29 protein-coding genes and 2 rRNA genes (1 of these 31 running past the window's edge) are annotated in these 41,280 nt (G+C 49.9%); 7 read left to right on the top strand and 24 right to left on the bottom strand.

Annotation, left to right across the window (positions count from 1 at the left end):
* Both D515_RS17770 and rrf read left to right on the top strand, forming a co-directional pair.
* Positions 1–146: ribosomal RNA gene (locus D515_RS17770) — 23S ribosomal RNA — on the top strand; the annotation flags it as partial.
* An 89-nt stretch (positions 147–235) separates the two neighbouring features.
* Positions 236–351 (top strand): 5S ribosomal RNA (gene rrf / locus D515_RS17765).
* A gap of 156 nt (positions 352–507) precedes the next feature.
* Here rrf and D515_RS17760 read toward each other — a convergent pair.
* Positions 508–3,081, bottom strand: a complete 2,574-nt coding sequence (locus D515_RS17760; protein ID WP_002540458.1) for a family 20 glycosylhydrolase — start codon at positions 3,079–3,081, stop codon at positions 508–510.
* 371 nt (positions 3,082–3,452) lie between these two features.
* Between D515_RS17760 and D515_RS17755 the strand changes: the two genes are divergently transcribed.
* Positions 3,453–3,746 (top strand): MliC family protein, encoded by a 294-nt coding sequence (locus D515_RS17755; protein WP_231590966.1) that lies wholly within the window; start codon positions 3,453–3,455, stop codon positions 3,744–3,746.
* 102 nt (positions 3,747–3,848) lie between these two features.
* On the opposite strand, the gene D515_RS17750 is transcribed toward D515_RS17755, so the two are convergent.
* From D515_RS17750 to hemL, 14 genes are all read right to left on the bottom strand, one after another.
* A complete protein-coding gene (locus D515_RS17750) occupies positions 3,849–5,261 on the bottom strand; it encodes a phosphoglucomutase/phosphomannomutase family protein (protein ID WP_002540456.1) in 1,413 nt (470 codons plus the stop codon).
* A gap of 58 nt (positions 5,262–5,319) precedes the next feature.
* Positions 5,320–7,725, bottom strand: a complete 2,406-nt coding sequence (locus tag D515_RS17745; protein WP_002540455.1) for a glycoside hydrolase family 94 protein — start codon at positions 7,723–7,725, stop codon at positions 5,320–5,322.
* 39 nt (positions 7,726–7,764) lie between these two features.
* Complete coding sequence (locus D515_RS17740; protein ID WP_002540453.1) at positions 7,765–9,681, bottom strand: beta-N-acetylhexosaminidase; 1,917 nt, start codon at positions 9,679–9,681, stop codon at positions 7,765–7,767.
* A gap of 3 nt (positions 9,682–9,684) precedes the next feature.
* Positions 9,685–10,563 (bottom strand): glucosamine kinase nucleotide-binding domain-containing protein, encoded by an 879-nt coding sequence (locus D515_RS17735; protein WP_002540452.1) that lies wholly within the window; start codon positions 10,561–10,563, stop codon positions 9,685–9,687.
* A complete protein-coding gene (locus D515_RS17730) occupies positions 10,556–12,259 on the bottom strand; it encodes a glycoside hydrolase family 9 protein (protein WP_002540451.1) in 1,704 nt (567 codons plus the stop codon). Before D515_RS17730 ends, D515_RS17735 begins: the two co-directional genes overlap by 8 nt.
* A gap of 28 nt (positions 12,260–12,287) precedes the next feature.
* On the bottom strand, positions 12,288–13,277 hold the full coding sequence (locus tag D515_RS17725) for an ABC transporter ATP-binding protein (RefSeq protein WP_002540450.1): 990 nt from the start codon (positions 13,275–13,277) through the stop codon (positions 12,288–12,290).
* Positions 13,278–13,306: 29 nt separating this feature from the next.
* Positions 13,307–14,272: an ABC transporter ATP-binding protein gene (locus tag D515_RS17720; protein ID WP_002540449.1), complete on the bottom strand. Its 966-nt coding sequence runs from the start codon at positions 14,270–14,272 to the stop codon at positions 13,307–13,309.
* Complete coding sequence (locus D515_RS17715; RefSeq protein WP_002540448.1) at positions 14,272–15,297, bottom strand: ABC transporter permease; 1,026 nt, start codon at positions 15,295–15,297, stop codon at positions 14,272–14,274. The genes D515_RS17720 and D515_RS17715 overlap by 1 nt, the downstream gene beginning before the upstream one ends.
* Positions 15,298–15,299: 2 nt before the next feature.
* Positions 15,300–16,286 carry an ABC transporter permease gene (locus tag D515_RS17710; RefSeq protein WP_002540447.1) on the bottom strand — a complete coding sequence of 329 codons (987 nt, stop codon included), beginning with the start codon at positions 16,284–16,286 and terminating at the stop codon, positions 15,300–15,302.
* 119 nt (positions 16,287–16,405) lie between these two features.
* Positions 16,406–18,088, bottom strand: coding sequence for an ABC transporter substrate-binding protein (locus D515_RS17705; protein WP_002540445.1), 1,683 nt, complete (start codon positions 18,086–18,088; stop codon positions 16,406–16,408).
* Positions 18,089–18,909: 821 nt separating this feature from the next.
* Positions 18,910–22,287: a hybrid sensor histidine kinase/response regulator gene (locus tag D515_RS17700; RefSeq protein WP_002540444.1), complete on the bottom strand. Its 3,378-nt coding sequence runs from the start codon at positions 22,285–22,287 to the stop codon at positions 18,910–18,912.
* A gap of 236 nt (positions 22,288–22,523) precedes the next feature.
* Positions 22,524–23,549 (bottom strand): 16S rRNA (guanine(1207)-N(2))-methyltransferase RsmC, encoded by a 1,026-nt coding sequence (gene rsmC / locus D515_RS17695; protein ID WP_002540443.1) that lies wholly within the window; start codon positions 23,547–23,549, stop codon positions 22,524–22,526.
* 104 nt (positions 23,550–23,653) lie between these two features.
* Positions 23,654–24,736, bottom strand: a complete 1,083-nt coding sequence (locus D515_RS17690) for an AI-2E family transporter (protein ID WP_002540442.1) — start codon at positions 24,734–24,736, stop codon at positions 23,654–23,656.
* A gap of 245 nt (positions 24,737–24,981) precedes the next feature.
* On the bottom strand, positions 24,982–26,271 hold the full coding sequence (gene hemL, locus D515_RS17685) for a glutamate-1-semialdehyde 2,1-aminomutase (protein WP_002540441.1): 1,290 nt from the start codon (positions 26,269–26,271) through the stop codon (positions 24,982–24,984).
* Positions 26,272–26,488: 217 nt separating this feature from the next.
* On the opposite strand from hemL, the gene erpA reads away from it, so the two are divergent.
* The 3 genes from erpA to D515_RS17670 all read left to right on the top strand — a co-directional run bounded on the left by erpA (position 26,489) and on the right by D515_RS17670 (position 31,227).
* Positions 26,489–26,830, top strand: coding sequence for an iron-sulfur cluster insertion protein ErpA (gene erpA, locus D515_RS17680; protein ID WP_002540439.1), 342 nt, complete (start codon positions 26,489–26,491; stop codon positions 26,828–26,830).
* A 122-nt stretch (positions 26,831–26,952) separates the two neighbouring features.
* Complete coding sequence (locus tag D515_RS17675; RefSeq protein ID WP_002540437.1) at positions 26,953–28,044, top strand: efflux RND transporter periplasmic adaptor subunit; 1,092 nt, start codon at positions 26,953–26,955, stop codon at positions 28,042–28,044.
* A 12-nt stretch (positions 28,045–28,056) separates the two neighbouring features.
* Positions 28,057–31,227: an efflux RND transporter permease subunit gene (locus tag D515_RS17670; protein ID WP_002540436.1), complete on the top strand. Its 3,171-nt coding sequence runs from the start codon at positions 28,057–28,059 to the stop codon at positions 31,225–31,227.
* A gap of 63 nt (positions 31,228–31,290) precedes the next feature.
* On the opposite strand, the gene D515_RS17665 is transcribed toward D515_RS17670, so the two are convergent.
* Positions 31,291–32,610, bottom strand: a complete 1,320-nt coding sequence (locus tag D515_RS17665) for a peptidoglycan DD-metalloendopeptidase family protein (protein ID WP_002540435.1) — start codon at positions 32,608–32,610, stop codon at positions 31,291–31,293.
* A 189-nt stretch (positions 32,611–32,799) separates the two neighbouring features.
* Between D515_RS17665 and tyrS the strand changes: the two genes are divergently transcribed.
* Positions 32,800–33,987 carry a tyrosine--tRNA ligase gene (tyrS, locus tag D515_RS17660; protein ID WP_002540434.1) on the top strand — a complete coding sequence of 396 codons (1,188 nt, stop codon included), beginning with the start codon at positions 32,800–32,802 and terminating at the stop codon, positions 33,985–33,987.
* A gap of 49 nt (positions 33,988–34,036) precedes the next feature.
* Here the strand turns inward: tyrS and D515_RS17655 are convergent, their stop codons facing one another.
* The 8 genes from D515_RS17655 to D515_RS17620 form a co-directional block, all read right to left on the bottom strand.
* The gene (locus tag D515_RS17655) at positions 34,037–34,588 is read right to left on the bottom strand and encodes a flavodoxin family protein (RefSeq protein WP_002540432.1); all 552 of its coding nucleotides are present in this window, start codon (positions 34,586–34,588) and stop codon (positions 34,037–34,039) included.
* Positions 34,585–35,559, bottom strand: a complete 975-nt coding sequence (locus D515_RS17650; RefSeq protein WP_039850274.1) for a questin oxidase family protein — start codon at positions 35,557–35,559, stop codon at positions 34,585–34,587. Before D515_RS17650 ends, D515_RS17655 begins: the two co-directional genes overlap by 4 nt.
* Before the next feature lie 28 nt (positions 35,560–35,587).
* Positions 35,588–36,004, bottom strand: coding sequence for a VOC family protein (locus D515_RS17645; RefSeq protein ID WP_002540429.1), 417 nt, complete (start codon positions 36,002–36,004; stop codon positions 35,588–35,590).
* Between the two features lie 220 nt (positions 36,005–36,224).
* Positions 36,225–36,836 (bottom strand): TRIC cation channel family protein, encoded by a 612-nt coding sequence (locus D515_RS17640; RefSeq protein WP_039850273.1) that lies wholly within the window; start codon positions 36,834–36,836, stop codon positions 36,225–36,227.
* Positions 36,837–37,283: 447 nt separating this feature from the next.
* A complete protein-coding gene (gene btuF, locus D515_RS17635) occupies positions 37,284–38,105 on the bottom strand; it encodes a vitamin B12 ABC transporter substrate-binding protein BtuF (protein WP_039850272.1) in 822 nt (273 codons plus the stop codon).
* Positions 38,105–39,070 carry a cobalamin biosynthesis family protein gene (locus D515_RS17630; RefSeq protein ID WP_002540426.1) on the bottom strand — a complete coding sequence of 322 codons (966 nt, stop codon included), beginning with the start codon at positions 39,068–39,070 and terminating at the stop codon, positions 38,105–38,107. Before D515_RS17630 ends, btuF begins: the two co-directional genes overlap by 1 nt.
* Positions 39,070–39,771, bottom strand: a complete 702-nt coding sequence (gene mtnN / locus D515_RS17625; protein WP_002540425.1) for a 5'-methylthioadenosine/S-adenosylhomocysteine nucleosidase — start codon at positions 39,769–39,771, stop codon at positions 39,070–39,072. The genes D515_RS17630 and mtnN overlap by 1 nt, the downstream gene beginning before the upstream one ends.
* 108 nt (positions 39,772–39,879) lie before the next feature.
* Positions 39,880–41,280 carry the 3' portion of an FAD-dependent oxidoreductase gene (locus D515_RS17620; RefSeq protein ID WP_002540424.1) on the bottom strand. 15 nt of this gene lie beyond the right edge of the window, so the window shows 1,401 of its 1,416 coding nt (coding positions 16–1,416); the start codon falls outside the window, past its right edge — the gene reads right to left on this strand; the stop codon is at positions 39,880–39,882.

The following is a 41,280-nucleotide window of genomic DNA, read 5'->3' as shown; positions in this document are numbered from 1 at the left end:
GCGGGAAGCGAGCCTCAAGATGAGTCATCCCTAGGGCTTTAAGTCCTCTAAAGGGTTGTTGGAGACTACGACGTAGATAGGTCAGGTGTGTAAGCGCTGCGAGGCGTTGAGCTAACTGATACTAATTGCCCGTGAGGCTTAACCATACAACACCCAAGGGGTTTTGACGGACTCAGATAGAACATTGAATGTGTAGAGAACACAAAAACAGCTTTCCAAGATTTTAACGAATTTGCTTGGCGACCATAGCGTTATGGACCCACCTGACTCCATGCCGAACTCAGTAGTGAAACGTAACAGCGCCGATGGTAGTGTGGGGTCTCCCCATGTGAGAGTAGGACATCGCCAGGCTTCCAATTTAGAAAAAGCCCTGACCTGACGGTCAGGGCTTTTTTGCATCTGCATCTTTCCATATTCATCATAGCTACTGACAAAACAGCTGTTCGACACGCAACAAAAAGGCCATCCGTAAGAATGGCCTTTTGACGTATATAGCTAGATGAAGAACTACTTCACTTCAGCAACTCGGCTTGAGCGATCTCCTGATACGGTGCGGATAAGTGCACTAGTCACTGCAGGCGCTTGATTCGCATCATAGGCTTGCCAGCTTTGACCATTGTCAACGGAGTATTCAATCGCAAGGCCAGGGAAAGCACTGTTCGCTTTCAATACGCCAGCTTCGATGATGCCGCCAGGTACTGGCAGGTTAAAGGCGATACCACCTTCTTCCAGACTAGGCATGATGTTTTTCGCAACAAGGTTTGCGAACTGATTGTAGCCAGCATTACGTGCCGCCTCATCAACCAACTTGCCGTCTGCATCGTGAGCTTCCCATGACGCCGAATGCCAAGCACGCTCTGCCAACGCGATTGCGCGAGGGAAGGTCATGCCTTCGAACTGCGCTTCTGTACGGATAGTTTCACTCCAGATAGAGCCCTGAAGTCCCAGAACGTTTTCTGGATGCTCAAGCGTTTTCACACCAGCAGCGTTGAGGACTTCTTCTTTAGTGATTGGCGCGCCAGCACGGGTAAAGTCGGCATTCGCGTACAAGTCATCTGGCATAAAGCCGAATGACTTACGGGTGTCAGTGAAACGTGGAGCCCAGTAATAACCGCGCTCTTCTGGATCTGGCTCATGTGGGTGGTCGAAGTAGAAGTGAGTTGCTTGGTTATAAATCACGCCATAGCCATTGTTAGCAAGGTTGTAAGCGCGGTCTGCAACGCCCCATTCCCAGATGTTCTGCCATGCATTACCGGTCACCTGCGCGTTCACCATTTCCCCGCGTGGGTAAACTTTGTTGTTGTGCATCAGGCCATCTTCCCAACCACCCAGATCAAGGTTGTGGTTCGCCGTAATGGCAGAGATACGTTCAACGAAGTATTGGCTTAGCTCGTCAATGGTAGAGATGCCATGGCTGTTATCTGCAAGGAATGCCTGACAGACAGGAGAGTCTTTCCATGCACCAGCGATTTCATCACCACCAAAGTGGAAGGTTTTGAGCGGCTGAATATCCTGATGAAGGGCAACCAATGAACCAACAACGGTATCAACGAAGTTGTAGGTTGATTCCATACAAACGTTCATAGCGTTATCAGTGAACATCTGTACTGACAGATATTCTGTGGTGTCGTCAGGATCGCTCAGGCGGAACTCATTGGCTTTGACCAAATCACCTTGCGCGGCAAATTTCTCAAAGCGTGCGTCCATCGCTTTGATAGCGGCGTGCGCGTGGCCCGGCATATCAACTTCAGGGATCACCTCAATGCTAAGCGCCTTAGCAGCGGCCAGGATTTCCTGGTAGTCAGCCTGGGTGTAGAAGCCATTGGACTCGGCTGTGCCATCAGGGCCAGCGCCAAGGAATGGCAAGACACACGTAGTTTCAGTAAGGTCATGACATCGTTTTGAGCCAACGTCAGCGAGTTCTGGCAACTCTGGGATTTCAATACGCCATGCTTCATCGTCACTCAGGCGAAGATGCAGTTTATTCAGTTTCACTGCAGCCATCTGATCGAGTAACTCCAATACAGACTCTTTGCTGCGGAAGTTACGTGCTGCGTCAATGGAAAGTCCACGGTAAGCAAAGCGCGGGGCATCTGCGATTGACGCTTCAGGCACAGTGCTGTTGTCTGTTAATTGAATAAGTGATTGTGCAGCATACAACGCACCTGCGGCATCAACAGCGTTGATCTCAATCTTTTCTTCTGCTGCGGATACACTCAACTCGTAAGCTTCTTCCCACTTGGCTTTACCATCAATGGTGACTTGCCCCCAGCCAACATGAATCACTTTGGATTGATTTGGAGACCAAGGTGCTGCGGTTAAGCCAAACTGCTTAGCGATAAACTCTGCCTGGGTTTGGTAACCATTGTCATAAACCACTACCCAAGATGGATCGATAGTGAGCTCACCTTCCCCGAAGCTAATTGAAGCAGGTGTAGGGATAACCCCCTTTGCGTCAGCAATCTTGCTGAGATCGCTGTTTTTCGCGTAGCGATCGGCAGCTGTGAACGGGTCGTAGAAATCTGTGATGCTGCCGCCATAGCGCTTCCACTGTAGCTCAGTGTCAAAATCAGACACGAAAGGTAGCTCTTCACCTGGCTTAGTCGGTACTTCACCATTGATGGTGTTGCTTGTGCTAGCAATCAGAGCGGTATCACCATTGTCGGAAACCAGATACCAGTTTGGCATAACGTCGGTTTTCGCGACTTGCCAGAATTCGGATAAGAATTCGATATCAAGTGACTGTCCCGGTGTGAGGGGAGAAAAAGAAGCAGTAGGTTCGATCTTGAAGATATCACCGTTAACATGAGAAACCTTAAGCGCGTCTGTTGCTAAAGGTTTGATCATGCGGATGTGGCTGAAGTAAATAGCCCATCCTGACGATGGCAGCGCCGTTGCGCTGTCATTGGTGAGAGAAATGACACCTTTGAACGTACGCCACTCATCTTGCTGGTTATCGATGACTGAGTACGTCAGGTCGAGACCTTGGCCCAACTGAGTTAACTCTTGCGAAGAGACTGCATAACTCGGTGCCGCCAATGCTCCAGATACAGCGGCCGCCAATAAAGCGTGTTTTAACATCAGTTTGCTCCTTTAATTTCTAACGCGAAATAAATCATAAAAGAGCATAACGATGAAAAAAGGCAGGGTAATTAGTTGCGAGGGAAGACTTTTCCTTTTGCAATTTCGGTCATCGATTGACGCTGAAATGGAGGGCATTTCAATATAATGTTTTCGTTGGCCGCACAATGTACAGAAAAATGGCTATACATATCGTTAAATATGCGCTCTTTATTTTTCCCCATTAATTTATTCAAATTTCATATTTTCAATATCTTGTTTTGAAGCAAAGGTTCGCCTTGGATCAAACTAGAATGAAATGTTGTGACTAGGTTTTCATATTAATTTTTGCATTCATGATGAGATATATGAGAACGCAGTGACGGAGAAGAATGATGAAGAGATTACTTGGCGTTACGATGTCGGCCTCTCTGTTGGCCGCTTGTGCTTCCCCATTGCCTCACCAATATGCGTGTGAGGATGGCCAGGTGTTCGGTGCTATGGTGATGTCAGACTACGCGTTGATTCATGTCAATGATGCTGAGTATGAACTCCCCCGAATTCGATCTGCTTCCGGCGCGCAATATGAACTGGAAGATGGCTCTGTGGGGCTATATACAAAAGGAGACGACGCTATGCTGGTTGTCGGTGACCTTTCTTTCCGTGAATGCACCCTCAGCAGATAAAAGAAAGGGTAGCTAAGCTACCCTTGTTGCAAAAACCTTTCGGTTTGCAGGAATGAACAGCATTGTTGCCAATTTAGTGGATTAACCTGTTCATTTTTGACATCAAACGTACAGGAACTCTTTGATTTGTTGAACCAGAGCTTCCGCGGTGTCTTTGTCTTCCCACTCCACGAAAATACGCAGTAGTGGCTCGGTGCCTGAGAAGCGCGCCAATGCCCAACCGCCGTTCTTGAAGTAAACTTTCAGGCCATCGGCATAGCTGACTTTTTCAATCTCATAAGCAAATTCTGGCAGTGCCTTTTCTACATAAATCTTGTTGTAGAGCTCTTCGCGCTGAGAAGCTTTGAATGTGCAATCACCTTCAGCTGTGTAGGCGTAGCCATACTTGCTGTAGATTTCATCAAGCAATTCAGATAGCTTCTTGCCCGTTACGCTGATCATTTCCACCAATAAGCTCGAAGCGAATACGCCATCTTTACCTTTGATGTGACCGCGGATTGTCAGGCCACCAGAGCTTTCGCCGCCAATCAGAGAGTCATCTGCTTCCATTTGTGAGCTGATGTGTTTGAAGCCCACAGGCACTTCAAAGCTCTTCTCGTCATGGTCTGCGGCGACTTTATCCAGCAGGTGAGTGGTCGCGATGTTACGTACCACAGAGCCTTTCCAGCCTTTGTACTTCAGCATGTAGTAGTACAGCAGCAGCAGGACTTCGTTCGGGTGAATGAAGTTACCTTTCTCGTCGATGATGCCAAGACGGTCTGCATCACCATCGGTACCAATACCGATGTCGTAACCTTCATGAGCAACCAGATGCTTCAGGCGGTATAGCGTTGCAGCACTTGGTGATGGCATCAATCCGCCGAAGCCTGGGTTTGCACCGTCGTTGATAACGTCAACGTCACAGCGGCCAGAGATAAGAACGGTTTGCAGGGCGTTTTTCGCCACACCGAACATAGGATCTATCAGCACGCGAAGGTTGGCTTTTTTGATCGCTTCAATGTCGATGAAATCGATGATCGAATCCACGAATTCGTTCATCGGGTTGATGATCTTGACCGAGCCCGCTTCAACCGCATCTTCGAAGTCGATGGTTTTCACATCGCTCAGTTGAAGTTGGCTTATTTGCTCTTCAATCTTCGCAGTGATGATTTCGTCTGCGTCACGACCGCCTTTGATAAAGACTTTGACGCCGTTGTAATCCGCTGGGTTGTGGGAAGCGGTGATACACGCCGAATAGTGGGTTTCCATCTCCTTCGCTTTGAACATCACGATAGGGGTTGGAACGTATTTGTCGATAAAGCTAACGGTGATGCCATTTGCAGCTAGCACGCTCGCAAACCATTCTGCAGCTTTGTCAGACAGGAAACGGCGGTCATAACCGATAACAAAGCCCGGCTCGATCGCGTTTTCATTGATCATGATGTTGGCAAGGCTCTGGGCAACGAGTCGCACGTTATCGCGGGTAAACTCTTCGCCAATCAGTGCACGCCAGCCACCGGTACCAAATTGGATCATGGTTGAACTCCTTTAGAAACAGACAAATAACGGGGCTGATTCAGCCCCGTTTTTGTGATTAGCCCAGAACAACAACCACTTCGTTCACAGAGCCTGCCGCTTGTGCAGGAATTGCACCTTCAACAGTTTCACCGTTCAGAGTGATTGATTTCACGCCTTTGCTAACGCCGTTCGGGTTTTCAACCTTGATGTTGTAAGTCGCATCGCGCCATTCACGGCGAACTTCGAAACCAGGCCAGCTAGTTGGGATACATGGGTCAACAATCAGGCCGCTGAAGCCAGTTTGTACACCCAGAATGAAGTTAGTTACCGCGAAGTAAGCCCAGCCAGACGTACCTGTCAGCCATGGGTGGTTTGCGCGGCCATGGTTTTCGTGGTCACGACCCATGACGAACTGAACATAAGAGTAAGGTTCAGCCACACGCTTCTCGATCATGTCATTCTGGTTGTACGGGTTCAGTGCGTCGTAGAACTTCATTGCACGGTCGCCGCGGCCCAGTTTGGTTTCTGCTACCCAAGCCCATGGGTTTGGATGCGAGAAGATCGCGCCATTTTCTTTCACGCCTTGGTAAACGCGGGTTACGAAGCCGATGTCATCGTTTGGTGTTGCGAACGATGGTGAGTTCAGGTGCAGACCGTACTCAGAGAACAGGTTCTCATCTACTGCATCCATTGCCTTCTCACCGCGCTCTTGAGACGCCAGACCAGACAGAACAGCCAGAGTGTTTGACTCAAGGTGAACACGACCTTCTGCTTGTTGTGCAGTACCGATCTTGTCGCCGTCTTTTGTCAGGCCACGGATGTACCAGCCGCCTTCGTTATCCCACAGGTGCAGTTCACAGGCTTCACGCACGTTTGCTGCCATCTCGGTGTATTTAGCCACATCTGCGTCTTTACCTTTGTACTTCGCCAGAGCTACAAACTCTTGAAGCGCCCAGAAGTGCAGGAAAGAAACCATTGCGGACTCACCGCCACCCAGATTCAGACAGTCGTTCCAGTCTGCACGCAGACCTTTACAAATACCGGTTTGGCCCACGTATTCTGCTGAGAATTCCAGTGCAGCTTTCATGTGCTCGTAAACGGTCGCGTCGCCGCCATCTGCGTATGGGATCACTTCGTCAAGGAAGCTTTCTTCGCCGGTTTCCTGAACGTAGTTAATAATGGTTGGGACAATCCACAGGTGGTCATCAGAACAGGTGTCTTCGATGCCGTGGATCTTGTCTTCGTCACTTGGGGTTGGAACAACGGTTGGTGACTTAGATGGTTTAACGTCGGCTTTCTCTGGATCGAACCAGTCTGGATCGAACAGGTGCAGACCGTAACCCGCTTTCACCTGACCGCGCAGCAGGTCAACCAGACGCTTGCGGGTCATTGCTGGGTTTGAATGAGGAACAGAGATTGCGTCCTGAGCGGTATCACGGTAGCCCAGACCAGTACGGCCGCCTACTTCGATGAATGACGCAAAGCGAGACCAAACCACACAGGTTTCCGCCTGGTACAGAGTCCATGCGTTGATCATGGTGTCCAGACCTTCGTTTGGTGAGGTTACCTGGAACTTGTTACAACGCTCATCCCAGTGGCCTTTGATGTCAGCAAATGCTGCATCAACGTTAGCCATGTCCTGGTATTTCGCGCGCAGACGTTGGCCTTCACCTTTACCGATACCCAGCAGGAATACGAAGCGAACCTCTTCACCTGGCTGAATAACAAATTGTTTGTGCAGAGAGCCACAGTGGTTGTAACAGGTTTGAACGTGGTTAGAGCAACGACCATTTTCGAGAGCAATTGGGTTTGCTTCGTCGCGGTACATACCCAGGAAGCTATCGCGTTGACCGTCGAAGCTGTCTGGGTCGAAGCTGGACGCCATGTAGTAAAAGCCTTCATGGTCGTTAGTGTTGTAGTACAGATCGTACTCTATCACGCCTTCGTTATATGAAGTACCTGCAGAGTACAGGCTCATCTGGTGGTTCTGGTTGTCAGACTGGATGTGGCTGAATGAGAACTCAACAAAAGAGAACGCGCTGATCGTACGAGGTTTGTCGCCGTCGTTCTTGATCTTCACATCCCAAATTTGTGCGTCTTCGCCTTTTGGTACAAAAAGGGTTTTTTGTGCGGTGATGCCGTTGTACTCACACTTAAACTTAGAGTAAGACAGGCCGTGACGCACTTCGTACGATGCTTCTTCCAGGCTTTTAGCCACTGGCTGCCAAGAGATTGACCAGTAGTCGCCAGTCTCGTCATCACGCAGGTATACGTAGTGTCCTGGACGGTCGAAGGTACCGTTTGGACGGAATTTGGTTACGCGGTTGTACTCAGGGCTGTTGTAGAACGAGTAGCCACCTGCGTTGTGTGAAATAACGGTACAGAACTTTTCTGTACCTAAATAGTTTGTCCATGGCGCCGGTACGTCAGGGCGGGTAATGACATATTCCCGGTTGTCGTTATCAAAGAAGCCGTATTTCATGGCGTGTATCCTTCTACAAATCTCAAAAAATTGAAGTAATTACCGACGATAGTTAATACCCAGACGATCCAGGTACTGCAGTTGTCCGCTGAGACGGGCTTGGAAATCTGCCCAGTCCCGCTGTTCCTTGGCGCTCCAACACACTTCTGCGATCGCCAGAAGGCGAGGGAAGATCATGTACTCGAAGCGGCTTTGGGTATTGGTCATCTCGCACCAAAGTGCGCATTGAATTCCTTTCACTTTCCCAAACTCTTCTGTGGTGACGGTTGAGTTAGCGAAAGGCTCATAGTGGTAGGCTTTTTCAAGCGGTACCTTACAGGCCCAGTCTGTGCCCGGCTCACAAGCCGAGTAGTCTTGTGCCATATCCAAGTAAGTTTCGTGGCCTGGCTGAAGCACAACGTTGTAACCGTTGCGAATGCAGTCGACGCCGGATTGTTCATTCAGCCAAGAGAAGATCACTGTGTCTTTGCTGACTTTGTTGCCAAACACTGCTTCTTCCCAGCCAAACATTTGTTTGCCTTTGGTGCTGAGGAAATCTTCACAGTGACGCAGAACATGACCCTGAAGATCTTTGAAGTCTTTGTAGCCGTGGGTTTTCATCAAGGCCTGACATGCAGGGCTGTCTATCCACACGCCTTCTGGCACTTCGTCAGCACCGATGTGAACATAAGGCGCAGGGAAAAGCTCACACACTTCTTTTAGAACGGTTTCCAGAAAGGTGTAAGTGCCTTTGAGGCCAGGGTTCAGCACATTGTCGTTGTAGTTCTGGATGCTGCGATACGCTGAGGTATCCGCATCTTCAACCAGCAGTTGTGGCAGGGATTTGATAGCGGCACGGCAGTGACCTGGGATATCAATTTCCGGTACAACAGTGATGCCTCGCTCTGCGGCATACGCAATGACTTCACGGATCTCGTCTTTGGTGTAAAAACCACCGTGGATCTTGGACAGCGAAGTGTACTGAGGCTCAATACTTTCAAATGGCCCACGCCAGGCGCCGATTTCCGTCAGCTCCGGATACGCATCAATCTGGATGCGCCAGCCTTCGTCATCCGTTAAGTGCCAATGGAAATGGTTGAACTTAAAGCGAGCCAGTTGGTTGATAAGGTTTTTAACACGGCTGAGAGGGTGGAAGTGACGAGCACAGTCCAGCATCATGCCGCGGTAACCAAAGCGAGGATGATCTTCAACTTCAACGCATGGCAGGGCGTAATCGAAATAGTGACGGTGCGATGCTTGTGTTGGCAGCAGTTGAAGTACTGTCGCTACACCATGGGCAAAGCCTGCCTCGTTCGATGCTGAAATCGTTACGCCCTGAAGGGTTACGCTTACCCGGTAGTGCTCTGGCTTCAGGCTTTTATCCTGAACCAGACGGATTTGAGCTTCTTGCTTGATGGTGACATCACGGCGAAGGTGTTGAGACATCTCGTCTGCCAGCCAACGCGCTGCAGGTTTGCTGATATCACTGTCAGATTGAATCGCGATGTCGTCAGTCAGCGCAAACTGGCCTTGCTTTACCACCAGCGCTTTAGGCTGAGGAATCAGATTGATCGCTTTCGGTTCCGGAAGTGTCAGTGGAAGGCGTTCTGGTGTTTGGGTGCCGAGATTGATTGGTGTTGTTTCAACTGGCACGGCCTTCACGCCATCTTCTGTTGTGATCAACAGGCATGCATCACCAATGCCTTCATCATGCATAGAGAAAGGCTTGGTAGGATGGCTGAACTCGAGGTACAGATGATCGTTTGCGTTTAAAGGTTCGCCCGTTTCAAAAATACACAGACTGCCAATCTGTTTTAAGGTGCCGTGAGACACTGACGTTGGCAGCACATAGCGGCTGGCGCTGAATGTCAGCTGCCAGTTCTGGATGTTAGTTTCAGAAAGGTTATGAAGCACTAACGCAAAGCGGCTTTCACTTGGCGTCGCTTCAATAACATTGAGGTCTAGGCGAAAATTCATGGCTCACCTCGAAAACGGATAAAGATTGTGGTTACCGCGCGCCATCAAAATAGCGCCGGCCATGGCATCCGCCTGGGGTTTTACCAGCAAAGACTGGGCCGCTGGAGACAGCCAGCGAACAATGCGTTCACCAATGCTGCCCATCAGCGCGATTTGCGTTGCGCCTTTACGGTTCAAACCGAGGATAAGGCGCTCCACATCATCAGCAGAGCCTTGCAGTAATTCCATGGCAAGTTCATCTCGTTCCATTGCCAGTTCGAATACTTTCGGACTGAATTGGCCGTAATCGCGAGGTTTCGCGGTTTTAGACCATTCAACAATGGCATCGAGATCGTGGTTGAAATACGCAAGGACGTGATCTGACAAAGCTGAACTGGTGCGAAGACCATCGTGCGCCAGCAGTGTTTGTTGGATCAGGCGCAATCCCATAACAGCGCCGCCGCCTTGATCGGAGATTGGGAATTCACGGCCACCGACAACATGCTGTTGACCGTTTTCTAAATAGATACCGACAGAGCCTGTACCAGCGATAACGATGGCCCCGTTATCACCGCTGAATGCGCCCATACATGCACCATAACCGTCAGTGTTCAGGGTCATGTGTTTGTACGGGTGCGGTAGAGACATAAATGCATGCCAGGCTGAGCGTTGCTCGGCTGCTGCCAATGCAAGACCAACAGACAGCGTGGAAAGGTCGGTGATGCCAGCCTGTTCAGCCGCTTGAGCAATAGCACTTTGGATGTTCTCCATCGCCAGTTCCACACCCAAAAGGATGTTGGCACTGCCGGTTTTGGCTTCACCCAAAAACTGACCTTGTTCATCAACAATACGTGCGCGGCAGGAAGTGCCACCACCGTCTACGCCACAGAAGAAATTACCCATGGGTAACATCCTTCTTTTGCATAGCAATCGCTAACAGATACCAAGCCGCATGTGGGATCCATTGCTCACCCCAACGCCAGTTCTGCAGCATGTCATCTTTCTGGCCTTCCGGTTTGAAAGCGATGTCATGCTCGTTCTCAAAGCCAGCCGTAATGCCGTTGCACACGCCGCCTTTGGCATTGATAAAGCCAAGATCAGGCAGATAGTCAGGGTTGTTACGACCATGGCCGTCCAACATGCACATGTCGTAAGGGTTGAGTCCCACAATCCAGTTCAGGGCATGTTGACCGTATTCACGAAGCTTGGCTTTTTGCTCTTCGTCAGACACATAGCTGGTGGCCATAAATGCCATGGCAGCCAGTGAACCCAGACGCGCATTTTCACCTTGCCACCAGTAGCCGGTCTCGTTGCGCTGGGCCACGAAGAAGCTGGTGCGTTTTTCTGCGTCAACATTCTTGATGTACTGACGCGGATAACCGAACGGGTTGTTCACTTCGGCGGAGATGCTGAGCTCAAAGTTCAGCGCATTGAAAAGGGTTTCCGTATATTTCGCTTTGAGTGTGTCATCGCCTTCTACCTGAAGGTATTGCATCAGCGAAATCGCAGGCAAGCCTGCTTCAGCAGCATGAAAATAAGGGCGAGAACCGTCACCGTTAGCGGACCAGAAGTGATTAATACATTCATCACTCTGTTGTTGCTCGGCAAGGCGGGTTGCCCAATAACGCGCTTCTTCAAGGTATGACTCGCTGGCGGTGAGTTTGAAAAGTTCTGTTGTTGCCAGCAGCGCGCAGTAAAAATCGATGGTGTTTTCCTGACCATCGTCTAGGTAAGACGAATTGTTTTCTTTTAGATGCCAGTAGCCCGTTTCTGCAGTCTTTTGGTAAGTATCAACATCGTATTCGCCGTTAACGCCAAAGCGCGCGGCAGCGGCAAGTGATGCGATCGCTACGCCAGCCCCCTGACGGAAACCAGCCTGGAATGCATTGGTCTTGTGACCTTGCTGGGTTTCATAAGCGCAGATATCGCGTTGAGAAGGATCTTTGCTCCACTTGTCGAACACGGTCAGGTAGAAGAAACCTTCTGCGTCCTGCATGCGAACGAGAAAATCTGCACCAAACAGCGCTTCATCATGTAGACGGGTTTTAGAGAATGGAGCCAGTTCTGAAGAAAGGGTTTCCAGAGTATTCAGCATATTCCAGACAACCATCGGAATTTGCTGAGGGTTTAAATAGTTAGCATATGAAAGGTGGCTGAAGTATTTGCTGACGTCGCCTGACGCATCATACCAACCGCCATGAACATCAACGTGACGATCTGTGCCAAGAAGGGGCGCAGTGCGATCGCGCTGATCAAACGTGCCTGTACAACGCTGGGATTTGAAGTAGTGGATCACATCTGAAAAGGTGCGATCAAACAGGATACCTTCTGCGACAGAAAAAGCCGGAGATGAAACATCTCCCACTTTGACGAAGAAATCTCCGCACTCATTGAGTGCAGAGAAATCGATACGGTAAACGTCGCCGGTATGCCATTGGTCTACAGAACCACAAGCACAAACAGGCAGCTGCATCACTGATTGCCCAGTCTGGCAATCTACAATATCGGCATGTGTTGCAGTGACTTCTTGCTTTGCAAGGATCAGCGCTTGTTTATTGCCGAAGCGCTCATAGCCGATATGATTGATCAACAGCTGCATTTTACCTCCTAAAACTCTAGCCCGAGGCTCACTCGAACAGATAGCAGCGAACGAAGTGGTTATCCGCCAGTTTGGTCACTGGAGGCAACGCCTGACGACATTTTTCTGTCGCGTGCAGACAGCGGCCAGCAAATGGACAGCCAACAGAATCCGGCGTCCATAGAGGAATTTCGCCTTTATTACCTTCCAGCTCGGTGTGGATAGATTTCGAAGGATCCGGTACTGCGGAAACCAGCAGACGTGTGTATGGGTGTTGTGGACGGTGAATGATTTCTTCACAGTCACCCCATTCCACCATGTGGCCAACGTACATTACCGCCAGATCTTCTGCGATATAACGTGCAGTAGCGATGTCGTGCGTGATATACAGCAGCGCCATTTCCTTCTCGAACTTCATCTCTTCCATCAGGTTCAATACACCTGCACGGATAGACACGTCGAGCATGGAGGTTGGCTCGTCAGCCAGCACAACTTCAGCACCTACAGCGATGTTACGCGCCAAGTTAACGCGTTGGCGCTGACCACCAGAAAGCTGGTGAGGATACTTCTGTGCGGTTTCTTTTGGTGGTGTCAGACCAACCTGATTCAGCAGGTCGTACACTTGTTCTTCCAGTTCTTTCGGGTTGCTGCTCGCTTTCTTGTGAATGTGCAGCGGACGCGCGATGTGGTGGAAAATGGTGTGTGTTGGGTTCAGAGAACCGAACGGGTCTTGCCATACCATCTGAACACCTTCGCGATAGGTCATCAGATCGTTTTTCTTGGTGATCGTCGCGATGTCGCGGCCTTTGTACTCAATAGAGCCAGAGGTTGGTGCATACATCTTGGCGATCATTTTTGCTGAGGTAGATTTACCTGAACCAGATTCACCTACTACCGACAGACCGCGGCTCTTATACAGTTTGAATGACACGTCATTCAGTGCGCGCATCATTGGCTTGTTCAGCGCATTACTGCTGATAGGGAAATCTTTTACTAGATTTTTGCCTTCAACAATCGGTTGGCCTAATTCTTTAGTCATTGCTCACTCCTACAAGTCTCTAAAGCCAATTACTTGCCTGTAAACAGGTGGCAGTTGGTGAAACGGTTTGGCTCTACCTGAGTCAGTGTGTTAGCCACTTTGAAGCAGGTATCTTTGGTCTTTCCGCAACGAGCCTGGAATCTACAGCCTTGTGGGATCTCAAGCAGGTTTAATGGGTTGCCTGGAATACCGGAAAGGTGTGTTTTTGGACCCGTCAGTGGAGGGAATGAGCTAGCCAGACCTTCGGTGTAAGGGTGATAAGGGTTTTTGAGGATCTCTTTCGATGGTGCCACCTCAATCAACTGGCCCGCATACATGATGCCGATACGGTCAGTGAACTCGACCATCAGTGACAGGTCGTGAGTGATGAACAGAATCGAGAAACCAAACTCTTCTTTCAGTGCGTGGATCTTTTGCAGGATCTCGCGTTGAACCACCACATCCAACGCCGTTGTCGGCTCGTCCATGATGATCATTTTCGGGTTCAGAGCCAGTGCAATCGCAATGACCAGACGCTGACGCATACCACCAGAGAACTGGTGAGGGTAGTCGGTCAAACGGCTTGGGTGGATATCAACGATTTCCAATAGACCTTCAGCGCGGCGTTTCGCCTGTTCGCGGGTCATGTTGGTGTGGCGCATGATAACGTCACAGAACTGCTCTTCCATGGTAAGAACCGGGTTCAGGGCGTTCATCGCTGACTGGAATACCATGGAGATTTCTTTCCAGCGGAAGCGGCTCATGCGCTCATCGCTGTACTTCATGATGTCTTCGCCGTTGAAGAGTACTTCACCGCCGCTGATGAATGCAGGCGGCTTATGAAGACGCATCAGCGAGAATGCTACGGTTGATTTACCACAGCCAGACTCACCGGCCAGACCGAAGACTTCGCCTTTACCGATATCAAAGCTTACGTTGTTTACTGCGCGGACATCGCCCGCGTCAGTAATGTAGTCAACACATAGGTTGCGGATTTGTAGTTGTGCGTCGCTCATTATTTCTCTCCGCTCATTGCTACTTGTGGAGTCAGCTCAGTTTCTGCACGTGACTGAGTTTCTGCTGCTTGCATCTTCTTCCAGCGCTTAAGGCCTTTTTGTGCACGCAACTGCGGGTTAGCGATTTCATCGACTGCGAAGTTAACCAGTGCCAGTGCAAGAGACAGCAAGCTCAGCGCCAAACACGGAGCCAGTACTTCCCACCAGATACCCAGTTGCATTGCTGAAGAGGTACGTACGTTGTACAGCATTGAACCCCAGCTCACTGCGCTCGGATCGCCCATACCGATGAACGAGAGCACAGACTCAGTCAGGATGGCGTACATCACAGAGCCGATGAAGCTTGCACCTACCAGAGGGATAAGGTTTGGCAGGATTTCAACAAACAGGATGCGAGTGCGGGATTCGCCAAGCACTTCTGCAGCTTTAACGAATTCTTTCTCACGAATTGCCAGTGTCTGGGAGCGGATTACCCTGGCGCCCCATGCCCAGGAGGTTAAGGCTATTACCAAGGCGATGGTGAGCGGGCCTGCCTGTCCGACGAATGCTGCTACTACCATCACGATTGGAAGCTGAGGCATAACCAGCATAACGTTCATCGCACCCGACAGTACGTTGTCTACACGCCCGCCAAAGTAACCTGCTGAGATACCCATGATGGTGGCAACCACACACACGAAGATACCTGCAGTGAAGCCAACGAACAGTGAAGTTCGCGCACCGTGAACCACCTGAGACCAGATGTCGCGGCCAAGACGGGTAGTACCCAGAACGTGCTCAGCGTCTTTTGACATGCGCAGACGACGTTGGTTATCTGCCAGGTTCTCGGCTACCCAGCCATCTGGATTAGCTTGCGCCATTTTGACGACAAAACCTGGATATTCATGTGGTGCACCCGTACGCTTGTGCGGGTCGTACTGAGAAAGAAACGGTGCAAAAACAGCGGCGATGATAAACATCAGAATTAAGATGACACCTACCAGAGCTTTTGTATTACCGCGAATAATATTAAGAAAATCTTTCATGATTATTTGCCTCCCTTACGCAGACGTGGGTCAAGCAAAACGATGAGAACATCAGCGATGAAGTTGAAGCACAGCATAACGATGGTCAGGATGATCAGCAGGCCTTGCAGTACTTGGTAGTCACGGCCGTTAACGGCATTGAGCATCGCAGTACCCAAACCTGGATATTGGAAAATCATTTCTACAACCAGCTGACCAGCAACTGCCATACCCAGCGCCATAGAAAGCGCAGTCACGGTTGGCAACAGGGCGTTACGAGCGGCGTAGTTGAAGACAACGCGGTTCTCTGAAAGGCCCTTACCTTTAGCCATGGTGATGTAGTCTTCCGCCAACAAGTTGATCATGTTGTTACGCATGTTGATCAGGAAGCCACCGATTTGTGCGATGGTCGCACAGAACAGAGGAAGGAAAGCGTGGTAGAGAATGCCGCTGTAGGTCTCCCAGCTGGTGAAGTCGAGGATTGCGCCCTCTGGCATGCCGTAAGATGTCGGGAACCACTTGAGTGTAATACCGAATATGAAAAGGATAAGCATGCCGATAACAACAGGTGGAATTGCCTGTAAGGCCATAAAACCTGGAGATACGAATGAGTCGAAGCGACTGCCACGGCGCCATGCCGCGAAGATACCAACCACTGAACCGATACAAAACGCCATCACTACGGAAGTACCTGCAAGGAACAGAGTCCAACCCAGCGACTTAGCAATCAGCTCGTTAACAGTCATTGGATAGAATTGGGTAGATACGCCGAGTTCCCAGGTGAAAATACTTTTCACGTAAGTCAGGAACTGAACGTGGATAGGGCCATCAACGAAACCCAAAAGTGCTTTCATTGCCGCGATACGTTCAGGGGTTACCTGTACACTCGCATTGGCAAACATCATGGTCACCGGGTCGCCGGGCATTGCACGTGGTAAAATAAAATTCAGCGTGATTGCGATAAGCAATGCGCCAAAATAAAACATTAATCTATTAAGAAAAAATCCCATAACTCACACCTTAAGTGGCACGACGAAGCCGTGACCAAAGAATTAAAGCTCCAAGGTCAAAAATACCGATTGTTTATCTTTGGAAAGAGGCGGCGCGGATGCGCCGCCAGATTTAGAGATTAAGCTTTTGGCTTAAGGTCAAGAATGTGCAGCAGACGCTCATTGATACCTTGCCAAATCATTGGACGGCCTTTGGCATTGTCCGCACTCCACCAGCCAGTGAAGCGTGATTCGTTGAACTGGTAAGTAGAAGCCGCAGACAGAACTGGAATCACTACTTGATTGTCAGAAAGGATCTTTTCAATCTTGTGAGCCATTTCCACTTGCTCTGCACGGTCAGCTGTTGAGTAGAATTTCTCCAGCAGCTCGTCTACTTCCGCGCTCTTGAAGCGGTGCATCGCGAAGCGTGGGTTACCTTCTTTCGCCATGAAGCGAGAGTGGAAGCCAGTGTCCCAAGTCTGGTGTGGATCTGGACCTGTGAAGTAGTTAGTCAGAGCTACGTCGAACGTACCACCAGCCATTGCTTCGTTGTAAACAGAGAAGTCAGGCGTTACAGCTTTCGCTTTGATGCCCACATCTGCCAGGTTTTCTGCTGCCAGCTGTGAAGTGTTGTTCCAGTCAGTCCAGCCAGAAGGAGTCTGGATTGCCAGTTCAAAGCTCTTGCCTGATGGAGTTTCTACGAAACCGTCACCATTGATGTCTTTGAAGCCTGCTTTCTTCAGCAGCTCTTTAGAAAACTCAACGTTGTATGAGTTGAATTTCTTCGCTGCATCGTAAGTTGCAGGGTTAGACCAGCTTTGGTAAAGCGCCGCGATACCAGCTGCAGAGTGGTTTGGAGAACCTGCACCGTAGAACGCGATGTCAATGATTGATTGACGGTCGATAGCAGTAGACATTGCGCGACGGAAGTCAACGTTAGTCAGTGCTTCGTTCTTAGCTGCTTCTGGGTGCTCGAAGTTAACCAGCAGGTTAACAGAAGAGCCTACTGGTGCTGGCCAGTATTTGTGGTTCTTGTTCACTGATGCGTAAACTGCGTCGATATCTGGGATGAACGAAGAAGTCCAGTCCAGCTCAGAAGCAACAATCTTAGACAGCAGACCGTCGTTGTTGTTGATCAGAGGCATACGCAGACAGTCGATAGCTACGCTGTCAGCATCCCAGTAGTTAGGGTTTTCACACTGTACGTACAGGTTGCTGGTGAAGGTATCAACTTCGGTAAACGGGCCAGAACCAACTGGAGTTTCGTTCGCGAAAGCTTCTGGCTTGTCAATCTTGCTCCAGATGTGCTTAGGAACAGGATGCGTTTGAACCAGTTTGAAAGGTGCTGAAGAGTTAGCTTCGTTCAGCGAAATTTCAACGCTGTTGCCTTTCACTTTAACGTCGCTGATCAGTGCTGCGTTACCTGCAAGGTCAAGCGCTGCGTTTTCACGGATCAGGTTGTAAGTAAATGCCACGTCTTCTGCAGTGAAAGGTGTGCCGTCAGACCATTTAACGCCTTCACGGATTTCGAAAGTTACTTTTCTCAGGTCATCTGAGATTGTGTAGTCCTTCGCCAGACGCATTACTGGAGTGTTGCCGTCCAGCTGGTTGAAGATAACCAGTGGCTCGTAAACAAAGTCCAGGGTCGACTTCAGGTTGTTCTGCAAGAACGGGTTGAAGTTACGAGTAAGTTGTGGGTAGAAGTCAGGTACGATAGTTAGTTCTACTCTATCGGCAGCGCTGACAACAGGAGCTGTCAGTACCGACGCTGCGGCCGCAACGACGGCTACTGCAAGTTTTGTTTTCTTTAGATTGGCAAGCATAGCTGTTCCTTACTAGTTGCTTTGTTCCACTTGGTTCTGACCGTAATCAATTTGGTCAGGCCGGAACCCGCTATGGATAACCACTCAAGTGAACTTGGTCATCCACATGGCCGTGCAGGCTCAGTGCAATGTAAGGAAACTCCGGTTCTGTTTTTTGGTCAATTGGGTCGCCCGTTAAAAACGTTAAAAGAAACCGACCTCTTGTCAAAACCGTCAATATTGACGGTTTTGACAAGGCTTTACCACATTTGACTAAGGTCAAAAAACATCCAGATTCAGGGGTTGATATTAGTTGATGTTAGTGTTTGCTAACCTCTTGGGGCTCTCTAAATATGGCCATTAACGAGATTGAAATATTGAGTGATCTCGATCTCCGTTTGTTTGAGTTGTTAATTTTCTGCTGAAAATTTGGGGGCCGATTTTGTTGTGATTCTCTTCTCATAAACGGAAAAAGAGTCTCACACTTTTATTTTGAGGTTAAAAATAGAACACTTTTAACGGTGTGTTTTACGGCAAAATAGCCTTATGCAAGGTGTGTTGAGTTGTGGGTTTTACGTCGAAAATTAAGTTTGATTGTCGCTCTGCATAGCGATATACAAGCGTTGGCTGCGCTCTAAGGAAGGGGCATTCAAGTGCGCTGGCGAAGGTTTAGATAAGAGAACTCTGAGCAGCATCTAGCGCGTGAAAGAAAGACTAAGGCAGGAATGCATTTTGTCATGAGTGGAGCAAGCGCACGCCTGGGCTTATCTTTTGAGAAATGAAGTGTGAGGTAATTCATGTCGAAAAAAAGCCCCTGTGCGGGGCTTATTGGTATGACTGGATTATCTTGAAATCAACGTCTGAAGCCTCTCCCTGAGCACTTCAAGCTCACTTCTTTCTTTGTTTTCTTCAAGGCAACGTTCAAGAACAAAATCGATGGTGCTGATGACAGTACGCCAACGCGGCGATTTTGGAACGGTTTCGACGTGGAGGTACTTATCCAGCGTTCGTGTCTGCAGGGTGCTCCTATCCAGATAGACTCGCCAAAGCCCACTTTCTTCCGCCAGATCAAACTTGGTTTTTCCTGTCGAGTTCTGCCAGAAATTCAAGGTAGCACTCATGACTTTGACCAGAGTGTCGCGCAGGATATCGGCCTTATCCGGCTTGCTGCCAGAAAAACGGTCCGCCATGCGGGTGAATTCACCACCTAATTCCCTGAGTTGTTGCAGTTTGTCCATGTCGCCGTCATAGGCATAATCTGCCAGTGCCGAGACAGCATTTTCCAACAATTGCACACGGTGTGATGACGCTTTCTTACCCGTGTTGAGGATAAGCATCATTTGCAAGCCAGATGATTCCGGTAGCGTGATTAAGTCAGTGTCAATATCGACAATGTCTCCATCGATTTTAAACCTGAACTGGCCGCTGTAGTGACCTCGGTTTGATTCCGGTTCAGGCAACGCCATGGCAAGAAAATCATCGAGCTGATGGCGTTCAATCTGCTCTGCGCTTAAATGGAAGATTTCACTACACGCATCGTTGGCATAGGTGATCTTGCCACTTTCCTGTACACAGATAATCCCTTCAGATGCGCTATCGAGCATGCCGAGCAGTCTGTTTTGTACTTCGCGCAGACCTGCTTCTACCTGTTCCCTAAAGTGGATTTCTTTTTGCAGGGTGCGGTTATGTTCGCGTTCCTGTTCAGTCAGCGAAGCATTGATGTATGCGCGGATCCTGGCGCTCAGTTCATCCTTGTTGAAAGGTTTTGTCAGGTAGTCATTGGCTCCAGCATCAAAGCCTTTTACCTTATCCTGAACCTGCCCCAAGGCTGAAAGCATGATGATAGGCAGGTCAGCCCGGCTGTAACGCTCCCGAAGATGGCTACAGACTTCATAGCCACTTAATTCTGGCATCATGACGTCAAGCAGCATCAGCGATGGCTTTTCCATCGTAACGGATTCAATTGCCTGACGGCCATTTTCCACTGCTTTTACACGGTAGCCTTCAAGACGCAGGAAGTTATTTAGAACCTGCAAGTTTACTGGCTCATCGTCAACTACCAGAATCAAAGGACCGTCTGGGTTTTCCGGTAATTGGGTGTAATCAGCCTGATCAAGCTCTACCCGCGGCACAGCGAAATGCGCGTTGTTGGCGAGACGGGTTTTTGCTTTATCTTCCTCGGTTGCCAGGGGCAGGGTAAAGCTGAACGTGGTTCCCACCATCGGCTGACTGGATACGTAGAGTTGGCCGCCCATGATGTCGATAAGCTGTCGACTGATGGAAAGACCAAGTCCGGCGCCCTGACGATACTGCGCTGCATTGCCGCTCGCTTGTGTAAGAGGCTCGAAAATATACTCAAGCTGATCCGACGGGATACCTTGGCCAGTGTCTACCACCTGAATGCGCAACTGTCCTTCAAGCACAGTGGCAGAGATGATGATCTTGCCTTCGTCGGTGTATTTGATGGCATTGCCAATCAGGTTATACAGCACCTGCTCCAGACGCTGTTCATCGGCACGAACCAGCGGAAGGTCAATAGGCACCTGGTTGATTATACGCACCGGCTTTCCGCCCAGCAGATGGCTGGAAAGCTCAATAACCAGCCTCACTGCATTGGCGGTATCGACAGCTTGAGGAGAGATTTCAAGTTCGCCGTAACGCATCTTGTGGTAATCAAGCAAATCATCCACCAGGTTCGAGAGACGTTCGCCACTGTTGATGATCATTTGAAGCTGATGCTTTTGGCGTTCTGGCAGCGGACCTTCTGCGCCTGCCAGTATTGATTCGGCAATCCCCACCATGCCATGGAGCGGTGTACGCAGCTCATGGGAGGTTGTTGCTAGAAAGTCATCTTTCATGCGGTCAGCTTGTTGAAGCTCTTCGTTCTTTTGCTTGATGACCTGAATATTTTGTTCGAGCTCTTTATTTTGCTCGCGGATGAGAGCCAGTTTATCGCGCACTGAGCGCTGCATACGGGCAAAACTGACAGCCAGTCTACCAATTTCATCTTCGCGGTCTGTGCTGTTAATTTTCTGGTCCAGATCGCCCGCTGAAACTTGCTCAGCGGCCCAGGTCAGTTTGAGCAAAGGCGCCGTGATAGAGTTAGACAGCATGTGTGAAGCAATCACCACTAACAAAATGGCAATGACCATGACCGCAATGAAGATTTTTTCCAACTGGTAGATGCGGGCGAATGCTTCTTCTTCCGGTAACTCGAGGACGATAGCCCAGGAAGTACCCGGAATATCAACTGGCGCATAGGCACCCAATACGCGGTGATTCTCTGGACTCAGGAAACTACCGACATCACGAAGACCTGCGAGAGCGGCTTCAATCGCGGTACTGTTAATTGGTGCCAGTTTTTCTGTCGTTACCAGATTACGAGGGATAAGATCATTGCCCACCAACAGGGTGCTGATGTAGCCCTTCTCCTGGGGAGTTGAGTTGAGCATTTTATCCAGCGCATTGTTTGGCAATTTGAACAACACGTAGCTGTGCAGGTAGCCCTGCTGCATGATAGGTGCAGCAAACCACGCCACCATTTCACCATTGGTTTGCTGGGTGTAGTCGGTGAAAGCGATCGGCGTATTATCACTGTCTGTCAGAGGGCTATCGACCGTCTCCCTGATGTCAGAGAACGTTTTACCTACTGCGGTTTCACGCCATTTTTCAGAAAGCAGGTTTGAGCCAAAAGCGTCATCTTTTAACGCGGAATAAACCACGTTTCCGTGAATGTCGACCAGTAAAATATCTGAAAAATCAGAACGCTTCAGGTGTTCTTTATAGGCCCAGTCATAGCGCTTATGCAGCAGGCGATATCGCTCGCTGCCTATGAAATTGCTGTCGTTAGCGCCGGGTGGCAGCGTGGCATTTGAATCGGCGCCATAGCGCTCCCGGGCAACGTTGCGGGCCATTTCTTCCGTATCGCCAAGCTGTTGGAATGCGGCGATTAAACCGTAGAAGCGCCCGCCACTGGCGGTCGCAAGTTCTGAGCGGCTAAAAGATTTTACTTCCGAGTGACGCGCATCAAAGTAGCTGATGATTTGCTCTTTTTTGTTGTCACGTAGGAAAGATAGGTGTGTGGTGCTTTGTTGTTCAAGATCGCTGCTGTGCGATTCAAGGAAGAAAATAGCCAGCAGGGTGAGAGGCGTAATACTCAGCACCAGAAAAGCCAACATCAGCGTGTGCTGAAGTCGCTTGAATTTCTGTTTTTTTTGCATGTCTCTGCCTGAGAAATCGGAAATCAAAAAACGCCGTGCTTAGCCGAATATTGTCGAATTTGACGGTAGCTAAAAGAGGCGGATATGAAATTAATCCATCTCCAGCCCTTATACGGACTTATTTTTTATTGGCAAGTAAGTTATCAATGAACTCCGTGGTAGTGCGCAAAATTAACGTTTTTGACGGGAAATGAAACCCCCAACAACAAAAAGGGAGCCATTCGGCTCCCCCTGTGTTACTGGCGTTTTGATGCATGGTATATCGCGAACTTGTTGCTCTTGGCTGGTGTCTCGCAATGACTGAATGCCCTTTCAATAAACGGCGTATAACGAAGGAAGCTGTTGGCAACAATCGTCAATTCACCCGCACGGTTTAGGTATTCTGGCGCACGTTCGAGTAAGGTTTCTGTGGCGGCGTAATGCGTTTTAAGACCCGCATGAAACGGAGGATTACTCACGATATGGTCGAAATGCCCGTCAATATCGCTATAAACATCAGAAGCGAAAACTTCTCCGTCAAGATTGTTAAAACGCAAGGTTTCACGTGCTGAAGCAACGGCTAGCGCGCTGATGTCGACCATGGTGATTTGTGTGTTGGGATAACGTTGCTTAATCACCGTACCTATCACACCTGCTCCACAGCCAAAATCCAGCACTTTGCCTTTCAGTGTCGGTAAGTTATCCAGAAGCAGTTGAGTTCCTGCATCAAGTTCTCCATGACTGAATACACCAGGAAGAGAGCGGATAGTCAGTGATTGCTCACCCACATTGAGTGGATAGCTTTTGTACCAGTCTTCCAATACGAAAGGTGCTGGCTGGTTATCACATTGGCCCCAATAGAAGCTGCAGCGGCGGGCCGAGTCAAATTTTGTGACACGACCATAGGGCGCAAACATTTTCTCAATGCTTTTTACGCCGCTTCGGTTTTCGCCTACAACGGCTATCTCTGTTCCCGTGCCAAGCTCCGCCATGAGCATTGAAAGCAGAAAGTCAGCTTCGGCTTTTGCCTTCGGCCAGTAGAGCAGAACCATATCGACCTGAGGTGTGGCTTGATAGCTTTCACCAAATTGCACATCAATGTTTTGATAACGACGCATTTGATTGGCGTAAGCAAGGTTGGTTGTGAAGATGCTGACGCTTGCAGCAGTGCCTTCGAGCTCTGTTGCAAAGGTATCTTCCAACTCACCTGCAAGCAGAACGTGTTTGCCTTCGAAATACTCGAGCTGGCGAGCTGCAATTTGGCTAGGGGCTGTGTAGGACATGGATACCTCGGGGCTATCAAACAAAGAGGCGCGGATTTTCCCACAAAGTCACCTGTGAGGGAATATGCCGCGCCTTAGGTTCCTTAGCTCAACAGATCCTAGTATCAGCAGTTATCTTGCTTCTCAAGGAAGCTGTGGAATTCTGTTTCGTACATTCGGAACAGTACCAGTGTGAGCGAGAAAATGATGGGGCCATAAATCAATCCCATCAGGCCATACACATGCAGACCACCAATCAGTGAGAAGAAAATCAGCAGGGTATTCATCCCTGAGTTTCCTTGCATCAGCAGAGGACGAAGGATGTTATCAACCGAGCCCACCACGATAACGCCCCAACCTGCGAGGAAGGCAGCCCATTCCCATTGTCCAATCAATAGCAGGTAAGCGGCGGCTGGTAGCCAGATAAGTGCGGTTCCAACAACCGGAATAAACGAGGCAAAGGCCATCATTGTGCCCCAGAAAAGACCCGCAAACCCGGCAAGCCACATCGCGAAACCACCCACGATGCCTTGAGCGAGTGCGGTGAGGAAAGAACCTAGCACTGCTGACTTGGCCACTTTCTCTGCTTCATCCAACAAAGTATCTTCCTGACTGCGGGAAAGGGGGCTGACGTGACGCAGCATGTTGATGATCTTGTCGTGATCGCGGAGCAGGAAGAACAGCACGAATAGCATCAAGAGGAAGTTCACGAATACGCCTGTCACATCACCCAGGATTTTTGAACTCATGCCCAGCATTTGGGAGCTCATTGCTGACAGTGTCGAAGCGGCTTTGGCAACCAACTCCTGAGGGTTGATGGAGTCGGTAGGTAACCATTTATCGACTAAAGCCAGGCCGGATTTGACCAAAGGCGCTGCCAGAATTTCTTTTGCGCCTCCTTGCGTAAGCCACTCGTAGGCACCGGTAAAGAAGGTCACGCCCTGACTCAATATGGCGGCGGCGACAAAAATCAGGGGGATGATAATCATCACGGTCAATAACGTGCAGGAAAGCGCGGCAGCAACGTTTGGGTGGGATGGCAGCCTGTTTTCGATTTTCTCGTGCAGAGGAAAGAAAAGCAGGGAGACAATAAATGCCAGCACAATAGACCCCATGTAAGGGGCGATGAGCATGTAACAGGCATACGCTGCGAGAAGCAGTGCACCTATCAATGTCCAGTGTCTTGGTTCGGCCTTGAATGACGCCACAGCATGGCTCCTTAGTTTCTCTCCATCAATTGTGGAGAAGAGTGTTGTAAGGAAGCTATGATACGTTGTGATAATTCAACGAGAAAGGACAAAAATGATGGCGTGTTGCGAAGGCAACTGCGAGTCCAAAAAACGACGCAAACTGAGTCTGCCGTTACTTTGTGTTGTCGCCCTTGTGGTACTTGTCGTGATCAACTGGCAATAAAAAACGGAGCCTAAGCTCCGTTTTATCATCCTGACAGCGTTTACTCTGCTGCCAGTTTTGCAAAAGCGCGGTCAGCGGCTGCTAATGTCGCTTCTAGCTCTTTCTCGCAATGTGCCAGAGAGGTGAAGCTTGCTTCAAATGCAGATGGCGCTAAATACACGCCTTCTTCGAGCATTAGATGGAAGAAGCGTTTGAATTTCTCAATATCACATTGTTGAACGTCAGCAAAACAGCTGATGGTGTCTTTGTTGGTAAAGAAGAAGCCGAACATACCGCCAACTTGGTTTACCGCCAGAGCAACGCCGTGTTTATCAGCCGCGGTTTTGAAACCTTCAGCCAAACGCTTGGTCAGCTCTGCAAGATGCGCTTCATTGCCTTCTTTTGACAACTCGGTCAGCGCCGCTTCACCGGCTGCCATGGCGACTGGGTTACCGGAAAGCGTACCCGCCTGATAAACAGGACCTGTTGGTGCAATGTATTCCATCACGTCACGACGGCCTCCGAATGCACCTACTGGCATACCGCCACCGATAACTTTACCCAGAGTCGTCAGATCCGGTTTGATGTTGTAATGCGCCTGCGCGCCGCCCAAAGCAACACGGAAACCTGTCATTACTTCATCGAAAATCAACAGTGCGCCGAATTCGTCACACAGTGCTCGAAGCCCTTCCAGGAAGCCTTCCTGTGGTGGAATACAGTTCATGTTGCCGGCCACAGGTTCAACGATAATGCACGAAATCTCTTCTGGGTATTGCTCGAAAGCTGCTCGCACTGAGTCCAGGTCGTTGAAGGTACAAGTCAGAGTGTGTTTAGCGAAATCTGCTGGCACGCCCGGAGAGGTAGGCTCACCCAGTGTCAGTGCACCGGAACCCGCCTTCACCAGCAGGCAGTCTGCATGGCCGTGGTAGCAGCCTTCAAACTTAATGAATTTGTCGCGGCGGGTAAAACCACGTGCCAGACGGATTGCACTCATAGTCGCTTCGGTACCAGAGCTCACCATGCGAACCATTTCCATTGATGGAACCAGCTTGCTAACCAGCTCAGCCAGCGTGATTTCGCGGGCAGTTGGCGCGCCGAAGCTCAGGCCATTTTGCGCTGCGGTGATCACGGCATCACGAATGCTTGGGTGGTTGTGACCCAGGATCATAGGACCCCAAGAACCAACGTAGTCGATGTAGGCTTTTCCGTCTGCGTCATAAATGTACGCGCCATCAGCACGTTCGATAAAAATAGGATCGCCGCCTACACCTGCGAAAGCGCGAACGGGAGAGTTCACACCGCCAGGGATGGTTTTGCGGGCTTGCTGAAATAGCTCGGCTGATTTTGTCATGCTTCTTTCCTGGGCCTTTTGATCGAAAATTTTCTGTCGGTGCGTATTGTACGGGATACGTTTAAAGGGTGCGAGATGGATGATGAGGTAAGCATCACATCCGGCTTAAACATGGTGTATATTGCGGATAAGTTTCTGCGTGATGAGCAATACTTGAACGAATTAGTCAGGTATTAGATAATGCGGTCAAATTATAAAGAATTAATGTGAGGTAATAATGAGTGATGCCGCTTTGCCACTGCAGTTTTCAGAAACCGCAGCGAACAAGGTAAAAACGCTGATTCAGGAAGAGGAAAACCCGAATCTGAAACTGCGCGTGTATATCACTGGTGGCGGCTGTAGTGGGTTCCAGTATGGCTTCACGTTTGATGAAAACGTTAATGATGGTGATATGACCATCGAAAGAAGTGGTGTCACCTTGGTGGTTGACCCAATGAGCCTGCAATATTTGATCGGCGGCGTCGTCGATTACACAGAAGGGTTAGAAGGTTCACGTTTCTTCGTAAATAACCCAAACGCAACCACTACCTGTGGTTGTGGCGCCTCTTTCAGTGTATAAACTATAAGACACTTTTAAAGCCGCGGCAGTTCTTAAAGAAACTGCCGCGTCTTTTTCATTGGGCCAGTCGGATCAGCGTCCATTTTCTTTTACTGCAGTAACTACGTCAGGATGGAACGATTATGACGAATGCAGGCGCGAAAACGTCTTTCCTCTCCCAGCGTCCCTGGGTCATTTCTCTTGTATTGCTTTGTGGTTTGGTCTTTTGGGTTGGCAGCGGTCATAGCAATGAACAGTCTGACGCTGACAAAAAAGAACCAGCGGCAGCACCGTTAACGAAAGTCGGCGTTGAAACATTCCACTCAGAGCCGGTGACCCGTTCTATTTCGTTATATGGACGCACGGCACCAGATCGCTCAGCCACCATTTCGGCGGAAGCAGCAGGCAGGGTCACCAAAGTGTCTGTCCGTAAAGGGGCTTCGGTTAAGCAGGGTGATTTACTGCTTTATATCGACAAAGCCGACCGTCAGGCGCAACTCGAACGCGCTGAGGCACTACTTTTGGTGCGTGAAAAAGAATACAACGCAGCCCAATCATTGAAGAAAAAAGGGCTTCAAGGCGAAGTGGCGTTCTCGCTGGCGCAGGCCAATTTGGTGGAAGCCCGAGCGACAGTGAAAAACCTCAAACTGGCACTGTCTCACACCGAGGTAAAAGCACCGTTTGATGGCATTGTTGATGACCTAAATGTGGAAGTCGGTGACTATCTTGGCATCGGCGATCCTATGGCGACTCTGATCGATCTCGATCCTCTAATCGTGACTGCTGATGTAAGCGAAAAACACATCAGCGATATAGATGCGGATTTGCCAGCCAATATTTTGCTGGTTAATGGAGCTATGAAAGAAGGGCGTTTGCGCTATCAATCCAGTATTTCATCTCCAGCAACCAACACTTTCACTATTGAACTGGAAATTCCTAACCCAGAGCAAAAACTGCCTGCAGGTATCAGTGCCGAAGTGGACCTTGCTTTAGAGCAGCAGAGCGCTGTGAAGCTGAGCCCCTCAATGTTGGCATTGGATGAAAAAGGTAACTTAGGAGTGAAAACCTTAAAAGGTGACAAGGTTGCCTTTGTCTCTGCCAAAGTCGTTAAAGCTGAGCAAAATGGCGTTTGGCTGGCAGGCCTTGGTGATACGGTGGACGTTATCACCAAAGGACAGGGCTTTGTGCGTGACGGTGATGCCGTCGAGGCGGTGCGTCAAGCGTCGGCACAATAAGGGGAGCATCTCATGAGAACATTGATTGATGCGTCACTGGCTCGTACCCGTACCATGGTCACCTTGTTGTTGGTGCTTTTGGTGGCGGGCTTTTACACCTATCAAACCATTCCGAAAGAGTCTGATCCTGACATCACCATTCCGGTGATTTATGTCTCTGTCAGCCACGAAGGCATTTCCCCAGAAGATGCTGAGCGTCTTTTGGTGCGTCCGGTTGAGCAAGAACTTCGCTCGATTGAAGGCATCAAGGAGATGACGGCAACGGCGACGGAAGGCCACGCTTCTGTGACGCTTGAGTTTAACGTCGGTGTTGATCTCAATGAAGCCATGGCGGATGTACGTGAAGCTGTAGATCTGGTGAAGCCGCGTTTGCCGGACGACAGTGACGAACCAACCGTCAACGAAGTCACTTTCGCCAACATGCAGCCCGTATTGTCGATTGCTTTGTATGGCGATGTTTCTGAGCGTGCGATTGTAAAAATCGCGCGACAGCTTCAGGAAGAACTGGAGGGCTTTAAGCAAATCCTCGAAGTGGATATTGCCGGCGATCGTGACGACGTGGTGGAAATTATCGTCGAACCTCTGTTGTTGGAAAGCTATGGGCTGGATCAGCAAGACATCTTTAATCTGGTTTCCCGTAACAACCGTGTTGTCGCTGCAGGGTATGTGGATACCGGCTACGGCCGCTTTTCCGTCAAAGTGCCTTCCGTATTCGAAACTGCCAATGATGTCCTAACGCTCCCTATAAAGATTGAAGGCAATCAGGTGGTCACGGTGGGCGATGTTGCAACCGTTCGCCGCGCGTTCAAAGATCCGGAAAGCTTTGCCCGTCTGGATGGTAAGCCAGCGGTCGTGTTGGATGTGAAAAAGCGCGCTGGCGAGAACATCATCGAGACCGTCGAGCTAGCCAAGGCGGTGATGAATGAAGCGCAGAAATCTCCGCTTTGGCCGGGAGCCCTTCAAGTGAAATACACTTGGGACGGCTCTGAAGATGTACGTTCGATGCTGACGGATCTTCAAAACAACATCCTCTCTGCTATTTTACTGGTGGTGATTGTCATTATCGCCATTCTGGGGGCACGTACTGCGCTGCTGGTGGGCGTTTCCATTCCTGGCTCCTTCTTAACGGGGTTGGTGGTGCTGTCATTAGCCGGACTGACGGTCAATATCGTTGTGCTGTTTTCTCTCATCATGGCGGTTGGCTTGTTGGTTGATGGTGCGATTGTGGTGACGGAATATGCCGATCGCCGGATGCGTGAAGGTGTGGATCGTAAAATGGCCTTCCGGGAGGCTGCGCACCGCATGGCATGGCCGATTATCGCGTCGACAGCCACTACTCTGGCGGCCTTTGCTCCGCTTCTGTTCTGGCCGGGTATCACGGGTGAGTTCATGGGATACATGCCATTAACCCTGATAGCAACGCTTGCTGCTTCTCTGGCGATGGCACTGTTGTTTGTGCCAGTGCTGGGCAGCATGGTCGGTGAACCGCTTCCTCTAACAGCAGAGCAACAGGCCCGAACCCATGCGCTTGAGCAAGGTGATTTCTCTCAAGCCCGCGGTATCACGCGTGCTTATATCAATACGCTTTCCATTGCGATCAAGCACCCGATTAAAATTTTGATTGCCGCTTTGATTGTGGCTGGTGGTGTGTTCTTCGCTTACGGGAAATCAGGCCTTGGCTCAGAATTCTTCCCTGACGTCGATCCGGCATTCTTCAACATCAAAGTGCGCTCGCATGGTGATCTTTCTATCTTCGAAAAAGACGCCTTGATGGCCGAAGTTGAAGAGCGTGTCATGGGCATGGACGAGATTGAATCCGTTTACACCAAAACCGGAGGTCAGGATGAGATTGGCGTGATCCAAATGAAGCCTGTCGATTGGCAAGAGCGCCGTAAGGTAAAAGAGATCATCGAAGAGCTTCGTGAGAAAACGGCGGATTTATCGGGTTTGGAACTGGAGTTCAAAAAACCTGATGCTGGCCCGCCGAGCGATCACGATTTATCGATTGAGGTCAGTGCGGCAAACCCTGCGCTGATCGCGCCTGCTGCCAAGCAAATTCGCAGTCTGCTTGAACAGGACCCGGCATTCACCAACTACAGTGACACCTTGACCAAACCAGGCATTGATTGGTCGATTGATATCAACCGTGAAGATGCTGCCCGCTTTGGTGCAGACGCCCTGCTGGTAGGTAACACGGTACAGTTCGTCACCAATGGCCTCAAGATTGGTGATTACTTGCCAGATGATGCCAGTGAAGAAGTGGATATTCTGGTGCGTTATCCTGAAGAGAAGCGCGATATTGGACGCTTTGATGAACTCCGGGTGATGACGCCTTATGGGTTGGTGCCCATCACTAACTTCGCCCAAATTAAGCCAGAGCCGAAACAAGGCAATATCGACCGTGTTGATGGCAAGCGTGTGGTGAAGGTCATGGCCGATATGACGGAAGGATATAACCTCAGCTTGTCGTTGCCCGGATTGAACGAGCATATCGAACGTTTGGGGCTATCTCCAGAAGTCAAAGTCACACTGCGTGGACAAAATGAAGAGCAGGATGAAAGTTCAGCCTTCCTGATGACAGCCTTTTTGGCAGCATTGGCGGCAATGGCTTTGATCCTCATTACCCAATTCAACAGCTTCTATCAGGCGTTCCTGATTTTGAGTGCAGTCTTGTTCTCGACAGTGGGTGTCTTCCTTGGCCTTCTGGTGTTCCAGCGTCCGTTTGGGGTCATCATGTCTGGCGTTGGGGTGATTACGCTTGCGGGGATTGTGGTGAACAACAACATTGTATTGATTGATACCTACAATGTAATGCGTCGCCGAGGCCTTGAAAAAGTTGATGCCATCTTACGCACCGGTGCTCAGCGTTTACGTCCGGTACTGTTAACTACCGTAACGACGATTCTGGGTCTACTGCCAATGGTACTGGAAATGAACGTTGACTTGGTGAACCGCGGTATTGAATTCGGCGCGCCGAGTACTCAGTGGTGGTCTCAACTTGCTACAGCCGTAGCCGGTGGTTTGGCGTTCTCTACAGTACTGACTTTGGTGCTCACCCCTTGTCTTCTGATGCTGGCCCGTGAGCCAAAAAGGGTGAAGAAAGAAACCAATATGATTTGGCAAACCGAAGAGAAGGAGTCGACGCTCCCAAAGCCACAACGAGAAGCTGAGCCTCAGCTTTGAGGCGGAATTTCGACGTACAAAAAAGCAGCGCTTATGCGCTGCTTTTTATTTTCTATCAAACTGCTAAGAAGAAACGCGTTCCAGGGTGCCGATGGATGCTAAAAGTTGCTCGAACTTATTGAGTTGTGCCATGCGGTCTTTAGCCAGTTCAATAAAAGCGGTCTTTTCCTTACCTGCCAGTGATTTCGATTGTGGCAATTTGACGGTTCTTGGGTTCTTATGAACACCGTTTACCAGAAATTCGTAGTGAAGGTGAGGGCCTGTCACGCGGCCGGTACCACCGAGTGTACCAATGGTTTGTCCTTGTTTGACGCGCTGACCTGTTTTCACTTTACGCTTGGTCAGGTGGAGGTACTTGGTGATGTAGGTTGAGCTATGACGGATGAAAACGTAGTGGCCATTGAACTTGTTGTAGGCAGACTTCATCACGACACCATCGCCTGCCGCCCAAATCGGTGTACCAACAGGTGCGACATAATCTGTGCCGCGGTGTGCTTTAACGCGACCCGTCACAGGGTGCAGTCGGCGTGGGTTGAAGTTCGAACTGACGTACCGGAAGTTAACGGGTGAGCGCAGGAAGGCTTTTCTCATTGCGCGGCCTTTCTCATCGTAATACTTACCGGTTTCAGAGCGGATTGCAGTGAAGGTTTCGCCCTGGTTGGTAAATGTCGCGGCAAGAATATTACCTCGGCCAATCATTTCACCTTCAACCAACTGCTCTTCAAACAGCACCGAAAATTTGTCGCCCTGACGGATGTCGAGAGCGAAGTCGATGTCCCAACCGAAAATGCCCGCCAGCTCCATGATTTGATTGGCGTTGAGTCCTGCTGCGACGCCAGCATTCCAGAAACTGGAGGTGATGGTTGCCGAGGCAAAGTTCACCTGAGTATCAATTTGCTTGGATTCTGTTTTGGAGAAGAACTCATCACCAATGCGGGTGACGACAAGTTTCTCATTGGCATTTTTCGGCTGCACGAGCTGAGTGAATAAGCCGTTTTCGTCAAAGCCAAGGTGAATTTCATCCCCCACTTTCAACGAGGCTAACGATTTGGTGCCTTTATCACTGTTGATCAGCCGGTAAAGGGTGGTGGGGCTTATCCCTACTCGGTTAAAAATAACCGCCAGACTGTCACCGGCTTTCACCTTGAACTTATGCCACTCCAAGGGGGCGTAAGCCTGCACGGGCTGTTGCTCATTTTCAGGTGGAAGTAAGGAAACGGTATCGAGATGAATTGGGTATTGTTTTCCCACCTCGAACTTGGCATCCGGATGTGAAGCTGGTGTTTCGGTGGGGAGCAAAATCAGCACCACAACAAGGGCACTGAGAGCCATGATCAAGACTTGGTGAAGTCTAGGTAGCGCAGCAATATGTTTAACAGGCATTAAAAAACAGTCGTTAAGGAAAGTGAATTAAACAGGGAGCTGCTTGTTTGTGCCAACTTTCTCGAAAAAACCGATCGGCTTAAGCATTCCTTTTCTCTACTAACAAGTCTAACTGGTTTCAAAAACCATCGCTATTCAAGTAGTATGTCGGCTTACGAAAAAATGCCGATTCTGTGGGAGCGATAAAATATGGCGAGCATTGAAGCCGCGCTAGCTGAAATTAAGCGTGGTGTTGAGGAGTTGATTCCTGAAGAGGGACTCATTGCAAAACTGAAAGAGAACCGTCCTCTTCGTATCAAGTTGGGCGCGGATCCAACTGCACCGGATATTCACCTTGGTCACACTGTGATCATGAATAAATTGCGTGCCTTCCAGGAGCTGGGCCATGAAGTTATCTTCCTGATCGGTGATTATACCGCGATGGTAGGTGACCCAAGCGGTAAGAACACAACGCGTCCACCGCTGACGCGTGAGCAGGTTCTGAGCAATGCTGAGACTTACAAAGAGCAGATCTTCAAAATTCTGGATCCAGAGAAAACCCGCATTGAGTTCAACTCAAGCTGGCTGAGTGAGCTGGGTACGGATGGCATGATTCGTCTGGCTGCGAGTTCTACCGTTGCGCGTATGCTTGAGCGTGACGATTTCAAAAAGCGTTATAGCAACAACCAGCCAATCGCGATCCACGAGTTCATTTATCCGCTCCTGCAAGGTTATGACTCTGTGGCGCTGGAAGCTGATGTTGAACTGGGTGGTACTGACCAGAAGTTCAACCTGCTGATGGGGCGTGAGCTGCAAAAGCAAAACAGCCAATCACAGCAAGTCGTGATCACCATGCCTCTGCTGGTGGGTCTGGATGGCGTGAAGAAAATGTCGAAGTCAGCGAACAACTACATCGGTATCAGCGATGTACCGACTGAGATGTTCGGAAAAATCATGTCTATCTCTGACGATCTGATGTGGAACTACTACGAACTGTTGTCGTTCCGTCCATTGGAAGAGATTGCGGGTCTTAAAGAAGAAATTGCTAACGGCCGTAACCCACGTGACGTGAAGATCCTGCTGGCGAAAGAAATCATTGCTCGCTTCCACTCAGAAGCGGATGCAGAAGCGGCAGAGGCTGAGTTCATCAACCGTTTCCAGAAAGGCGCAATGCCTGACGAAATGCCAGAGTTTTCTTTTGAGCAAGGTGTTGCTATCGCTAACCTGCTGAAAGATGCAGCACTGGTAGGTTCAACCTCAGACGCAATGCGTATGATTCGCCAGGGCGCGGTGAAAATCGACGGCGAGAAGTTGGACGATACCAAGCTGGTACCAGCAGCCGGCACTGCCGTTTACCAGGTCGGTAAACGCAAATTTGCCCGTATCACGCTGGCATAATCACGAAAAAGGCGCCAAATGGCGCCTTTTTGCTAACTTTAGATAGCTGCTATCGAATCAGCTCCGCCACCCGCTCACCCAATCGCACCGCAGTTTTTGCATCCACCGGATGAAGACCACTCTCTGTATCAGCCAGTGCAACTACGCCAAGAGAAGCATTTAGGCGGTTAAAGTCTTTGCTGAGTGCGCCTTCTGGCGCATCAATGCCCACCCAAAGCATACTGTGCTGAGTAGCCAGTACATTGAAATATTCCACCGTGCTTTGTACTTCGCCACAAGGGCTGCCGCCAATGGTAAACCCAGCGGCGAACTTGTTCTTCCATCGCTGCTTGGACCAACTTTCACTGCTCGCATCAGCAAAAGCTTTGAACTGTGCTGTCGGACCGCCCATGTATGTTGGTGAGCCGAAGATGATGGCATCCATGTCACTGAGCTCTTCGAACAACGCGTCGTTTTTGAAGCGTCCTTCAAAGATGTCTGAACCTAATATGCGGTAAGCAAAAACCTGTGCCCCTTGCGTTTCTGCGCCGCATGCCACGGCTTTAGCCAGTGCATCCGTAGTACCGGTTTGTGAGAAATAAACAATCGCGATTTTTTTCATAAAGATCCCTTTAGCCTGACGTTGATTGCGAATAGCGCCTCGTCCAGTTGTAATTCGTTATAAATCCGGGCGCAGCTGTAGATAAGTTTGATGGTGTGATCGTCTTGTGTTGCCAGCGCCTGGTTAGAACACAGATCCCAATCCGGTTGGACACTTCTGCATTCGAGAGTGGCAGGCTCACGGTATTCAGCAGTACATGCTGCACCGACATAGGCCTGCCAGAAACAGTCGAGAGCGAAATCAAAATTGTCGATAAACGGCGCGAGTGATAGCAGAGCCTGAAAGCCGGTTACGCCATGGAGCAAGGTGAAATCATTGCTGGCGGCATATTGCGAGAGCACCACAATGGCAACGGACTCTTTGGTCAATGAAGCAGGCTGTGTGGAAACAGCGTGGTACTTAGCAAGTTCCCGTAATTCTTCGACATGATCGATGATGATCCCTTCTCGATAGGTGTGATCCCGCATTACCCCAAGTGCCTCATTGAGATGGGAAACGGTGTCTTTATCCGTGGCATATTGCAGATTTCCTAATGGCGTAAACCCGGAGGACCAGTAGGCAAGTGCGTGACTGATCTCTGTGAAGTCTTCACTTTCCACCGCATAGGCGAGGCGAATTAAGGCATGGAAAGAACCTGCCGCGATACCGGGCAGTAAGGTTGGCAAAGCCTTCTTTAATGTTGCTTCAATGCCTTTGGTTTCCAGCTCCTTGCAGTAATAGAGCACGAAATCCGCATTGTGTGTTTTCTCCCCAAGCTTTAATACTTGAGGGGTAACAGGATTTTGTTCCACTTCCAGATGAGGGGTTGCCCGTTGGAACTCGTCATGTAAGTCCTTTGATGAGGCACCTAGCCGGGACATGGCAATCAGCGCCATGGGCAAGTGGTTGGAAAGCCTCGGCCCAAAGGCTGGAGAATATCGATGTCCATGCCTGATGAGTGATAGTGCTTCTGACGTTATTGGTTTAAACATGACTGCTTCTCTCTATTTTTATTCGTTCTTAAAGCAGGTAATCGTTCCGGCTTTCGATGGAATCGGTCAGGTATTCGATGAATTCCCACTCCATACCATCGCTATCGAAAAAATATGCACGTTTGCGGGCTGGATGGCTCTTGTCAAAAGAGGCCTCTTGATAGCCCGCTTCACGCAGACGTTCCGCCGTACCTTCCGCATCTCCCACCACAAAGCCAATGTGATTGACACCAAGTTGACGGTAAGGGACTCGTTCGACAGCTTTGTCGATGACCACTTCCTGAAGGGCGATGTAAGAGGTGTCAGTACCTAGATGGCACCAGCCGTAATCATCATTCTGGCCTGAGCCACGAATGGAGAACTCCGGCATGGCTGTCTGCAAAAACCGGATTGCGTTATCGAGATTGGTCACAGTGATATTGGCGTGTTCGACATAGCTGCTCATGGGATGCTCCTCGTTATTAAGTAAAGCTATATATTTACATAATAGATCGGATCGCCATTAAATAAAGTAAAAAGTTTATTTAATGGCTTAAGTGGATGAGATGATCGCCAGATCGAGATCTGTCGCGCGGAAACGATGAAACAGAATGAGAGGCGGATGTTTCTGGAAAAGAAACAAAAAACGCGCCCAAGAGGCGCGTTCTAAATGCTTGAAACTGCAGTTACTTCCCTGAACCGAATACAGGCAGAGAAAGGTGCCAGCGTATCGCAGCAAGCCTGATCAGCAAGGTAGTGATCATGCCGGCAATGGACGCTATTTCGACATCCACGTTGGCTGCCAAAGCCACTGTATGGATAATTCCACCAGCAATACAGGCAGTTGCGTAGACTTCGGTTCTGAAAAGCATCGGGATTTCCCGAGCGAGTACGTCGCGGATGATACCGCCACCACAGCCGGTAATCACACCCATGATCACCGCGACCATGGGGGAAGCACCATAGCTCAGCGCTTTATCGACACCGATAGCAACAAAAACGGCCAGACCGATGGCATCTGCCACGGGCAAAAAGTACCACGGCAGGCGACGCGGTTGACGGATAAGCAACATGGAAAGAATACAGGTGACAAGGATCATCCAAAGGTATTCCGGCTGGTTGACCCAAAAGACCGGTGTTGCGCCTAATGCCATATCACGAATGGTACCGCCGCCGATTGCGGTGACCATAGCAAGAACGATCATTCCAAAGGGATCCATTCTTAACTTACTGGCAAGTAATACGCCTGATATGGCGAAGACTGCCGTACCAAACATGTCTAAAATATACAGAAGCATAAAGCGCTATTTCATCCCTTAATCAAACATCCAATCTGACGTCTACTACGAGGGTCTATTGAGCTTTGGTGGTTAAATTTTGTTCTAGCCCTAAGCGTTTTAGGCGCGGCGAGGTGTGTGCCGCCCACTCTAAGCAAATACACCTCAACAAAGCATAAAACGTTTAGGGCAGAACCCTTCGGGCAGCGTTTGTGGGGACTTTCTCCTGCGTTATCGGCTTCTCATGTAGGCTAGCTACACATCGAAGCCTCTGCCTTGCATAAAATCCCCACAAACTGCTGCAAAAATCATCACCAAAGCTCAACAGACCCTAATATTACTCTGGGTCTTATTTTTTATTGTGACACGGAGTTCCAGTAACACGGATTGGTTAAGCGCGCGCGATTTTACGTGAAACTTGGTGGCGGGCAATCCAACAGACAGAGCTTCTGCAAGCCACTATTTGAATTAGTGATCGAGATCGCCTCTTACCTTATCCATCGCGAGGCATATCTGTCTTACCGCTTTTAGTGCTCTTGGTGTTGGACGATTCAGCCAGTCTCCGGTTATTGCAAAGATAGCGCTGTTTTTTACTGCGGGGATAAAGTCCTGCCATTTTTGCCAACCAGCCATAGGTTTCTCACGATCCGCAGGGTAAAAAATCGCTAGTGGTTTTCTCACTACAATCTGCTCCATGCTGACCTGAGGATAAGGAGCGGCGCTTTCTGCGAAGATGTTTTCGCCGCCACAGAGAGAAAACAGAGGCTGTGGCCAATGATCGCCGTTGTTTGTGAGCAACGGTGATTCACTGAGTTGGTAAAAATAGGATACCTTGGACTTTCCCGCTTGCGCTGCTTCAATGCTTGCCAGCTCTTCACGAACGCCATCAGCGCGAGCTTTGGCTAAAGCCGGGTTTTCTGACCACTCACCCAGCTTTTCAATGTTATCGGCAGCGTCGTAAAGAGAGTGCGGATTCGAGTAGAACACTTCAATGCCAAGCCTTTCGAGCTTGGCGAGTTCTTTATCTGGATTTCCGCCTTTCCACGCCAGCACCAAATCCGGTTTAAGCGTGACGACACGTTCAATATTGATCCCGCGGTAGTTGGCTACCTGCTCAAGTTTCAATGCTGCTGGTGGGTAATCGCTGTGAGCACTGACTGCAATCAGGTTATCTCCCAGCCCCGCTTCAAATGCGAGCTCTGTGGTATGTGGAGAAAGACTGATAACGCGAAGTGGTTCGGCAAAGGTGAAGGATGGAAGAAAAAGTAAAACCAGTAAAAAACGGAACATCATGATAATCCGTGGGTAAACCACATCAGGAAACTTTGGATGAGGATCCAGAGCAAGGCCTTTTGCCTCAGTTGTTGATTCAACAGTGCTAGGTGTATAGGAGAAGCGGCAACGCTTCCGCCAATACTGGGGCGAGTGCATTTCTCGCTGTCATAGATGGCGGGGCCACCCAGGGAAAGCTGCAGCTTGGCACCGGATGCGGCAAGGAGCCAGCCCGCGCCGTTCACTGACCAGCTTTGTCCATGTTCACGGATTGCCGTGAGTGCAGGGTCAAAGCGGTGTCCGGCGGCAATGAGAAGCGCAAATAAGCGGGATGGTATCCAATCGAGCAAAGCAAGAAAGCCTGAGGCAGCCAATCCAAACTGGGAGAACTCTTGTCGGCGGGGAGGCCAGACACGGGCAAGTTGCGCTACCAGCGTGTAAAGAAATGCGCCAATACCACCGAAAACGGCATACCAGAACAGCACGCAGACAAGGCCTCGCGCATACCCCACCAGTAGTGTTTCACAACTGGCTTTGGCAATACCAACTGGAGAGAGTGAATGGGTTTGGCGGTTCAGTGTTTGTGACAGCAAGGTTCGAGCTGCAGGCTTGTCGTCACGAATGAGCGCTTGCTCGACCTGCATCGCGAGCTCAGTCAGGGGCTTCCAACTTAATGCCAGCCAAAGCAACAGAAGGTCGAATAACCAGCCAATCCAGACAATTTGCTTTAAGGCGACTAAAAGCACTGCTAGGGTCAGCCACATCACAGCGAGCGCTAAACCGCCGGAAAGGCGTTGCTGCTCCGGAGAGTCTTCTTCGTGATTGACCTTGTCGGAGATGGCTTCGGCAACGCGACGCCATATGGTAACAGGGCTGATATAGGCAGGCACTGGGAAGAACCAATGCAAAATAAGGGCTCCCCACATCGCAAGCAATGTGGTGTGGTTTAACAGTGCTTCAAACGGTGTGGAGAGCTCGGTCATCACGCTTTCAGCAACTCGACCATTTTTTCAACCATGGCGCTTGAGCTTTTCGCTGCCAGCGGCAGGAATTCATCAAACGTCATTGGCGATTCTTTATCAGCAACGTCAGAGATAGCGCGAACTACCACAAACGGTACTTTGAACTGGTGACACGCCTGAGCAATTGCTGCCGCTTCCATCTCTACTGCAATCACAGTTGGGAAGTGTTCACGGATGTAGTTTTGACGCTCAGCGGTACACACAAACGCATCACCGGTACAAATCAGACCGCGAACTGCGTGTGGCGCTGGCTCCATCGCTGCCAGTGCTTGCTCTGCCACATCCATCAGCTTTGCGTCAGAGGTAAAAGTCGCTGGCTGGCCAGCCATTTGACCCATGGTGTAACCAAATGCGGTCACGTCAGCATCGTGGTAAGCCACATCGGTAGAAATCACAACGTCACCCAGATTTAGGCTGGTATCGAAGCCGCCCGCAGAACCTGTGTTGATCACAGCTGTTGGTTTGAAACGCTCCAGCAGGATGGATGTGCCCACTGCCGCCGCCACTTTACCAATACCTGATTGCAGCAGCACCACGTCTACGCCATTCAAGTCACCCGTATAAAATTTGCTGCCACCAATCTCTTGCAGTTGGCAGTTGTTGATCTTGCTTTTTAGCAGGGTTACTTCCTGCTCCATGGCACCGATAATACCGATTTTCATCTTGTTGCTCTTTGATAATCAGGGAATAGCGAGAGTGTATCACGGGCGAAAATTGGGGCGAAAAAAAAGTGCCTTTGCAGGCACTTTTCTGTCGGTTTTGAAGTCGGCTTATACCTCGAGATAATCGAGAATGCCTTCTGCCGCTTTACGGCCTTCATCGATAGCGGTGACCACGAGATCAGAGCCACGGACGGCATCGCCACCGGCGAAGATCTTCTCGTTAGACGTTTGATAAGCGTAATCAGATTGCTCCGGTGCTTTGATGCGTCCCCATTGGTCGAGGTCGACACCAAACGGTTCCAGCCATGCCATTTTGTGCGGTTGAAAACCAAAAGCCATGATAACGGCATCCGCGTCCAGCACGTGCTCGCTGCCTTCAACAGGTTGAGGACGGCGACGGCCCGCTTCATCTGGCTCGCCCAGTTCGGTTTTCACCACTTTTACGCCGCTCACATTGCCACTGGCGTCGAGCTCAATACCCAGCGGTTGCAGGTTGAACATAAAGTTCACCCCTTCTTCGCGCGCGTTTTTCACTTCGCGGCGGCTGCCCGGCATATTGGCTTCGTCACGACGGTAAGCACAGATAACGTTTTTGGCATTCTGACGAATCGAAGTACGGACGCAGTCCATCGCGGTATCACCACCACCAAGAACAACGACTTTCTTGCCAGCCATATCAATGTATTCCGGCGGGTTTTCCGTTAAATCCATTACGCGGTAGGTATTGGCAATCAAAAACGGCAGGGCATCAAATACACCCGGCGCATCTTCATTTTCCAAACCTGCACGCATGGATTTGTAGGTGCCAACGCCAAGGAACACGGCATCATACTCATCAACCAGAGACTGCAGCTCGACATCTTTACCCACTTCAGTGTTGAGTCGGAACTCGACACCCATCTCGGTAAAGACGCGCTGGCGGTTTCGCATCACGTCTTTTTCGAGTTTGAAGGACGGTATACCGAAGGTCAGCAGGCCACCGATTTCCGGATAACGGTCAAACACCACCGGTTTCACGCCGTTACGGACCAAGACATCTGCACAGGCAAGGCCAGCGGGGCCTGCACCAATAATGGCGACTTTCTTGTCAGTCAAAGTGACGCCTGACATGTCTGGCTTCCAGCCCATTTCGAACGCTTTATCCGTAATGTATTTCTCAACATTACCGATGGTCACGGCGCCAAAGTCGTCGTTGAGGGTACAGGAGCCTTCACACAGTCTGTCCTGTGGACACACGCGGCCACAGACTTCCGGCAGACTGTTGGTCTGGTGCGATAGCTCAACCGCTTCAATAATGCGTCCTTCCTGGGCAAGCTTCAGCCACTGCGGAATGTAGTTGTGCACTGGGCACTTCCACTCACAGTAAGGGTTGCCGCAGTCCAGACAGCGGTCGGCTTGCGCCGACGCCTGCTTGTGGGTGAAAGGTTCGTAGATTTCAACGAACTGGGTTTTACGTGTTTTGATCGCCTTCTTTCGAGGGTCGATACGTTGCACGTCTATAAACTGGTA

This window comes from Grimontia indica (assembly GCF_000333895.2).
GTDB lineage: Bacteria > Pseudomonadota > Gammaproteobacteria > Enterobacterales > Vibrionaceae > Enterovibrio > Enterovibrio indicus.
Note: the sequence above shows the minus strand (reverse complement) of the source record. Positions and strands in the feature narration are given on the sequence as shown.

What these genes read in the sequence shown, in the direction of transcription:
- D515_RS17760 (WP_002540458.1), bottom strand. Translation starts at nt 3,081, where the DNA reads ATGTTAAAACACGCTTTATTGGCGGCCGCTGTATCTGGAGCATTGGCG.
- D515_RS17755 (WP_231590966.1), top strand. Translation starts at nt 3,453, where the DNA reads ATGATGAAGAGATTACTTGGCGTTACGATGTCGGCCTCTCTGTTGGCC.
- D515_RS17750 (WP_002540456.1), bottom strand. Translation starts at nt 5,261, where the DNA reads ATGATCCAATTTGGTACCGGTGGCTGGCGTGCACTGATTGGCGAAGAG.
- D515_RS17745 (WP_002540455.1), bottom strand. Translation starts at nt 7,725, where the DNA reads ATGAAATACGGCTTCTTTGATAACGACAACCGGGAATATGTCATTACC.
- D515_RS17740 (WP_002540453.1), bottom strand. Translation starts at nt 9,681, where the DNA reads ATGAATTTTCGCCTAGACCTCAATGTTATTGAAGCGACGCCAAGTGAA.
- D515_RS17735 (WP_002540452.1), bottom strand. Translation starts at nt 10,563, where the DNA reads ATGGGTAATTTCTTCTGTGGCGTAGACGGTGGTGGCACTTCCTGCCGC.
- D515_RS17730 (WP_002540451.1), bottom strand. Translation starts at nt 12,259, where the DNA reads ATGCAGCTGTTGATCAATCATATCGGCTATGAGCGCTTCGGCAATAAA.
- D515_RS17725 (WP_002540450.1), bottom strand. Translation starts at nt 13,277, where the DNA reads ATGACTAAAGAATTAGGCCAACCGATTGTTGAAGGCAAAAATCTAGTA.
- D515_RS17720 (WP_002540449.1), bottom strand. Translation starts at nt 14,272, where the DNA reads ATGAGCGACGCACAACTACAAATCCGCAACCTATGTGTTGACTACATT.
- D515_RS17715 (WP_002540448.1), bottom strand. Translation starts at nt 15,297, where the DNA reads ATGAAAGATTTTCTTAATATTATTCGCGGTAATACAAAAGCTCTGGTA.
- D515_RS17710 (WP_002540447.1), bottom strand. Translation starts at nt 16,286, where the DNA reads ATGGGATTTTTTCTTAATAGATTAATGTTTTATTTTGGCGCATTGCTT.
- D515_RS17705 (WP_002540445.1), bottom strand. Translation starts at nt 18,088, where the DNA reads ATGCTTGCCAATCTAAAGAAAACAAAACTTGCAGTAGCCGTCGTTGCG.
- D515_RS17700 (WP_002540444.1), bottom strand. Translation starts at nt 22,287, where the DNA reads ATGCAAAAAAAACAGAAATTCAAGCGACTTCAGCACACGCTGATGTTG.
- rsmC (WP_002540443.1), bottom strand. Translation starts at nt 23,549, where the DNA reads ATGTCCTACACAGCCCCTAGCCAAATTGCAGCTCGCCAGCTCGAGTAT.
- hemL (WP_002540441.1), bottom strand. Translation starts at nt 26,271, where the DNA reads ATGACAAAATCAGCCGAGCTATTTCAGCAAGCCCGCAAAACCATCCCT.
- erpA (WP_002540439.1), top strand. Translation starts at nt 26,489, where the DNA reads ATGAGTGATGCCGCTTTGCCACTGCAGTTTTCAGAAACCGCAGCGAAC.
- D515_RS17675 (WP_002540437.1), top strand. Translation starts at nt 26,953, where the DNA reads ATGACGAATGCAGGCGCGAAAACGTCTTTCCTCTCCCAGCGTCCCTGG.
- D515_RS17670 (WP_002540436.1), top strand. Translation starts at nt 28,057, where the DNA reads ATGAGAACATTGATTGATGCGTCACTGGCTCGTACCCGTACCATGGTC.
- D515_RS17665 (WP_002540435.1), bottom strand. Translation starts at nt 32,610, where the DNA reads ATGCCTGTTAAACATATTGCTGCGCTACCTAGACTTCACCAAGTCTTG.
- tyrS (WP_002540434.1), top strand. Translation starts at nt 32,800, where the DNA reads ATGGCGAGCATTGAAGCCGCGCTAGCTGAAATTAAGCGTGGTGTTGAG.
- D515_RS17655 (WP_002540432.1), bottom strand. Translation starts at nt 34,588, where the DNA reads ATGAAAAAAATCGCGATTGTTTATTTCTCACAAACCGGTACTACGGAT.
- D515_RS17650 (WP_039850274.1), bottom strand. Translation starts at nt 35,559, where the DNA reads ATGTTTAAACCAATAACGTCAGAAGCACTATCACTCATCAGGCATGGA.
- D515_RS17645 (WP_002540429.1), bottom strand. Translation starts at nt 36,004, where the DNA reads ATGAGCAGCTATGTCGAACACGCCAATATCACTGTGACCAATCTCGAT.
- D515_RS17640 (WP_039850273.1), bottom strand. Translation starts at nt 36,836, where the DNA reads ATGCTTCTGTATATTTTAGACATGTTTGGTACGGCAGTCTTCGCCATA.
- btuF (WP_039850272.1), bottom strand. Translation starts at nt 38,105, where the DNA reads ATGTTCCGTTTTTTACTGGTTTTACTTTTTCTTCCATCCTTCACCTTT.
- D515_RS17630 (WP_002540426.1), bottom strand. Translation starts at nt 39,070, where the DNA reads ATGACCGAGCTCTCCACACCGTTTGAAGCACTGTTAAACCACACCACA.
- mtnN (WP_002540425.1), bottom strand. Translation starts at nt 39,771, where the DNA reads ATGAAAATCGGTATTATCGGTGCCATGGAGCAGGAAGTAACCCTGCTA.